Origin of the sequence: Marinobacter sp. F4218 (assembly GCF_019443085.1) — a bacterium.
In the GTDB taxonomy this organism is placed as follows: domain Bacteria; phylum Pseudomonadota; class Gammaproteobacteria; order Pseudomonadales; family Oleiphilaceae; genus Marinobacter; species Marinobacter albus.
This window is the reverse complement of sequence record NZ_JAHZIL010000002.1, coordinates 229661-286385: the sequence shown is the minus strand read 5'-3', so window position 1 is coordinate 286385 and position 56725 is coordinate 229661. Positions and strand designations below refer to the sequence as shown.

The window sequence follows — 56725 nt, the reverse complement described above, 5'->3', positions numbered from 1 at the left end:
CAACTGTTCAAGATCGGACTGAACTGCGAGAGTTTCCCGCCATTGGTGCCATTGATACCGCCCGGTTGGTAGTTGAGTCACTGTTGGGGTTGCCCCTGGCTCGGACACATCAACGATCAGGGCATTGCCCGCTTCGTTGTTGCGAAACCGTTCCGGCTCGGGCGTCCCGCTGTACCAGGTGCGCTCATCAATCTGTTTGGTGCCGTGCCAGTCGCCCAGGGCGAGGTAGTCGAGCCTGCTGGCTTCAGCACGGTTCGGCGCGATGGGGTTGGTGGAATCAATCTCGTCCGGCAACAGGCCCTGGACACTGCCGTGGGCCAGGCCGATTCTGATGGAACCTTCCGGCGTCTCGTAACCGTTGAAGGGCGCGGTCAGATCACCATAGGTGTGGCGCTGGGTCAACGGCGCGCAGAGGACGCTGAGGCGCTCGGGTTCCAGACTGATCACGCCGGGCTGAAGCGCGAGATGTACATTCTCCGGTACCGCGCCCAGGCGCTGGGCTCTCGTCCACACGCTCTCGGCGAGTGCGGCGTCGTGGTTACCCGGAAGCATGACCCAGGGTCCGACAAATCCCTTTGTGGCGTTGAATACCCGCCGAATGGTGCGGTCGGACACCGTTTGTGCATCAAAAACGTCACCGGCTACCAGAACCGCATCGCAGTGATGCTCATTGGCCAGCCGTGCAAGCGTTTCAATGGCCTCGAACCGGGCCTCGACCAGGGCCGCACCGTCTTCCGTTTCGAAACGGGTAAACGCCCGGCCCATCTGCCAGTCTGCCGTATGCAAAAACTTTGGCATTTTATCTTCCTGAGAGATCTGGGAATTTTCGCGCCATTCTAGACTACCCGCGAACACTTTACAGATGCGATGCGACAAACAAAGTCGTCAGAGTTTCAGGGAAACAGGTCAGGACCGACCAAACGTCGACAGACGCAAGCCAGTGAAGGAATGCTTGGGTGGAGTAACTACATGGAGAAATAATGGAGGCGCGGGTCGGAATCGAACCGGCGTACACGGAGTTGCAGTCCGCTGCATAACCACTCTGCCACCGCGCCGGTAAAAGTCCATCAGGAATCTTCGGACTTTCATGCTCTCAGGTGGGCTGTGAGAGACTGTGTTGAGTTGGAGCGGGAAACGAGATTCGAACTCGCGACCCCAACCTTGGCAAGGTTGTGCTCTACCAACTGAGCTATTCCCGCTTGGTCAACGAGGGCGTATTCTACGGATTCGGCCGTTTTCGTCAACCTATTTTTTCAACTTTATGTTTTATATCGATTTCTGACCAATATTTGTTCGACAGGTTACATAGCCCTCACTGGCAGATACTCGCAGGAGTCTCTAAGCTTGTGAATAGACGGTAAAACAAACAATGGATTGTCAATTAACGTGACCAGCCCCGCCAGTGAGGAAAACCCTGTGTTCGCGGCGAGTGCTTCAACCCCCGGTGAAGCTGTCGTGGACGGCACTTCCCTCGTCATTCGTGGCGACTGGACGCTGTCCGATTATGAGCACCTTAAAGGGGTCGTCTCTTCCACGTTAACGAACCTCTCCCGCATCAAATCGTTCAACCTGTCCGGCCTGGGACGACTGGATACCGCCGGGGCGTCTCAACTGGTTTCCCTGCTTGGCGCCGATCGCCTTCATGACCTGGCTTCCCGGGAAGGCGCTGTTTCCCCTGAAAAGTCGGCGCTGCTGTGTGCCGTCTGTTCGGCCATGGCGAATCGTCCCGAGCCAGAGCTCGCTCGGGTTTCCAGGTTGACCCGTTTCCTGGCCGAAACCGGCGAGAAGACCGACGGAATCTTTCAGCTCCTCAAGACCCTCAACGGTTTCATAGGCCAGACATTGGCGACCCTTTTCTGGGTACTGCCACGACCCTGGCGCTGGCGCATCACACCTTTTGTGGCTGCCATCCAGGAAACCGGGCTCAACGCATTACCGATCGTAGCGCTGCTTACCTTCCTGGTGGGCGCAGTCGTCGCGTTCCTCGGTGCTACTGTACTCGAGAGTTTTGGTGCGACCATCTACACCGTTAACCTCGTCACCTTTTCATTCCTGCGGGAATTCGGTGTGTTACTGGCCGCGATCCTTCTGGCCGGCAGGACCGCGAGCGCCTTTACCGCCCACATCGGCGCCATGAAGGTCAACGAAGAGCTTGATGCCATCCGGACATTGGGCCTCAATCCCATTGAAATTCTGGTGCTGCCCCGGGTGCTCGCAATGATGGTGAGCCTCCCGATCCTCACCTTTGTTGGCATGATCGCAGGTATCGCTGGAGGCGCTGCTGTCTGTGCCCTGTCACTCGACATTTATCCTGCACAGTTCTTGGCCATTGTCGAACGGGACACAGAACTCCGCCACTTTCTTGTTGGACTCTCAAAGGCACCGATTTTCGCATTCCTGATCGCTATCATCGGCTGCCTTGAGGGATTCAAGGTCAGCGGTAGCGCACAATCGGTTGGCGAGCACACCACCTCAAGTGTGGTTCAGTCCATTTTCATGGTAATTCTGTTTGATTCGATCGCCGCGATGTTCTTCATGGAGATGGGGTGGTAAGCGCTTATGAAACATCACCAGCTTGAACCGCATCCTGACTCCGTGGGTGAAACCGTTATCCAGGTGCGAGGTCTGTGCAACCAGTTTGGAACTCACGTGATTCACAAGGATCTGGACCTCGACCTGATGAACGGCGAGATTCTCGGCGTGGTCGGTGGATCCGGAACCGGTAAGACGGTTCTGCTGCGAAGCATCGTTGGGCTTAATCCCCCCTCGTCCGGCCATATTCGGGTGTTCGATAAAGACCTTGAACAATTACCGCCCAGGCAACGTTCCCTGGTCGAACAACGACTCGGCGTTCTGTTCCAGGGTGGCGCGCTCTTCACGTCGCTGAACCTTCAGGAAAACATAGCCGTTCCCCTGATCGAGCATGCCGGGCTGAGCCGTCCGGAGGCGGAACGCCTGGCCCGCATGAAACTGGCACTCACGGGTTTGCCGCCCGAGGCGGCCCTTAAATATCCAGCGGAACTGTCCGGCGGCATGGTCAAACGTGCGGCACTGGCACGGGCCCTAGCCCTGGACCCGGAAGTTCTGTTTCTGGACGAACCCACTGCGGGTCTTGATCCGATTGGCGCGGCCGCCTTCGACCGCCTCATTGTGACCCTTCGGGATGCCCTTGGACTCACAGTCTTTCTGGTGACTCACGATCTCGACACCCTGTACGCAACCTGCGATCGGATTGCGGTGCTGGCGCAGAAAAAAGTCCTGGTGGCGGATCGGCTGGAACGGGTTGCCGCCACCGATGACCCATGGATACAGGACTATTTTAATGGCCCCAGGGGACGCGCCGCACAAAACGCGTTCGAGGCCCACTCACCCAGGTCCCAGGAGTAAACACCATGGAGCCAAAGGCCCACCACGTGATTATTGGCTTGTTTACGGTTACGGCGTTTGCCGCAGCGCTTGGTTTTGCCCTCTGGCTTGGCAAGTCCACAGCCGATCGGGACTGGGCCTACTACGAAATCGGTTTTGACCACCCGGTGAGCGGACTTTCCGAGGGTAATCCTGTGCTCTACAGCGGTGTCCAGATAGGTGATGTTGTTGAAATGAAACTGGATCCCCAGGACCCCAGCCACGTCCGCGTGCTGATTCGTGTCGATCAGCAGATTCCGATACGGGAAAACACCCGGGCAGGCCTGGTGCTGGCAAACATTACCGGGAGCATGAGCATCCAGTTCAGTGGCGGCAGCCCGGACAGTCCCGCACTCAAAGGTGACCGACAAAACCCTCCGCTGATCATGGCCAAGCCCTCTGCGTTCGATAGCTTGCTGGCCAACGGCGAGGACCTGCTGCAAAAAGCCGATTCGCTGCTGGCCAACGCCAACCGAATGTTTTCTGATCAAAACACCGAGAATCTTACGATCATTCTTGCAAACACCCGGGAAGCAACGGATGCCTTGCTTGCCCAGAGGGATTATCTGGACGCGCTACTTGAACGACTCGACTCCGCTGGCAAACGGGCGGGCGAAGCTGCTGTCAAAGTAGCCATGGTGTCGGACAATGCCAACGCCATACTACAGAATGAGGGCCGCGCCGCGCTGACTTCACTGGATGAGGCACTGCAAACCCTTCAGGCGACCTCCTCCCGCATTGACAGGCTGACCCGGGAGAACGAGGGTGCGATGGACTCAGGTCTTCAGGGCATGGGCGAGTTGGCGCCGGCGTTGCGGGAACTGCGCAGCACACTGCGAAACCTCAATCAGTTCACGCGCCGGCTCGGGGAAGACCCCACTCGCACCCTCTGGGGCGGTGAAACCATGAAGGAGCTGTCACAGTGACCGGAATTCTGCATTCGTTGACGATGACCACGGTGCTGCTGACCGCATTAGTCGGATGCACCGTATTCCCCACCCCGGAGCCTCCCCGGGTCATGGATTTCGCTGTGCCCGATCCGACCTTTCGGGCGCCGGAAACACGCCCTTACTCGTTTCGCGTGGATACACCCTATGCCTCGGACCCGTTGAGCAGCAACCGGATTCTGGCCAAGCCCACGCCCTGGGAGTTTCAGGTCTACGACGGAGTCCGTTGGCGGGATACCGTCCCGGTCATCGTACGTGACTTGCTGGTAAAGACCATTCGGGCCAGCGGCGGCTTTGAAAACGTCATCAGTGACACCAATCCGGCCGATGCCGACTGGACTCTGGTCATCGAGTTGTCTGCGTTTCACACCGAAAATAATGCCGAGACGGTGACCGCGGTGATTGAGCTGCATGGTCAGGTTATCGATAACCGATCCCGTGCCACCCTGTGTTCCGACAGTTTCCGGATTGAACAACCGGCGGAAGGATCCGACATCGAAGCGGTGGTCAAGGCGTTCAGCCAGGCCGGTGAACGGCTCTCTCAAACCATCACTGAGTGGGCAGCCCGGTGTAATGGAGCGGCAAGTCAGGAAGCAGGAAACAGGTCCGACCAAGCCGCTTTCAGGTAAAGCCCCATGGACCAGAGCGTCAAGCCAGCGGCGACATACAGCAGCGCGATGGCAACATCTGACCACACGACGCCCGGAGGAAAGGCCAACAGGCCAACAATGGCAGCCATCTGGGCCGTGGTCTTGATCTTGCCAATGTAGGACACCGCCACGCTGGCACGACTCCCCATTTCGGCCATCCACTCCCGAAGCGCCGAGATCACGATCTCCCGCCCGATAATAACGGTCGCGGGGATAGTAAGCAGAATCGCTGCATGCTCCTCAATCAAGACCGCCAGGGCCACAGCCACCATCAGCTTATCGGCCACCGGGTCGAGAAACGCCCCAAATGGAGTGCTTTGATCAAGTTTCCGGGCCAGATAGCCATCGAGCCAGTCCGTGAGTGCCGCCAGGGCAAAAATGCAGGCACTTACCAGATAACTCCATTCCACAGGCATGTAAAAAATGATCACAAAAACCGGGATCATGATAATGCGGGAAAGAGTGAGAATGTTGGGTAAATTCATGCTGTCCTTAATCGTCATGCAACGCTGCGTAGATGTTTTCCGCCAATGACTTGCTGATGCCTTGAACCTTGGTCATCTCATCCACACTGGCTTTGCGGAGTTCCTGTATCCCACCAAAATACCGGATCAGATCACGCCGTCGTTTGGGGCCGACGCCCTCGATGCCTTCGAGGGTCGACTGACGCCGCTTTTTATCCCGACGGGCCCGGTGGCCGGTAATCGCGAACCGGTGCGATTCGTCACGAATATGCTGGATCAGATGCAGTGCCGGCGAGTCGGCAGGCACCCGGAAGACATCGCCGGTCATGGCATCGATCAACTGTTCCATGCCCGCTCTTCGGGTAACGCCCTTGGCAACACCGATCAGCGGTATATCCGAAATCCCGAGCTCGTCAAACACTTCCCGGGCAATATTCAACTGGCCCTTACCACCGTCAATAAAAACCAGATCGGGACGTTTGCCCTCCCCGGCTACCATGCGCTTGTAGCGACGGCTCAAAACCTGTCGCATGGCCGCGTAATCATCCCCTGCGGTAATATTTTCGATGTTGTACAGGCGATAGTCACTTTTCAAGGGGCCATTTTCGTCGAAAACCACGCAGGATGCGACGGTATTTTCCCCATGGCTGTGGCTGATGTCGAAACATTCCATACGGGACGGCGTTTCAGCCAGCTCCAGCAAGTCGCGCAGCGCCAGCAACCGACGGTAAACCGTCTCCTTACTCGCCAGATGAGTCAAAAGGGTCTGGCGGGCGTTAGTCATGGCCAGTTCCAGCCAGCGCCGGCGTTCACCTCTGACGTTGCCACGAATCCGCGTTTCCCGGCTGGCCGCCTCTGACAGCGCTTCCGCCAACAGCTCCTGCCCGTCAACGTCGACCGGGACCAGGATGTCCCGGGGAATTTCCCGACGGGTGTTGCCGCCAAAATAATACTGGCCAAGAAACGCGCTTAACAACTCTCCTTCGGTTTGTTCTATGGAATAGCGGGGGAAATAGTCCTTGGTGCCGAGCACCCGGCCACCGCGCACGATAATCACCACAATGCACACGATACCGGCATCCTGGGCAATGGCAATCACATCGGCGTCCCCGCCTTCACCATCAACGGACTGCTGCTCCTGAACATGGCGCAGGTGATTGATCTGGTCCCGGTACGCTGCGGCCTTCTCGAACTCAAGGTTCTTCGAGGCTGCCTCCATGGCGTTCATCAGATCATGAAGAATTGCAGGGTTCTTGCCTTCCAGGAACATTGTGGCGTGCCGAATATCCTCCTGGTAGTCCTCCGGACTGATGTACTCGACACAGGGCGCTGTGCAACGATTGATCTGATACTGCAGGCAAGGGCGGGTTCTGTTTCTGAAATAGCTTTCACTACAGGATCTTATGCGGAAAACCTTTTGTAGTACGTTAAGGCTTTCCTTGACTGCTCCGGAGCTTGGGAAGGGCCCGAACCAGGTTCCGCCACCCTTTTTCGTTCGCCCTCGCCGAAAGGTCAGCGAGGGGTAGTCGCTATGAGACGAGAGGTAAATATAGGGGTAGGATTTATCGTCCCGAAGCAGGATGTTATACGGTGGCCGAAGGGACTTGATCAGGTTCTGTTCAAGCAGAAGTGCTTCGGTTTCGCTTCCGGTGATGGTGACCTCTATGGACGAGATTTTGGCCACCAGGGCTTCGGTTTTCGGCGCCAACCCGGTCTTGCGGAAATAGCTGCTCACCCGCTTTTTCAGGTTTCGCGCCTTGCCCACGTACAGCACCGAACCGTCTTCATCGTACATACGATAGACGCCGGGCCGTTCTGTGAGCTGCTTCAGGAAGTTCTTGCTGTCGAACTCCGCTGGATAACTGGCGGGCTCAGACCTTGTCGGCATCAAGCAACCCGAGCCGGACGGCCATCAGGGCCAACTCAACATCGCTGGAAATTTCCAGCTTCTCGAAAATGCGGTACCGGTAGCTGTTCACCGTTTTCGGGCTCAGGCACAGCTTGTCCGAAATGTCCTGAACTTTCTGGCAGTCCACAACCATCATCGCAATCTGCATTTCACGCTCGGAGAGCCGCTCAAAGAGGGACAGCTCACCGTCGTCTTCCCGGTCACCACTCAACTGCTTGAGCGCCATTTTCTGAGCGATTTCAGGGCTTATGTAGCGCTGACCGGAGTGGGCCATGCGAATAGCGCGCACCATCTCTTTTATGTCGGCGCCCTTGGTGATGTAAGCCGTCGCCCCGCTCTGCATAACGCGGGTCGGATAGGGATCGTCAGCGCAGGCCGTCACGACAATCACGCGCACGGAATCATCAATCCTGAGGATGCGGCGGGTGGCTTCCAGACCGCCGATCCCGGGCATCCGAATGTCCATCAGGACAATGTCTGGTTGTTCCCGGCGGACAAAATCAATGGCATCCTCGCCGGAGGACGCCTGCCCTATGACTTCCAAGTCGGGGTTATCCGCCAGCATCCGGGTAATCCCGGAACGCACCAGCTCGTGGTCATCGACAACCAATACCCTGATCAAAATTCACCTCGTACACGGACTACGGGAAAACTGAGGGAGTGTACCGGGTACCTTAGCATCCGGACAGGATTAACCCTAACTTCTCCTTAGACAATACCTCAAGATGGCGCACCCAGCCCAGCGGTATTCTCCACCGGGTCAAACCAGACGACCAGGTCGCCTCGTTTGACTGCGGTCCGCACCCGGCTTCGTTCAGCCAGGGGGTGCTCAGTATCGTTGAGCCCATGGTACCGGGTGCAGTACTCATCAACCAGCCCGTCAATCTGGTCTTCCGTCAGTAATTCACTGTCAACAATGAATTTTTCCTGTCGGGGGTCCGGTTGGGGCTGAAAGGCTGCGTCGTCGGTCATGGGTCCTCCTGTCTTGTCGGACATGGTAAGGACTATGGTCGGGCGAGAGAAGCCTTTTGTTCCGAAATCGGCCGTCCCAGGTGCTAAGCGGCATCATTGCCGGTTTTAAAGTGGGCAGTTAACTGACGCATGGTCAGAGCATCCCTCCGCAGGGCCTCGCTGGCGGACCGGGTATTCTCAATGTTTGCGCCCAGGAAATCAGCGCTTTCATCCAACATTGCAGACCTACGTCCGACCCGGGATCGCTTCAAAAACCGGCCTCGATTGCCTATCATCCCCCGACTCACGAAAGGTTGGACGCTAATGAATCACTCCGTTTTCAGGCTCACACTGCCCATCCTGTTTGGCTATCTTCCCTTGGGTATGGCGTTCGGGGTGCTTTTCGCCACCCAGCTGGACTTCGCCTGGTGGATTGCCCCGTTGATGGGGATCCTGATTTTCGCCGGCGCCGGGCAGATTCTGGCCGTCAGTCTGCTGGCCGCCGGCGCGGGACTCGTGGAGGTGTTCGTGGCCATGTTCGTCCTGAACGCCAGGCATCTGTTTTACGGCCTGTCTCTTCTTGGGCAATTCCGGGGCGCGGGCTGGCGCAAGCTTTACCTGATCTTTGGACTGACCGATGAAACCTATTCACTTCTGACCAGCCGGCCTCGTGGGGCCGACAGGGCATACGAGCAAACGGTGGATTTTCGCATTACCGCTTTCAATCAGAGTTACTGGGTGATCGGCTGTACCCTCGGTGCGGTCCTTGCAGACAATGTGGTATTTGACAGCACCGGGATCGAATTCGCTCTGGTTGCCCTGTTCATCGTCCTGACGCTGGAGCAGTTCAAGGCGCTCGGAGACAGCTTCCCAATCTGGACCGGCGCTGCGGCGGCGGGCACCGCAATGGTGGTCATACCGCCGGCGCACCAACTGATCGGCGCAATCGGCATTGTCACCATGGTATTGCTCTTACATTACCGGAGGTCGGAAGCCAGACGTAAAGACGGGGAGGTCAGTCATGGATGAAACGACGTACATTGCCGCGTTCATAGCTGTCGCGGCCGTCGCAACGTTCGCGACGCGGGTGATTCCGTTCCTGTTTTTTGAACGCCACACTGACCATCCACTCGTCCAGCATCTAGGGCGCTACCTACCGGCCTCAGTAATGGCTCTGCTGGCGGTGATATTCCTCCAGCGCTCGGCGAGCTGGACCGGATCCGTGCCGGGCCTAGACGCCCTGGTTCCCGGACTTCTGGTGGTCTGCCTGCACCTGTGGCGAGGCAATGCTCTGCTGTCCATCGCCGCAGGTACCGCCAGCTACATGATGTTGAAGCAAACCGGGATACTGGGGGCCTAAGCCCGATCCTCCAGATTGGCTACCAACCGGGAATCCTGAACGGCGGCGGTACGATGCTTCACGACCCCCTTATAATCGGGACTTTCAATCATCGCCATAAACGCATCAATCGACGGGTAGCGAACCAGAAGAACCTGATCCCAGGATTCATCAGGCGGCGCAATCAACGAACCGACGCTGTGCCCGGACCAGATCACTTCCGCACCAACAGCCTTTACGCAGGCAGCGGCCTCTTGCATATAGAGTGTGTAAGCTTCCCAGCCTGACCGTTCAGGTGACTCGTCAGTGTAGTTGGCTCGATCCCGGAACCTCAGGAGGTTTAGCATGACCACGGGTTGGTCTTTGGGGGTATCCGCAAGCACTTTCTGAAGTTGCTCGTGGGTGGGATTTATGGCTTCCATCCTGATCCTCTAATTTTGCAGCATCCGGCCATCACTATATCCCAGCCCGGGTGCTGGGGCGAAAGCGATTTCATTACCTTTCGTTCAGGCTGCCCCTTTTGTGATGATAGTTTACTACCTACCAACCACTTACAATATCTCGCTCTTGATGCGTGACTCGTTCCGCATTCCATTCGCCGACTACTGGATCAGAACCCGGCATGACTCTGACTGCGATTTTCCTGCAAACCCTGGAGACCACCCTCCCCGTTTTCGCCATGGTTTTTATCGGGCTGGGACTTCGCCGCATTGGCTGGATAGACAGTGCCTTCATCCATACAGCGTCTGCCCTGGTCTTCAAAGCAACACTTCCAACACTGGTATTCCTGAGTATTATCCGGGCGGATCTGGATACCGCCCTGAACCCCGGGCTGCTCGCATTTTTCCTGCTTGCGACTCTCGCCAGCTTTGGAATTGCCTGGCTTTGGTCGCTCTGGCGAGTCGACCGGGAGGACCGGGGTGTGTATGTCCAGGGCGCCTTTCGCGGCAACTGCGGAATTGTGGGGCTGGCACTGGCCGCCAACCTGTACGGTGACTTCGGGTTATCGGCAGGCGGCATACTCCTGGGGCTTGTGATCATCTCCTACAACGCCCTGTCGGTAACCGTGTTGATTGCCTACCAACCGGGGCAATCCGCCAGCTGGCAGAAGATCTTTCACGACATTGTTCGCAATCCATTGATCCTCTCTGTGGTGGTGGCCATCCCCTTCGCCTGGCTCGACGTCCGGTTACCGACGTGGGTTATGACATCAGGCGATTACTTTGCTTCCCTTACACTGCCCCTCGCGCTTCTTTGTATTGGCGCCACCGTATCCTTGAGCGCAATCCGCAGTGACAGCAGAACGGCGTTCAGTTCCAGCACGCTGAAAATGGTGGTCTTGCCCGCCCTGTGCACGTCGGCAGCCTGGCTTGCCGGCTTTCGGGGCCCGGAGCTGGGGCTTATGTTCCTGTTCTTCGCCAGTCCTACCGCGGCGGCAAGCTTCGTGATGGTCAAGGCGCTCGGGGGCAATGACCGCCTGGCGGCCAACATCATTGCGCTGACCACATTGATGGCGAGCGTCACTGTCACGATTGGGGTCTTTCTGTTACGCAGTTACGGGGTCATCTGAGAGCAAACGTCGCGTACGGCGTCGAATCCACGCTGGCAGCCACCGAGATAACCGCCGCCAAACAGGTTGTAGTGGTTGAGGTAATGGTAGAGGTTGTAGATATCCCGCTTGCGGGGATACTCCGGTGTGCGGGCATACATGCGGTCGTAGGCCTCGTAGAACGGCTGCCCGAAGCCACCGAACATTTCGGTCATCGCCAGGTCCGCTTCCCTGTCCCCGCAATAGACTGCAGGGTCAATCAGCCAGGGCGAGCTCGCATCAAACAGGGCGTTTCCACTCCAGAGATCGCCGTGCAGCAGGCTCGGGTGCTCGCAGGAACGATCCAGCCAGCCGGTCAGTCCCTTCCCGTAGCGTTCGAGAATTCCCTCGAATTCAGCCCGAATCTCCGGAACTCTGATCCTGCCCACCTGATAACCCAGCCGGTCGTTGACAAAAAACTCCCCCCAGGAATCCGACCACCGATTGGGTTGAGGAGAGAGTCCGATGTAATTATCTCGGCTCCAGCCGTACTGATCCTGCTTCAGCTTGTGCATCAGGGCGAGCCCTTCACCGAGCATCGAGAGGGCCTCATCAGTAGCGGGCTTCGACTGTATGGCCGTCATTTCCAGAAGATCGTTATTGACGTGTAGGACTTCCGGGATCCGGATACCCGTCACCCCTGCCTGTTCCAACGCGGCCCGGAGGCTTTCAAGCCCCTCCGCCTCACAAATCAGGGCGTCGGCGAATCCGGTGTTATTGTGTTTGGCAAACATGGCGCTACCCTTCCTTGAATCGCTTCCGGCCGGGGAGTTAGATTGACCTCAGGCTAACATGTAACGGAGTGCAGAACCGATATGGACAAGAAACGCTGGAAAATGACGATTTCAGGCAAAGTTCAAGGGGTGTATTACCGGGCCTCCACCGAAGAGGAAGCCAGGCGCCTGGGTCTCTGCGGCTATGCTCGAAACCTGCCGGACGGGCGCGTTGAAGTCATCGCCGAAGGAAGCCCCGAGGAACTCCGGCAACTGCATCAATGGTGCCAGGAAGGGCCGCCTGCGGCCAAAGTAACGGATATCGAGGTTGAGGAGCAGCGGGCCAATGGGGAATTCCACAATTTCGGGGTGAGATACTGAGGTTTCAAAGTTCCCGTATCCAGAAAGTCATGGGCTTTTCCGTCTCCTCGGACTCATTCACATCTTTCCAGGAATAGCGGGTGTTCAGCTCCGGTAGCCTGCGATAGCCCCGATTCCGCCAAAACCGGTCAAGTGGCTGGTAATCAAGGGGGCGCAGCGGATGATCCTCCGGCCGCTCGACAGCGCAAAAGCAGCAATGGGTAAACTGGCCCTGTTCTCGGGCATAGGCCTCACGGTAATCAAAGAAAGCCACACCAATCCCCTGGCCCCGGTACTCTGGATACAGCACCGATTCGCCGAAGTAGAAGATGCGGTCTGGATCGTATCCCTGCTCAACAAAAGGGCGCTTGAACTCTTCGGTTTCGTCGGCCATGGGAATTCCGGTGGCCGCACCAACAATTTGCTTTCCGTCTCTAGCAAGCACGAAAAGGCTGTCCTGCGATGAGGCATAGGTGTCCAGATATCTGCGCTCATAGTCCATATCCCCGTCATAGAGATAGGGGAAGCTTCGGAATACCCGGATCCTGAGGCGAGCAAGATCATCCATGTAAGGAGAGATCCCGTTTCCGGAAAAACAATCAATACGAATGGCCAAAACAGTCTCCGATAAGGTTTTACTGAAGATTCCGATGCCGGCATTCCCGAACCAGAGTGTCCTGCCAGGCATTCAGGTCAACGGAACAATGACTTAACACCTCGAAGTCCCGGTTTTCAAGGATCTCTCGTAGCGGAATCCCTGAGCTCTGGATCAATTGGTCACGCGCTTCGAGCAAGCCAGCCACATGGTACCGGTAAAGACGAATGAAATGGGTTATCCAGATGTTTACGGGCCAGCTTGGCGAGGCATGGTCAATCTCGAACTCTCCCAGATGAGGGATGACCTGGTCTGCAGTATGCCACTTCTCGTCGGTCACCCAGCGATTGGTGGTGAACAGACCGATCGGATAGCCCCAGGCATCCATGGAAATGGCAACGAGGTGCATCGTCCGATCCTCACCGTGAACCTCGTCCGGCACCCGCAGAAAGGTATGGAAATGCCCATGCTCAGGGCTGTCAGGGCGATGGGCGTGGTAGTAATACTGGCATCGGGTATCCCGGTCAAAGACATCGCCCTTGGGGTAATGCTCCATCTCATAGAAGGTGCCTTGCCCCTTCAGGATTTCACCAACGATATTCAGCCCGCCTTTCTCCAGCACGCGATAGCACTCCCGGACCCGGCTGGCCGAGTCCAGCAGATTTTCGAGTTCTTCATCCGCTATCGCCGAGAGGTCGGGCTGAATCTCCATCAGAGCCCCATCAGTTCCCGGACAGCGCCTTCCCTGCTGGTCTTCAGACCGGCCGCTCGCCCCTCCTCAATGGCAATTTCCGCCGGCACACCCATATGGAACCGGTACAGGGCCCACATGGCACCTACCCTATTGCTGCTCGCGCAGTGCACCAGGATGGGATAGTTTGTCGGCGATGAGGCGATCTTCGAGAATGCTTTCACCTGGTCCCAGGTGGGCGCGGTGGTCGAAACCCCAAGGCCATGGAAATTCAGGCCAGCCGCGTGTGCCTCGGTTTCCTCCTCGGCCACGCCCTCTTCTTCCGTGAGCAGACTGACCACCGTCTTGAAACCCTGTGCCTTCAGTTCAGTCATCGCTCCCTTCTCGACATACCCTCCGGCAGCAATGAATGGCGACGGACGATTGTAGTTCTTCACAACCGGAGGCATTTCGCTGCCAAACGGCACCTTGGCCCAGTCGTTTTCAATGGCATACGGCAAAGCGCGGTCAGGGTTTTGTGTGGCGCTACGCGGAACGGCAGCCGGCATGGCTCCCCCGGCGCCACTGTCTGACCCGGAACCAGCCGCACACGGGTTTGCCGACGGATTCGACGCTGCGCAAGGGTTGGCCGCAGCGCAGGGGTTCGCGGCAGCACAGGGGTTGGCGGCTGCCGTTTGACTGCTTGTCTGGGCCTGGGTTGCTGGTGGATTCTGGGAATCGGAGCACCCGGTAACCCCCATACCCAATGCGATGGTAATAGCCATTGGCAATGCGGCGCGCTTGAAACGATAAATGGTCATGGCAGTGCTCCTTCAGTTCTGTTTATTGCTTTCCCGGTAAAGATCGGACGCCTGGTACGGCCCGCCAAGTTTGCGCTCGAGCGTGCTACCCAGTCTGAAACCACCCCAGGCCAAGGCCGCCAGAGCAAGAATGATCAGCCACTCCGGAACGCCGGTCAGATCCATCAGGGTTTGCCCTTCAGGTCCGGGTGTAGCGAGGTATAGCTGCTCCAGGGGTCCGAACCAGGCAGCGAACAACGCAGTGCCCAACAGCATCCCAATCATGAACACGAAGGCGTCAATGCGTCCGCCCGCGAGTCCCGCCACCGAGGTGCCCGGGCAGTAGCCACCGATGGCGAATCCTGCACCAATCAGCAATCCACCCACGGCCATCGCGACATAGAATGGCGAGGGCACGTAATAGCTGCCATTACCCATCAGCCCCATTTGCTTTGAAAGCCACAACAGCAGGGCCGCCACGATAACGGCGGTGAACATGACCTTGAACACCGACCAGTCTTCAAGGCGAAACTGCCCGGTGAGCTTCCGGGGGCTTCCAAAACCTGCATTCTCAAGCACAAAGCCGAACAGAAAGCCGGCGAGTAAACCGGCCGCAATACCGGAATCATAGAGAGGCCAGATCATTGCCAATACCTCCTTACAATGAAGCTGAACAGGAACCCCGCAGCAAAGAAACAGATCAGGAATACAAAACCACCGACTGCCAGTGCGGCGCCGCCGGATAGCCCGAGGCCACTGGTGCATCCTCTTGCCAGTCGGGCACCCAGCCCGGTCAGAACGCCGCCGACCAGAGCCAGGACAAGCCGGCTACCCACCCCGGATGACGGCCCCCGTTCAATCTGCGGTCTGAACCGGCGACCGGACAGCGCTCCTACCAACGCACCGACGAAGGCACCGAGCACTTCCCAGGTGATCCAGGCCTGCAAGGGTTCACCACGGACGTAATCGCCGAGATAACGGTTGGCCGCCGTCAGTTCTGGAGCCAGCCATTGACCGGCTTCCGCAGTAAGACGAGTGAAAAAGCCACTGGCACCCAAGCCATGGCCGGTGAGGACAAAAGTCAGAAAAAGGGCGAGCCCCAGAGCAATGCCTGCCCAGAGAGGTGACCAGAAGGGACGCGGGAACATGAGTGCTCCTTTTCATTCAGTTAGATATAATTATTTTATATATCGTTATTCCTAACTTTTAAACATCCCGGATCATAGACTGCTCGAGAAGTGATCTCTATCAATTATAGAGACTAAATTCGAGCCATAAAAAAACCCAGCGAATGCTGGGGTTTCTTATTGGTGGGCCAGTTGGGATGAATCTGAGCACTGGGAAATACCACTGCCTTGGCCTTTGAATTCATCAGGATAAAGGGTTCGGAGCTAGGATCTATACAACGCGTGTGGCAATGACAATAGAACGTAGCCCCAGGGTCACCCGACAATTCCATTTGACCGTTTAGGTCGCAAAGCGGACATTCGGTCCTGGCCTGTCAGAGAAAGCGAACATTCAAAAGTGACGACCTCTGGGGCATACAGAGTCACGTGTGCTGCGTAATTGCGTATTTAACCACCATGTCAGTTTTTTTAGGCGCTGGGAGTTCTCAGGTTGCTGAGCTTTTGATCATGCAGCCAGCTAATCCAACCTTGTTGACATTCCATGGCTCGTAGTATCAGACGGTAACGACACTTAAATGATTGAAATTCCCGCATCGCAAACGCCCTGAGCCGAGGGTGCATCTGTGGGGAAAAATGTGGCCCAGGCTGGTCGGGAACAAGCCTCCCGATCTGGCACGCAGAAATCAAAATCGATAGCTGAACTCGATCATATGAAAATCCGCGCCTGTCGTGTCGGGTCCGTTAACTCCAGCATCTGAATAATGAAGGAACCGATATCCGAGCCCCAAATTTCTATATAGCGGAATAGCGACGCCTGAGGTTAGGGCAAACTGGAAAGGTCCGCCATAATCCTGGGTGCCAAAGCGCCATCTGCTGAACAAAGCTCCACCTACGCCCAGGTCCAGGACAAAGCGCCCCCCCTTACTGCCCAGCGTCAATTCCGGGATGAGCGAGACGACGAGCGCATTCTTACCCGATCCCCGCAAAAGTCCACCACTCGCCATTATACGGCTGCCGATCCCCCAGCCTGATTTGGAGTAGTTGTTCCAGGGCAAATGAAAGTTCGCCGACACATCGTATTCTTTGAAATCCTCAGTTGCCTCTTCTCCAAGCATGGTCTTCTCTGAAACCCGAGCACGCACACTGAGACTGTCCAATTCCAGGTCTGCGGAGTAGCTTGGGCGATGAATGAGAAGGCCGCAGATGAAGATCGGCAGCAGCCCAAAATGAAATAAGTGGCGAGGAGAAGCCATTGCTGATCGTCCATGTTGAGTTTGAGTTTAGTTTTACTTACTGAGATCTTGATCGGCAGAGTCAAACCCTACAAAAACTCAAAACGACTGCGGGTCAGAAAAGCGAACATTCGCATTTAGCTGAGGTCGCAAAGCGGACATTGAGGCTTCAAATCATGCGCCCGCATCACTCGCGAATCTTGCGGAGAGCCTCCCTAGCCTTCCAATCCTCTGTGAGAATCAAATAAAAAGCGCAACTCTGCAAAAAAAACCGAAATAGCTGCCGGAATTGAAAACAATCCAGTGCCGTGAAGCAAGGTCAACGCAATCCTGTTTTTATTGGGAATAAAATCCCCCAGAAAACTAGGCTCAGACCGAACAAAAACAAGCACTACGATATAGCAGGCCGCTACCACGAAAGAGCCAACAAGCAAACTAAAATCCTTCTTGTCCAGGTCACCTTTGGCTCTGATCATGTTTTTTCTTCTCATGCAGTAACCGGAAAAATCATAGATATTTGCACGAAAAAACCATGCGACAAGATTAACCAGAAAAACATATGGATAGGCAAGCCAAAACAGATAAACAGAAGACTTGTTGCTGATATCACGAAGCTGATACTGAAGCCATCCAGAAAGCTCCAGCCCGGAACTATAGATATCCAATCCGATCGAACCAAGAATTGATTCAGGGATATAGATTATCGAAACTGTCGCAGCAGTTAATACAACAACTATAGACGGAACATTTCCACCACCATACCCAAATGCACGTAATACAAAATTACTCATACCACCCTCAAACATCCTGTATCTGGACTTCCCCCACTATGCGTGACATTCAAATCTATCGATGGCATCGCATCGTCGATGTAGTCCGCATCAGCCTTTTATCCGCTATCCACTTCGCGCTATAGGTACTGATCGAAGTTTTTTGGCAAGGCCGCAAATGCCCGATTTTTTATAGCCTTGGGAAGTATCGGCTGTCTCAAAATAGATATTCTGTTTTGTCGTATATGTACTTTTTGATCTGATTGAAAACCATTCGGGCACCACTGTTACTTGTTAGGAATTATTTCCCGCCGGTTGCCCAATTGTAAATTCGAGCAATAATCCCGTGATAAAAAATATTGCAAGCACTGTAAAACCAAAAAATAAAAATGATGATAGAACTAACAACCAAACAGCTGGATTTATGAGCAAAGAAAGCCAAGAAAATGCAGCTACGCTAAGCCAACCGTCAAAGAAGGTGATGTTTCTTGAAAGCCAAAAATATGAAGTTAAATAAGCAACACAAGCGGGCACGAAAGATACTGAAACCAATAAAATTAAATTGCTTGAGTAATAGAAGGAAATTGGGATTCCCGGTGCTCTCGGTACCACTACTAGGTCAGTTAGCAATAAAGCAGATGCGCCAGCAATACTAAATGCAATTGCTGAAATTATTGAATATCTGAGATTTTTAGAGCCCATGCTAAATATGCCTAACAGCAGTAAACAGACATCTTCGATATTGCAGAAACCTGACAGCTTCGTTAATGCGATCTATGCATCTTTGATCAGTCTGTCTATAGGTCTATAAAACCGCATCTTATCGCAGCCTCAACTTCTTTTCCATGTAATCATCTGATGTCTGTGATTTTCTCCACCAATCATACTGGATAAAGCATCAGTGCTTGGCCTGGAGGCACTGAGCAGGAGCGGACTCGAATGTTCGCTTTTGTTTAGAGATCGAAGATGCCTGGGAGGGTCGCAAAGCGGACATTAAGACCCGAGTCCCACCTAACCATTCTCCGCTTCAATTAGTTCGAACCCTTCGGTTTTCAGGCTAATACGCAATCGGGGATCAACCTCTTCAAGGCTGTGAATCAGGCTTTTACGACGGTCGTCACGGAAGGCTATTCGACATAAATATTACAACAAGTCGGAATGAAAGATTGAAACCCGAGCTAAACTGAATGAGTAACGTGACCGCAAACTAACCAGCGAAGCCATCGAGCCGTGAAGCGATGAAAAAGGTTGCGTCGTTCTTGGGAGTTCATGATGAACGAAGAACTTGAAACGGACTATCTCATCGTGGGTGCCGGGGCTGCGGGCATGGCTTTTGCGGACTCGCTGCTCACCCATTCCGACGCATCTGTCACCATCGTTGATCGACGCCACGCGCCTGGTGGGCACTGGGTTGATGCTTATCCCTACGTCCGCCTGCACCAGCCTTCTTCCCTTTATGGGGTCAGTTCGGTACCGCTTGGTCAAAATGCCATCGATGGCACGGGCACGAATGCCGGCTTCTACGAGCTCGCCGGTGTCGACGAAATCCGGGCCTACTACAGCCACGTGATGCAACGCCACTTCCTCCCTGGTGGCCGTGTTCGTTATTTTCCGAACTGTGACTATCTGGGTGATGGCCACTTTACCTCCCGGCTGGGGCAAAAATCCTGGACGGCGAATGTCCGGCGTAAGGTGGTCGACACCACCTATACCGAAGGCGCCGTTCCCGGTGCCAGTGCGCCGCCGTTTGAAGTGGCCGACGGCGTTCACTGTGTCCCTGCAGGTGGAATTGCCAGTATCACGGACCGCCCGGAACGCTTCGTTATCATCGGTGCGGGCAAGACCGCTCTGGATGCCTGTGTCTGGCTGCTGGAACAGGGCGTTTCCGCTTCTGCAATTCAGTGGATCAGACCGCGCGAGTCATGGTGGTTGAACCGCCGCTTTCACCAGCCCAATGATCTGCTTCCGGATTTTTATCAGGGTATGGCTGTGCAGCTCGAAGCCATGGCACAGGCGACCTCGATTGAGGATCTGGTATCGAGGCTGGAAATTGACAAATTCTTTCTTCGCATTGACCCCGACATTGTTCCAACCATGTTCCGGGGTGCGGTGATCAGCGAAGCAGAACTGGAGCTTCTGCGTCAGATCAAGGACGTCATCCGCCTTGGGCATGTGCGGCGAATAGAACGGGACCAGATCATCCTTGAAGAGGGCAGCGTGCCCACAAGCGAGGGGACCATGCATGTCCACTGCGCATCGAAAGGGCTTTCGCGCCCGCCTCTTCGTCCGATTTTTGAGCCTGGCCTGGTAACCGTTCAGCCATTCCTGTGGGGGTTCGCGTGCTACCAGTTCGCGATGCTGGGCGTTGTCGAGGCAACTCTGGACAGTGATGACAAGAAAAATCGCCTGTGCCCACCGATCGCATACTGGGACGTGAATACAGATTATCTGTCGGCGTTCCTGAGTGGCCTTGCAAACGAACGTGCCCGGGCGGCCTACCCGGATCTGGCAAACTGGGCCAAGAATACAAGGCTGAACCCGCTCTGCGGAATCAAGCTCTACCGCGATCTGCCGAGCGTCGCCGATGCCCACGAACGCATCAAGCGCTCCGGGATGGCGGCGGTGGGCAACCTAGTGAAACTCGTCCGGACCAAAGCCGCCTGACCAAAAATGACTAATCGTTCTGCTGTAGTCCCGAAACGGTCTAATAATGCACTGGTATTCCGGCTGGAAGGGCGCAGGATAAAGAGTCAAGCCCCGTTGGGGCAGGGAGATGGTTATGACCAGTTTACAGCAAGGAACGGTTGATACCTTCAAAGAGCAGTTTGCTGGCCCTGTCTTTGAGCCGACCGACGCCGGTTACAACGAGGCTCGTCAAATCTGGAACGCCATGATTGACCGAAAACCGGCGCTGATTGCCAAGTGCAGCTCGGTGGAAGATGTGGTGTCTGCGGTCAACTTCGGACGTGATCAGTCACTGCTGATCTCGGTCAAGGGAGGCGGGCACAACATTGCGGGCAATGCCGTTTGCGACGATGGCCTGATGATTGATCTGTCGCAAATGAAGGACATCGAGATTGATGTTGAAAAACGTCGTGCGTTTGTCGGACCTGGCTGTACACTCGCCGATTTTGATGCGGCTGCCCAGATGCATGGCCTGGCGACACCGCTGGGCATCAATTCCACAACCGGTGTCGCAGGGCTGACCCTTGGGGGCGGGTTTGGCTGGCTCAGTCGCAAATACGGCATGACCGTCGATAACCTGATGTCCGTTGACATGGTGACAGCCGATGGCCGCCAGACACGCGCCAGTGCCAACGAGAATTCCGATCTTTTTTGGGGCACCCGCGGTGGTGGGGGTAACTTCGGTATTGTTACCCGGTTCGAGTTTGAGCTGCACCCCGTAGGGCCGGATTTGTTGAGTGGGCTGATGGTATTTCCGTTTGATCAGGCCAGGGCGGTGGTGACGCAGTTTGCGCGCTTTACTGAAACCATGCCTGATGAGCTCAATGTGTGGCTGGTTATTCGTCATGCGCCGCCCTTGCCTTTTCTGCCCGAGTCGGTCCACGGCCAGCCGATTGTCGCCCTGGCGATCTGCTATGTTGGAGATCCGGAGGCTGGCGAAAAACTGATTGCGCCCCTGCGCTCATTCGGCGACCTGCATGGCGAGCATGTAGGTGTTCAGCCTTTTGTCAATTGGCAGCAGGCCTTTGATCCACTGTTGACCGAGGGTGCGCGCAATTACTGGAAGTCCCACAACTTTGTAAAGCTGACCGACGATGTGGTAAAGGTTGCGCTGGAGTACGGGGACAAGCTGCCATCGCCCCATTGCGAGATATTTATTGCTTCCATTGGTGGCCAGACCGGCCGGGTGGCGCCTGATGCCATGGCCTATTCCAGCCGCGACGCAAATTATGTAATGAATGTGCACGCACGCTGGGAAACACCCGCGGAAGACGAACGTTGCCGCCAGTGGGCCCGCGCATTCTTTGATGCCACCAAACCCCATGCCAGCAGCGGCGCCTATATCAACTTCCTTTCAGAGGACGATACCGACCGGGTTGAGTTCGCCTACGGGGAGTCTTACGAGCGGCTGGTAGAGGTGAAGCAGAAGTATGATCCGGAAAACCTGTTCCGGATTAATCAGAATATCAGTCCCCACTGAGGACTTCCCCCGGCTTGAAATTCCCAGAAGGCCCGGAAAAGTGGGGTCACGGTTGTTTTTGGGCACGACCTGCCAGCAGCTCTTATCCGCTTTGATTTAGGCAATGGTTTATTATCCAGTCCACCCATGTAGTGGTCGACTAATTTCGGACCGTATTTTAAGTTTGTCCACATCGCACCCCCGGAGCACGTGAACACGGCTTTACCGGATGGTTACGGTTAATTTCGACCCTTTTCCGGTAATCCTTTGGCCAGCCGCTAACGCCATTGGCGTCTGGTAGCGCAATGCTGAATGGGGCCGGTTTTTCGGAGGGAGTTACCCACCGGCGGTTTTACAACGGCTTACCAATGTTCGCTTTTGTTTAGCTGGGCCCGGAGTATGCCCTGGTCGCAAAGCGAACATTCAGAGGGGGCTATAAAGCCGATTAAGAGGGGCGTATTTGGAGCGCTGCACAAAGGACATAGCAGAAAAGGAGTCCCTTTCCATGGTTTTTAGCAAAGCTGCGTCACTTTAAATTAATCCAGTTAACAATACTCACTGCTTAGGTCGTGACCCTGACCCCGCATAAGGCCCACCCAGAGCCGGAAAAATCCGGCTTGAAAGCATCATTCAACTCCAAAGTCAGCCTGGCTTCGGTCGAGGCTGGCTATTTCTTGGTGCTTCGATGCCTCCCCGGAATTGGGATCGCCCCATCTGGTTTGATCTGTCTGGACGATTTACGGGGGATGAGGGAAGGCGTGACTCGCCTAATCGGCTCTATAGGCTCTTCTTCCTCATCCAAGAGAAGATTGAGCGCCTCTGTCGCAATCTGGTCGAAGGGAACATGTACGGAGGTGAGGGGTACAGGCAATTTTGAAACAATCGGAACGTCATTATAGCCCACCAATGAAACATCCTCTGGCACGGACAGGCCCAGTTCATTCAACGCCGCCAAAGCACCGATTGCGGTGTTGTCATTGACGGCAAAGATAGCGGAAGGCCGGTTTGAAGTGCGCATCATCTTGCGAACGGCATCACTTCCCGATTCGATGCCGAAGGTGGATTCGATGATCAAGTCTGGATCAATATCTATCCCCGCTTCAGACATTGCTTTTCGATAGCCTTCCTGGCGCCCGGATGCACTCGATGCATAAGACGGGCCCGCAATCAATCCGATTCTGCGATGGCCTAGATCGATGAGATGGCGAGTCGCCAAATAGCCCCCTAGTCTGTCATCACCGACGGCAGACCGGCTTTGTCCATCAGTTCGTAGGGCAAGAACGTAGGGCACACCTCTGTTCGCGAGTTCGCCGATGAATTCGTCGTCGGTCCTCGCAATAGAAAGAACGAGCCCATCTACCCCCCTGCGCAAGAGCGTTTCAGCAGCACGTCGAGCCGCCTCAGGTGTGTCATCCGTCGTGGCGACAATGACGAAATGCCCCAAGCGAGCCGCTGCACGCTGAAGGGATTCGTAAAGCATCGCCATAACCGTATCGGTGAGGCGCGGTACGATAACGCCGATCAAGCCGGTTTTACCGCGGCGCAAATTTGCGGCAGAGGCGTCACGCATATACCCAAGCTCTTCTGCAATCCGTCGAACCCTCCGGGCCTTCTCGCTATTCGACGCTGGAAGTCGCTCATCCAGGAACCTGGAAACACTCGATTTTGATACCCCGGCAGCGCGGGCAATATCCAATATGGTGACGCGCTCGGATGATTTGCGTGCCCACTCTTTATCCGCCATTTTTCAACTCCTCACACTGGCGCCCCATCATTTTTACTTGACAAAGGCATTATCTGGTGCAATCTTGGGAACGTTCCCGGAAACGTTCCATATATCTTACACGAAGGAGAGTTTATTATGAATCCAATGAATCTTCACGGTCTGTCCCCGGCTCCAGTTACTGCCTTTAACCGTGACGGCAGTATTGATTTCGAAGCCAACGTTCGAATCGCCAAATGGCTGGCGACCTTTGACGATGTGAAATCGCTGGTCATCCTCGGCCATGCTGGTGAGGGTACCTTCCTGACCGAAGATGAGCGTCTGGAGTTGATCCGCGCCTATGCAGATGCCGTGGATATCCCGATTATTGCCGGCATCACTGGCGAGGGAACCAAGGTCGCTGCGGATGAAGCCAGGAAATGTAAGGACGCAGGCGCCACAGGCGCTTTGGTTTATCCGAACCATGGCTGGTTGCGCTTCGGCTTTCAGAAAGGCGCACCTCAGGATCGCTACAAAGCGATTTATGAAAACTCGGGTTTGCAGTGCATCCTGTTCCAGTATCCGGATGCCACCAAGGCCTCCTATGACTTGGATACGCAGCTCGAAATCGCAGCCCAAGAGGGTGTCGTCGCTACAAAGAATGGCGTGCGGAACATGAAACGTTGGTATACCGAAATCCCGGCCCTCAAGGAAGCACAGCCAGATCTTCAGGTTCTGTCATGCCACGACGAATGGCTGCTACCAACCATGTTCGATGTAGATGGTCTGCTCGTCGGTTATGGAAACATTGCCCCCGAGTTGCTGATTGAGTTAATCAAGGCTGGTAAGGCGCAGGATTACACATCCGCTCGTCAGGTCTTCGAGCGGTTGTTGCCAGTTACCCGTGCCGTCTACCACCGTGGGTCGCACATGGAAGGGACCGTCGCACTAAAAATTGGTCTTCGTTACCGTGGCTTGCTGGATCATGCAACAGTTCGAGAGCCTCTCAAGCCGCTGGGAGATGCCGCCGAGCGTGAAATTGAGGCCGCTTTCGAGGCTGCGGGTATCGCCCGAGTCGAGGGACTTGCCTAAATAATTTTCCTTCCCCCGCTTGCGCGGGGGACAATCTCAAGGAGAAAAACAATGCCAATTAACTTCATGAGAAAACTTCGCCAGATCTTGCTGGCAACAACTGTAATTGCACTCACAACCGCGCCAGCCTTTGCCCAAGACATTCGAATTGGTGCGATGCGCGAGGGTTCATCCTGGTATGTCTTCGCAGCCACACTTGAGCGGCTCATCGAGCCGATTTTCGGCGATAACTCCGTTGAAATCATCGCTCGCGGTGGCGGCTTTTCCAACCCCATGGTTGTCCAAGGCGGAAAAGCTGAAATTGCCCTTTCGAACGTCGCTACGGCCGTCTGGGCCTCACAAGGATCGGATATATACAACGGAATGGCGGCACCGGATATCCGAGCACTCGTTGGAGGTCTGAACTCGGTCTATATCGGAGTCATTGCCCGTGAAGAGTTTCTTCGGGAGCGCGGGACCAGCGATCTCAAGGAAATCCTGCAATCAGATAAGCCTGTGCGCGTTCTGATGAAACCTGTGGGCTCGTCCGCTGTGCCGGCAGCCGAGATGATCTTTGAGAGCCTTGGTACCAGCGTTGATGAAATCAAAAGCAACGGCGGTGACGTGATTCAAGTGGGCACCAGTCAAGTAGCGGACCAAATGCGCAATGGCAATGCCGACATCTACATCGACACGATGATTAAAGGCCACCCAGCGATTACCGAAGTGGCTCTTACAAGCGAGGTCGACTTCCTTGATTTACCGCAGGAGAGCGTAGAACTTCTAGAGCGCAACGGGCTGACTGGAGGCTACTACGGCCCTTGGTTCGAAGGTCAGGAACAAGAGACTGTTGGGGCCAATCTGGGCACAGTACTGATCGCCAATGCTGAACTTGACGAAGAGACCGCGTATCAGATTACCAAAGTCATCATTGAGCACGCGGATGAGCTTAAGTCCTCGCATGGAGCCTGGTCGACTTTCGATCCGTCGCAGGCAATGAACCCCAAAAATATCGGGATAGATCTCCACCCCGGGGCGCTTCGGTACTACCGAGAAGCTGGGCTTCTGTAAGCGCTTTGCCTCGTTGGCATCTACTTTGCGGCGAGGCCTTTTTTAACCCCCGGGATTTTCGATACGCTCTTAAGGGAGGAGACCATGCGCGGTCTTACCACTTATCATCCCATACAGGTCCTTGCCTTTCTGATCGGTGTGTCCTTCATTGCCTTTCAGGTTTGGCTACTCTTTTCACCCCAGCAAGCGCTGATTGAAAGGCCCATCCACCTTTCTACAGCATTGATATTGCTATTTCTCTACCGCCCCCTGAAAACTCCTTGGCTTCCACGTTGGTCCCGCGTAGCAATTGACACCACACTGGTATTGGCTGCCGCGGCGGTGCTGGGCTATTACCTTATCGGGTTTGAGCGGCTGACAACACGGATGGAGAACGTCTCTCCCGTTTATCTCGTCGATTTAATTTTCGGCGTCCTCCTCGTCTTCCTACTTCTAGAGGGAGCCCGGCGTGCAGTCGGATGGATCCTGGTCTGGGTATTGCTCGCCTTCATTGCCTATGCCTTTTGGGGTGACATTCTTCCGGGCTGGCTGAATTTTCGAGGCTTCGGAATTGAGTCTGCTGTCGAAATATCATCAATGACCACAGCAGGTATTCTTGGCATTACCACGTCGACGTCGGTCAGCTTCATCTTCTACTTCATCCTGTTCGGCGCCTTCTATGCCGCAGTAGGTGGTGGTCAACTCTTCATCGATCTCGCAATTCGCGCTACAGGCCGCGCAACTGGCGGGACCGCCAAAGCTGCGATTATAGGATCTTCTCTGATGGGATCCATTTCCGGATCAGCGGTATCGAATGTTGTATCGACCGGTGTTTTCACCATTCCATTGATGAAACGCACTGGGGTGCCTGGCCACCGGGCTGCGGGGATCGAGGCCATCGCCTCAACGGGTGGGCAATTAATGCCACCGGTTATGGGTGTGGCTGCTTTTATAATGGCCGAATTTCTGGGCATTCCTTATACACAAGTGGCTCTGGCAGGGCTGATCCCAGCAATCGCATTCTACCTTGCGCTGTTATTAGTGGTAGACCTGACTGCCCGCCGCGGAGGCGTGCGTCCCTTATCAGACGAAGAAGTAAACCAGACTCCGGCCATAGCGCCGCGCCTTCACCTTATCGCACCTCTGCTGGTGCTAATATTTTTACTGGTTTCCGGTTATTCGGCCTCGTATTCCGCAGTTATTGCTGCCGTCACCTGTCTGATCGTGCCATTCCTGCGCCGTTCCACTCGTATCGGTACAAAAGAAATAATGCAGGCCCTGCGAGAAGCCCCCCGTCAAGCCGCTGAGGTAGCCGTACCAATCGCTGCTATCGGAATTGTTATCGCTGTCGCAGTGCAGTCAAACCTTGCGCTAAAGTTTGCAGGTTCCCTGCTATCGCTTAGCGAAGGTTCAATTTACGCCTCGCTGATGGTGGCCATGGTGGGGTGCATCATTATGGGCATGGGTTTGCCTACCGTTGCGGCCTACATCATCGGCGCCGTGCTGTTTGTTCCCGCAATTGAAGATTTGGGGATTCCATCGCTCGCTGCACACTTTTTCGTTTTCTACTACTGCGTGCTGTCAATGGTAACGCCACCGGTGGCGCTGGCCTCCTTTGCCGCCGCTGGCGTGGGCCAGGCCTCTGCCATGAAGACTAGCCTGTCAGCCTTTGGCCTTAGCCTCGTCGCCTTCTTTGTACCATTTGCCTTCGTATTCGATTTAGGAGTGCTGGCACAAGGCAGTGCGATCCACATAGCTTTCAGTGCCATGGCCCTGCTCTTGGCTACCGCACTTTGGGCTGTTGCATTCGGCGGCTGGGCTGGACGACCGCTGGGCTGGGCAATGCGCACAGCGATCGGCCTCGCTGGCTTCGCGGCGGTCATATCACCGTCAGGCTCTGTCGTCTGGGGTGCTGGCCTGATCTCAGGCTGGGCGTTGATCGGCGTTGTCGCATGCCTTTCGCGATTCAGGCGCGGCCACACTACAGCTATAACCAACTCCATGGAATAGCTTATGTTCTAGCGTTCCGAAGCCGGAAATCAGCAGCATCTTACGAAGCAAACCCTGATTTTCCGGCACATAACCTATCACGCCTCACAGCAATAAGACTTCTCCTCTTTCGGGATGGCAGGAGCGGTTTCCTGCGTCCGGAAATAAGCCGAACTGACCAACTCCAAGGGAGCTCAGATCATAAAAATAGACTTTTACTTCTTCAATGAAATCAAACCCTAAGAAAACAAAGACGCCCATTTAACAACAATATACAAGAGGAATACGACATGATGTTTTCTAAGAAACTCACTAACGCTGGAGTACTGGCTTCGGCGCTAACCCTTTCCGCACAGGCCTCGGCGGTGGATTTCGAAGCAGGAGATTCGACCGTCTCACTGTACGGTTATGCAAAGCTCGACGTGCTCTACGATATTGGCGATATCCGCGCAGGCACAAACGGCCTGGGCGAGTTCGTCAAATTCAATAACATTGCTCTTGATGGCCCCACCACCAGCGGCCACACAGACCTGCACGCCAATGAGTCACGACTGGGAGTGAAAACTCGCACGCCCACTGATCAGGGCGATCTCGTGATCAATATTGAAGGCGACTTCTTTTTCGGCGGGTTCCGAATGCGCCAGGCTTATGGCTCGTGGAACGGCGTGACCGCTGGCCAGACCTGGACCAACTTCCATACCTTCGCGGGCACCACACCGACTCTGGACTTCACCGGTCCAATCGGCCGCGACGCGACTCTCCGGCAGGCGCAACTGCGTTATAGCTGGAAGAACTTCCATGTTGCGCTGGAAGACCCTAACGGTGCTGTTTCGGGAGCCTCCTTCGATGGCGGCTACAGTGCAGTGGTAGGAGGGAGTTCAATCGCAGGCACCGATGTTGATCGCAAGGACAGCCTGCCAGATTTGACAATGCGCTATGAATCGCGCCTTGATACCGCGAAATACTCAGCAGCGGCTGTGGTGAGAGAGGTCGCACTCGATGATGGCACCGTTGATGACTCGGTGATTGGATGGGGCGCGTATCTTGCCGGAAGTGTGAATGTGACACCTGGCACCACGTTGCGTGGTCAAATCACAGGAGGAGACGGTATTGGTGCGTACATGAAACTCAATCCCGCACCCGCCGCTTATCGCGCTGGGAACGACCTTGAAACTGTCTTTTCTTGGGGCGGCACCCTTGGTATTAGCCAGGATGTCGGGCCTGGCACCATCAACCTGGCCTACTCCTATGTCGAGGCGGATTGGGATGACGCCTTAGAAGACGGACTTGTCCTTTCAAACGGAGCGGGTGGTACAGCTTTCGACAGCGAGCGAACCTTGGTTCACCTCAACTACATGTGGAGGCCGACGCCAAAACTGACTTACGGTATTGAAGTTTCCCAAGCCTCCAGATCCGCAGTCGATAATCGCGAGGGCGACGTGACTCGCATTCAAGGCAGCGCTATCTACAAATTCTGACGGAAATCGCAAAACATTGCTCCAGTCACGCTTGCTGACTACATCTGGCGTGGCTGGCCGCAAAGCGAACATTGAGGTTCGAGAATAACGCCTTAATCAACCGGCGCGTCAGCGGTCGGTTGAAGTATCTTGTAATGCCTCACTTTAAAAAGAGCCATAGTGCAAGAGCCCCGGCGCCCAGCTCTGATGTCATTCATCAAGCACGTCTCGCAAATTCTTGCCGATATTATTTTTAATTAACTCGCAAAACGAGGAGGCAGAATTTTTGAGTTTTATTTCCTTAGTGTTGTTAGATAAATGTTTGTTAAACTCATTAAACATAGTATTCGTGGGTGTATTACCTATAAGGTCAGGGATGCAATAATTTTCGTCGCTTAATGATTTTTCTAATTCTTCAACTATTTCGGCATGAGGCATTTTTAACCATATCATATGTAGTTCTGGTATTGAGTGGAACATATGCCGGATTTCATCTTCAAAATGTTTATACGTGTCCCAGTATTTTTTTCCTCCTGTACCTCGTGTGAGCAGAAGTTCAAATTTCCTGAGGATTCCAGCGTTGTATTTTGGGTATTTTTTAATCTTCATGCCAGAAGTTAAAACTTCAACATTTAATTCCTCTAGGACATCTTTGATTTGATTTGCGACTCCACAACCCTCTTTTGTCGCTCCCCAGCAAAGCCCAACTACATGTGTATTGTCATCGACTAATGCGGAGCCTGAATCACCCTGCTCCATGAATTTTGTTCCTGGGTCTGGCTGGATGAATAATTGATCGAAATATGTCAATCCGTCTTCAGTTATTCCTGACATAATATGAGTGATTTTCCCTTTAGTGAGTTTCGTTGTTCTACCTCGTTTTCTGACATTAAAGGGAAACTGGCTACGGAGTACGTTGCGTGAACCCTTAACATAACCGATATCTATAATAGAGTTTTTATATTTTATATCACTGTATGATATCGTAGTAAGGCCAGCATCTACTTTTTCATTTTTTACCAGACGAACTACCAAACCGATTTCTTCAAAAACTGCCGTTGGTTGGCCCACCACATACATCTCTTTTTCTAATACATGCTGATTTGAAAGTCCGAGCACTGTACCTGTTTCGATATCCCTAACAAAACAGCCTAATGTGCCAAATTTAAATGTTGGAAATCCAGCAGGTACCCCAGTCGTGATCTGTGTTCCACCTTGTAAAGGTCTATATTTTTCCCCATCTACGCATGGTTTTATCTGGCCATGCTCAATAACATCGGTTAAAAAACCATTGATTTTCTCTGGGATTCTGTCTTGTTCCGGTATCTTATTAAATTCCTTTTTTTTCAGCACATGAATACAAATTGCAAACTTGTCCGTGAGTTCATTATTGGTCATTTTTAGGCCAATACTTGTCCCATGTACGCCAGGTATTTTCATCGCTCTATCATGAAAGCTTTCTTGGGCACGCTTCATTTCTTCAAATTCAATATCCTTCATTATTTCTTCCTTTAAATATATTCATTGAGGTCCATCATTTGAGCCTAACTGTTGTCTATATTGCTCTAACGCTGAAACGCAGCGGCGCGCCTAACGCGTCCGCCTAGCGTGGCTAGTTGGTGCCGAAGCACTCTTGGAGTGTGATCAAGGCATCCGTACGGCATCGCAGACTCCTGCCCAGAGAGGAACCCAACTCGTGCGTTTATGCCTTAAACCGTAGTCGGAGTGGGCGGATTTGGCCAGAAGCAAAGGCCCGGCCCCGATTTTCAGATTGGCCTGGTCGCCTCTGAGGCATTGCCCCAAGGCGCCTTTACCTAAGCAAACTGGGATCGATACCAGCTTTATCCAGATCCTGCTGGATTTGACGTCGATACTTGTCCGCAGTGCCGCCAAGCTCCGCGGCCTGCTCGCAAAGCGGACATTCGGGTAAGACGTTTAACGCTCAAGCTCATGGGCGCCGCGCAAGTGGCGTCCCGTGGAGCGCGGGGTTAGCGATTCGTGAAATCCACGAAGGTGCCGTCTTCTAAACGTTTTCGTGCGGCAGGATCACCAGCAGGTAAAACGCCGGTTTTTTGAATATGGTCAACGTAGGCTTGCATCGCCCGTTTCGCCTGTGGTGTTCCCAGCTGTGCCAGAAACGCCGCCTGCTCAACATGGAGTCCTTTTTCAAGCGAAAGTGAGCCCCCTTCCAGAACAGCCTGCTTGGTAACACCCACCGCTGCCTTGGGTCTGCGCGCGAGCCGCTCAGCCACAGCGATGACTTTCTCCAGCAAGCGCTCATGCGGGACGACCTCAGTGACGAGCCCGAGACGTTCGGCCTCGCCGGGCGTAATCCCTCGGCCCGTCAGCATCAGCTCGAGTGCACGTGCCCGGCCAATAAGCCTTGCCATGCGCTGCGTGCCGCCGCCACCCGGCGGAAACGCCAGTAGCACCTCTGGCTGCGCAAGTTCACCGCGGTCGGAGATATAGCGAAGATCGCAGGCCAAAGAAAACTCCAAACCACCGCCAGCAGTCTGGCCATTGATCGCTGCAATGAAAATTGTTCCACTTCGCCCCATCCGCAGCAGAACGTCGTGGAAATCCTGTAGTTGCAGGACTCCAGCGGCTGGTGTTTTACGCAGCAAGGCACGCATGCCGGGAACTAGGGCAAGCATGCGTGTTATAGCCAGCGTAACTTTTGCCTGATTGTAGGAAACTGCGGGAGAGCTCTTTGCGACTTGCAGCAACTCTCCAACGTCGTAGTGAGCAATGAATCGCTCCGAGTTTGCTCCGGTGAAGACGACGGCGCCAATTCCTGGATCGATATCTGCCCGAATAACTAGTGCTTCCAGCTCTTGGATCATCGGTTCCGTCATAAGGGCATGCGGCGGATTGTCCAGCCTTGCAACCAGAACCCGCCCTCTTTGCTCGATCTTGATCAACACGCTCATGTGTATGTCTCCACGAAACTGAAACAGATGGCTAACGCCCGCAGCATGCGCGGTTTTGGAATGAAGGCGAAGCCGCAATGGAAAAGCCGTCGCCGTGACTGCGATTGTTTAGACATTGGAGGAGCCATAGAGAACCCTAATTATGATCATCAACTGACTCTGGAAGCCGTTACGTTTCCTAGCAGCCTGGGATCTAGGGCCACGTTACAGCAATCAGATCTCAATACTCTCAGCTATCTCCAAAGCATCTTCGACCTCGACACCAAGATATCGAACGGTACTGGACATATTGGTGTGCCCTAACAACAGCTGGACAGCTCGAAGGTTTTTGGTCTGCTTGTAGATCAATGTTGCCTTGCTGCGCCTAATCGAGTGAGTGGCATAAACGGAAGGATCGAGTCCAATGCTTCCGATCCACTTCTTGACGATACGGGCGTATTGATGAGTGGTGATGTGTTCAAACCTCCTGATCCGGCTCGGCCAAAGGTAATCCATGCCAGATAGTCCGCGATATTTGATCCATGCTTCGACTGACTCACGTGTTTTTTTGGTGATCTCAAACCTAACGGGTTGATTGGTTTTCTGCTGGATCACTTGCGCCCGGTCCAACACCTCTCCGTTCCTGGCAATATCTCGAACTATCAGCTTAACCATATCGCAGGAACGGAGCTTGCAATCGATTGCCATGTTGAACATCGCCAGTTCACGGACATTATTCGCGATTTCCAATCGAATGCGGATAGCCCATATTTGTTCGAGTTTCAGCGGTAGTTTCTGGCCAACGAGCTTTCCCTTATTTCAGGGCGCTTGGCAGATAGAGAATGTCATCATTTGGCCCTCTTAGGAGGGTGAGGGCCTATAAGTATGGTTCACAAAGGAGATATCTGCCCGCTAGCCGGAATAGCTGACGGTCGCAAAACGAACATTCAGGTTTGGCAATAACGCATGCCAGCATGCGCGCCTTTGTTTAATAGCTCCCCTGCAAATGGAGGCCCACCCCATTCTCTTGCTTCCTTGTTTTCAGCAAGATTGTTTTCACCTCAGAATCGGACGACGAATTTAGTAATCTGTGTGGAATTCTGAATCAGCGCCCCATCCTCGGATCTACTTTAAGTTTGTTTTGGACTTTGTCTGGAGTTAGGCGGGTAATTTACTGATCTCTTGTTTAACGGCGGTTTATTGGATGCTGCCAAGTTCCATGAACAACAACACCGCGCATAAGTTAAATATTGTGCTGAATCCATGATCGCTCATCACTCGTTGCTACGTTTCGTGGTACTCGTTATCGAGTGCGCGGGTCAGGCTGGCCTTAATTTCACCCCAGATAGCCACGAAAAACTCGGTCAGCGGCACCGCCAGCACCATGCCGGCCCCCCCCAGAATAGTGCCCCAAAAGAACAGGGAAATGATAACTAGTGCCGGGTGAAGGCCGGAGCACTGATAAAGGCGCAATCCTGGCCGCCAGGCCCTCCAAGGGCGTGATCCTGGCCAAGTTCGCGCCTCCGCTCAGGTTTAAAATAGGAATCTATTTACGCATGAGCAGTCGGATCATTGCGCTCCCTCACCCGGTTAACCCCCCGTCCGACGATTAATCCCTGCGCGTCTATAACGAATGCGGCGAATTAAAAGATCTGAATGCTCTGAACCGCCCACGTGAATGCTCCCGGCTGCATTTGCTCGGTTTCATCGGAAGTAACTACCTAACCAAGCACCTTTGTCGCTATCGAAGAGTGCCAAAGGTGCTTAGCTCAAGTGGGCAGCGACTAACCTCCCCCCCCTCTCGAAATAGTGGGCAAGTATCGCTGTTCCAAGCGAGCTGCTCTGCGACTCATCCAGTGACTCAGTAAACCCTGAAATTAAGGTCATAGATCTCCCTATCGTCACCGTTAACCGGTGTCATGTCCTGCGGGCAGGCAGACATTGCAACGATCAGATCTTCTAATGCCTCAAACTCCATTACATCGCCCGGCTTAGAAACCGGTGCGAGAAACTCAATAGCACCATCATCACTGAGTCCTACATTCATCCATAGGTTCAGAGGCGATGGGAGATGAGTAGCAGTCTCATCAACTGCTGCGAGCGCCATCCTCAGGTTATCGGTACGGATATCGTGATAACCAACAACTCCCAGCCCCTTATACCGACTGAGATCACAGGAAGCGATGAGCATGTCATGCACACCCGGAGAGGTGTCACTAGCGACTGATATTGATTTTCCGTCGGTTAAACCGCTATCGGCGTAACAAAATAAAGATCACGGTGGTGAAGGAGGCATCACCGTGATCTCCATGTCATAGGTGCCAGGCTACAAAAAAAGGCAGTTTTAGATATCAGTCGTTTGAAAAGCCGGAATCCAACCCCCCAGGGTTTACTGAGCCCTTTAGGTACGCATGGCAGTTCTGAACAAAAATGAGCCTTTTCTTGCCCACCACTTGAGATATCATTTGCTCGTCGACGTCCAGCAGCGCCACAATGCTCAACGCGCTTTTATTTCGAAGATCGCAGGCTGCGGCCATTAGTTCAACGGTGCTCTTTTTCTGAACGAATTTCAGATAAAACCACCGCCGCAAAAGCCCCTTCATCCCCTCAGTCGGTAAATAATTGCCCTGCGATACCTGAGTTAAACCGATCATGACGCCCTCCCGAACCTAATCGATTACCCGGGGTCAGGTCTTGCCTTTTGCCCCTGCTATTGGAAGCAAAAGGCAAGACCTGACCCTGGATCCATCGATCTGGCCACTGCAATAGCAGTGCACTGTTATCAACTTTGAAGGCCTGACAGAAGTCTGTCTGTTCGGTTGCACACCAAACGTCGCTTGAGCCCGTGGGGAAAGAAGGTTCGGTCACAAAGCGGACATTCAGATTGGCTGATAACGTCTGTCCTGAACGGTGAGAAAGCGGCAGTGAAGTGCAGGATGTTTATCCGATGCCTGAATTGGTAACTTCGCGATGGAGTCCACGCAGCGGATTTCAGGGCTCACCGACTAGGCAGCTCCTGTTAGCTAGCCTCCCGATAAGAAACCATGCGCTGCTTGTCTTCGTCCCAAAGGGCATAACGGAAGCAGTCTGCTATATCCCTCGGCGCGAGGGTCGTGGTCAACGGCGATTGTAGCTCCGGAATCGCCGCCATCACCTCGGGAAGGCGATAAAAAGGAATTCGGACGTTGAGATGGTGGATATGGTGAAAGCCAATGTTACCGGTAAACCACTGCATGACCCGATTCATCCGCATGAAACTTGAAGACTCCATGGCCCCCCGGTAATAGGTCCAGGCTTCGGGCGAAGCAATCTGCATACGCCGGAAACTGTGCTGGGCAAAAAACAGGTAGCACCCTAACGCAGAGGCAACAAGCATAGGGAGCAGGATGACAAAAAATGCCAGGCCGAAGCCACCCAACCACCAAAGCAGTCCAATCAGCCCGAAGTGAGTGATCAGCGCAATGAGGGAGTCAAGGTGTTGGGCTGGGGACCGAATTAACGGTATGAGTGTGATGTTGAGGCCGAAAACGATCGGATAACTCAGCACCACCACCAAAGGGTGACGCTGAACGCGATAGGCTAAGCGCTGCCACCGTGTTGAAGCCCGCCAGATACGGGTGGTCAAAAGCGGAAACGCTCCCACACTGGCGCCTGAGATCTGCCCCACATGGCCATGATGATAATTATGGCTAGCACTCCAGGAGCGGGTTGGAGTGAGGACAAAAGCGCCATAGGTATGAAAAAGCCAGTAAGCAACGCGTGAGTCTTTGAGAATGGCACCGTGAAGGTAATCATGGAAGGTGATAAAGGCACGTACCATCAAGAGTGCGCCCAGCAGGGAACACACAAGCTGAAGCGGCCACCACGGAAGCGCTCCGGCAGCTATCAGGGCCGCGATCATTAACCCGAAAGTAGGGCCGACTTGCCACCAACTTTGAACATAAGACTCTTCAACGTAAGGTTTGGTGGCTTGAATCAGCTCCCGGCCTACCCGGATATCAGCACTGTGTTCGGGCAAACTGCTGTTCATTTTCTGGATATCGTTCTGACGCATTGCGCGACCCTCCCTGCCTTAAAATTAAATCTTGAGGCAGGGAATTTCCAGCTCGCGGATCATTTAGAGATCACCACAGATATACATAGCGAATAATATGGGCTTCCTCGTCGCCTACCTCACTCATAACCCGCAGCCCAGCTGGTGCGGCCGAGCTCTGTGGCCCGGACAATGTCTGTCTCGGGAACCAACGACACGTCCCCCACTTCCCTCGTGTCGTAATGGAACACACACAAACGGGAAGCAAACTCAGCGAATGGGAGCGACGCTTCGCCATAGCGCTCACCATTACTCTGTGTTGAGCAGTTAATGCCCTGGCCCCAGTCCTGGCCGCTGTCGTTGTTGGGATTGAAAAAATAAAGCCGCATCAGGCCATCGCGATCGAGATTGACGCGAATAATGGTTATGGCGTGACGTCCAACGAGGCGCCCTCCACTATCGGTCACAGCTATACCCGCCGGCTGCGGGTGTATGACGGGTATGTTGCCGTTGTAGTAAGGGTGATAGCAGGCATAAAAGTGGCGGATAAAACCCTCATAATCATGAATTTTTCCGGTCTCCCGACTGGTAACACTGAGAAAGCCGTGTCCTACCCACCAGCCATACATTTCCGGATTGATCCAGCGATGCAAATCGTCGTCACGCACGCCGCACAGTCGCCCCATCTCGCCATATACGCGGTCAAGGTGGGGTATCAAAATCAATGAAACCGGATCGACATCGGTTGGGGGTTCCTTCGCGAGGCCAGCTTCCAGGCGCTGAGAATTAATGGTCTGGCCTTCGAACCGCATAACCACATCGTCATCACGGGCAGCCCAGGCGAGCAGTTGCAACAGGAAGTCAGCATCGTTGAAGGACCACATCGAAAGGCCAATGACTGACTGGCAGGTCGGATTGTTACCCTGGCCAACGCCTAACGGCTGCCCCAGAAGGCTCAGCACACCGGCCAGCAGATACACCCGCGGCGGGTGCGCATCACCGAAAACAGTGCTCAGTTTGTCCGCAGCGGTCTTGCACAGCTTCAGTTCAAGTTGCCGCCATAAACCCGCAGCCACGGGCGGGGTAAACAGGGACCCGCGTTCAAGAAACATGGCCAGGCCGTAGACAGCCTGGCAGGTTTCCGGATGAATAACCTGATCAATCAGTTCATGAACAATCTGACGGTAGCATTGGAGCACATCGTTGCCGGTGATACTCAGGCCCAATGCTAGGGGTAACAGGTCATCCCGGTGCTCCCGCAGCTGCCGTAACAGCATCGGATGATAGGGGGAAACCATGCCGGTTTCCTGCATCCCACTGGCAAAGCCTTTCGCCTCTTCAAACAGTGCAGCATCGTCCATGGCTTCCAGGCGTTCGCCGTAGACCGCGAAGCCCGGATCGTCACGGCAGCCCGGAGTTGGCCCGAATAAAGCGCTGACCAGACGCGCCGCTTTGTGCATGCCCGAGGTCTCGATTGCCGGATCGAACAGGCATTTGGCAATCTGGCTGACCATCTGTTTGATGCTGTCTGTCTGAATCGGGCGTTGAGCCAGCAGACGCCGTACTTCATCCACCAGGCTGTCGAGAATGCTCTCATAGCCCAGCCTGTTAAGCAGAAACTGATAAAGCGAATTGACGATGTGCCCGAGCCCTTGCGGACGCTCCCGATCCGCTTCGCTCATCTGACCTGACAACAGGTCCAGGTTCAGGGCCGTCACCTGAGCCAGGAAGTTTCTGGCCTGTTCCGCCGAGATTCCGGGATGCAGATAATCACCCATGGCCACGGCCAGCAGGCGGAGCTCACTCAGGGCTTCGATGACCGTATAGGCAGGGGCTCCCTGGCGTAACGTTCGCACAGCCAGCGCTGGCCGCAGAATGGCAGGCTGGTTCCAGTCACTATTGGCAAACACGCCCTTGGCCTCCATCGCCGGCACTCGATCGTACAACGCGTCAAGTCCTCCGGGAGCGGCCATGACCTGAAGTGCCGATTCCAGTACCTCGGTATTCGGCGCCAGAGGGTTGCTTTGGTGGGTCAGCGCAAGCTGTTCCAGGGCCTTGTCAAACGCTGCCACAGAAGCGCTGGCATCGGGATTAGAGCCGGAGAGAGTCACGATATCTTCCTTGCCTTTAATAAGGTGCATCGCGGATTAGCAATGCCTCGAAATAGTCCTGTCGAAGTGGTTTGGATAACAGGAAGCCCTGAGCATAGTTACACCCGATACGGGAGAGAAACTGCAACTGCTCGTCCATTTCAACGCCGCCCCCAACCACCTGTCCGTCTATCGCATGAGCCATAGCGATTATACCCTCCAGGATGCGGTCCGCACCGCCGCCTTGAGCAACGTCTTGGATCAGCTCTCGGTCTATCTCGGTCAAACCTTAAGTCACCGCTTTTTGACCAGGGATGTTCATGAAGTCTGAGGGCTCAGCGATTCTGCGAGTTTCGTAAATCTGAGCCTTCCCAGGATCTTCCGACAACCCCAAGATTACTAGCCGTCTGTTTTATCTTCGATGGCGTCGCCCGTATCCTCGACCGAATCATCAATTTCTTCGCCAGCTTCCTCTAAAGGCCCCTGCTGTTCGCAAGCAGACAGGGTGATCGTGAGACCACCCACAAACAAGGCGGCCAACATGGTTTTGTAAATGTTCATAGTTCTTTTCCTTTTCGACGAGATTGCTGAGAAGAAGACTGAAATACCACTGCATATCAAATTCAGTATGAGGGTCTAACTTACTCGAAGTGAAGTGGCCAGTCGGTTCGCTAACGCGCTTAAGAAAAGCAAGGGCCTCTCAGCGCAAAGGAAATGGATAGTGTTTAAAGGGGCCTGCTGACCTGCCCCCAAGCGCTGAACCGCTCTCTGCCTAGGTAGGGTCACTCCTGAGCCGGACGACCAATTTAGTACTTTGTTTGGAAACTGAAATCGGCCCGTTATTCTGGAATTTACTTTAAGTTTGTTTAGCACTTCGTGTGGAATTCGCGCCCTAACCTCGCGATCCCTGGCTTCAGGGGTTTAGCATTTTCTGTGGTCGTCCAACGAACTTCGGTCTGTCCTAGTGTGCAACTCCACTACGGTGGTTTTATAGTTGAAAGCGTCTGGACGAAAACTGCCCCAATTCTCTATTGAGGAACATCAAAACACATAAATGAAGCCAACACCGATCTCCGCTTCATAATCATTCCGAGATATTGGGCTATCTGAAACGTCACTCCCATAGACCTCGTAAAGAGCTTCACCGAAGACCTGCCAGCTCTCGTTCAAGTAATTTCGATAGTTAACATTGAAACCAGTTGATCTATAACCGCTATCAACATCGGTTTCTGGAAGACCTGAATCTATGGATTGTTGTGTGTTCACACCAAAGTCCCGGTTGGCCAGCTTTCCATCGTGGAAAGTGACAACAGCGCCAACTTCCCAGCCAGTGCCGTTAGGTTGGCAACCCAAACAAGTTCCTGCGCCGAAAATCCCGAGCGTACCGATTTCTCCTGTTAATACACGGCCATCTAAAAAGTAGCGCCAATCTTCTGTAAGGGCATGACGCACTTCCAACAGCAATGTCACCCCAGAACTCGATTCGCCTAACCCATCCAGTCTGCCATCTTCTGAATCGCCCTCTTCACGGCCTTCTTCGTAGCCTAAAGAGGTTTGAAACAACCAGGCATCCTTGGCCAGTGTTCGCCACCCAATTGCTTCACCTGCCCAGAAAAAAATGTGTTCGCCAGTTCGCCACTGAACACCCCCAGCCGGATCGATCTCAGGTTCGAATTCGTCCGAACCCTCATAAGCAGACTCATATTCAACGCCCAGCCCAAGCCCAACACCCCAACCATCGCCATCTGTAAAATCGTCGATAGAAGGAAGCGGAACGAGAGGGGTTCTTGACTCCGCCGCGTTTACCGATCCAAAACATGAAAGAACGCCCAGACATGTGACGACTTGAAGGACTATTTTTTTCATGGTTTTTTCCCCCTATCAAGCAAGAGGTGGTAACACGACTTACTCATCAGTATAGATTGTCGCCCGGCGTTTTCGGGTTTAACGAGGCCGCGTTTTAAAGGTGTCCACAGATTTCACTTATAGCTGCATTTATGCACAGTTAACTTCGCCGGGGTTTGATCGATTCCTGGAGGGCTTTTTGTGGGTGAGAAAAGGTCCGCTTTTGTTTACTTGTTCACTTTCTTTTCAACTATCCTTTTTGATGACGCGGTTGCCAAGGAGATAGCCCGACTTCTGGCAGATATAATGAGGGTTAAACCAAGAGGAACGATATCATGATGAAAATGATCCTGATGTTTCTTGCTTTATCTCTCTCAGCATTCAACGTGTATGCAAGTGATAACGATGATCGGTGCGACCCTGCCCAAAGCAAAGTGAATGGTCTATGCGTTTCCGGTGATCGAGATTGGCGCACCACACTTGGACTGAACAAGGATCACCGATCCGCTCATTTGTTGGCTTATGGTTCCGAACATGATCGCTGTTATTCAAGCTGTCAGGATCAATTGATGGCATGTGAAAAATCGGATTCAGCCTGCAATATGGAATTCCAGGAATGCACGAGCAGATGTGACTCGGAGTATATGTAGCCCTACCGTTGGTGCTTGATGAGCCGGTGCCATTATTGGAAACATCGAATTACTGAAGATAGTTAGCCCGGCTCCGACAAAAACCCAACGCCAACCTTACGGTGTTGGGTTTTTCTCCCTTTCATGCCCTCTTCCTACATTCCCATGAATGCAGGGTTAAAGCGGCCTGAGCCGCGCAGCCCCCGTCGAAGGTCCCTTAAATCACGGTCAAAGTTTTCGCGGGAACGAAACGTCTCTGGCTGTTGCAGAAAGCTCAACACACAACCGCTGACCAAGGGATTGCGCTGAACAGCAATTTTTCGGGACTTGGTTAACAGCGATACGCGTAAGGCGTGGAGGAACCCGCGATCACGGGCGAATTTCGGAAGGGGGATGCGGGTGTAATACACCCCGAAACTGCTACGCTGAAGGTACATAATTGTTCCACCTGATTGTTCCACCAGACGGACACAAACCTCAGCTATCGTATCTCCTCAGCAGGCCTTGCGGCGCAAGACATCGTCGGAAGATAATTGGCGGAGAGGGAGGGATTCGAACCCTCGATACGCTATTAACGTATACACACTTTCCAGGCGTGCGCCTTCAGCCACTCGGCCACCTCTCCAATAAACTGTTTCAAATCAGCAATCTCGTCGCTCATTTGAGGGCGCAAACTCTAATGGTTTTTCTCGCGTTTGGCAACTCCCTTTCGCCAAATCCTCCATTTTTTTCCAGCAGTCCGGGATTTCGTTGATTGGCTGAACCGTTTGAACGCTATTGTTAAAAAAGCCGATAATGAAACGCAATTTGTTGCCACAGGAACAAATACGCGATTGCGTTCCAAACGTATGGAAAAGGACGAAGGTGGGTTTCCGGCAGGGCCACAGGAGCAACCGCATGTTGATGAAAGCCGATCAATGCACTCTGGTGTTAATCGATCTCCAGGAAAAGCTGATGCCCGCGATCAGTCAGGGCGAGGAAGTCGTGGATCGGTGCCTCACACTGGCGACCATAGCCGGATTACTGGATGTCCCGATCCTGGCGACGGAACAGCTGCCGGATAAGCTTGGCCACAATGTGGACGCGGTTCGGGAACTTTGCCATCAGGTCATTCCCAAGCATCACTTTGACGCCTGCCCCGATGGCCTGATAGATCGCCTTCCCGAAGGACGACAGCAGGTCGTGATTGGTGGCTGCGAAACCCACGTCTGCATGATGCAGACGGCCCTCAGTCTTTTGGACGCCGGGTTCAAAGTTTGGGTGGTGGCCGATGCTACCGGGTCCCGCAATGAATTTGACAGGGATGTTGCTCTGGACCGACTCCACCAGAGTGGGGCAAGAATCGTTACTGTGGAGATGGCGGCGTTCGAGTGGATGAGAGACTGCAAGCACCCCAGGTTTCGCGATATTCAGAATCTGATCAAGTAGGATTCCAACTGCCCTATTCCATCTCCTGATCGCCTTTGTCTCTCGATGCGAGGCACATCAACTGTTGAGGTACCCCATGCTGAACATGGATTTTTCACAACGGGTAGTTATCCGTTCCGATAATGAGGACTGGCTTCCGAGCCCTGCCGGCGGTGTCCTGAGAAAGCCTCTGGCCAGGGAGGAGGCTGAGCGAGGTCACGCCACCAGTATCGTCCGTTATGAACCCGGCGCCTCATTCAAGCGACACGAGCATCCTCTAGGGGAAGAAATTCTGGTTCTCGACGGCGTTTTTTCGGACGAAACGGGAGACTATCCAGCGGGAACCTACCTACGAAACCCACCGGGCAGCGGTCATGCGCCATTCAGCAAAGAGGGATGTACACTGCTGGTAAAGCTGCATCAATTCGATCCTCGGGATCTGGATACGGTTCGCATTGACACTCATGCGACACCCTGGCTTCCCGGTATTGGCGGCCTGGAAGTCATGCTCCTCCACGATTTCGAGCACGAGCATGTTGCGCTTGTGAAATGGCCCGCTCACGAACGTTTCCAGCCACACCGGCATTTCGGAGGTGAAGAAATCTTTGTCCTGTCCGGAGAGTTCTGTGACGAACACGGTCGTTACCCGCCGGGAACCTGGATTCGCAGTCCCCACATGAGCGCGCATCATCCGTTTGTCGAGCAGGAAACCATCATTTGGGTGAAAACCGGCCATCTCCCGATATGACCCGCAGGCTTATTGATCGGTCACAGGGCTCTGGTCGACGACGATCAGCCCTTCCAGGTTGAATCCCTCGGCTTTTGCCCGCTCCCGAAAAGCTCTCATTGCCTCGTCAGTGACGTCGGGTGTACGCGACAGGAACCACAGGTACTCACGGTTATAGCCCGTAATATAGGCATAGTTGTACCCTGATTGGTCCAGCTCGAACACCACGTAGGAACTGTAAAACGGGCCGAAAAACGACACCTTCAGATGCCCGGTGTCTCGATCACCGACGAAAACGGCCCGACCATCAGCGACGCTCCATTCTCCCTTTTCAGTATTGTATCCCCGGTTCGTTACCTCGATGCTGCCATCGTCCATTAACGAGTACTCAGCGGTCACCCTGCTCAGGCCTTCTTCAAACGAGTGGTCCAGGCGAGCGACCTCATACCAGGTCCCAAGGTAACGATCCACGTCCAGCCCGGTGACAGGCTGGATTCCCTCCGGCACTCCCGTACAGGACGCCAGAAAAATGCTTACACACACCACCATCGCACGCATCATGATCCGTTGCTCGCCTCCCGCCTTGCATCCGCAACAATAACAGCTTCTTTCCCAACTCTTGCGGGAAACATACGGCGCCAGATAAAAAGGAGAGCAAAAAAAGGGCCCCGAAGGGCCCATCAGATCATCACGACAACGCTGTTTGACGCCAGTTGCTGCCGGGCAGGACATCGGCACCGCTGATTCCGAGTTCGCGTTCGACTGCGGGCAGTTCAAACACGTGGTAAGCCTCTGGGCCAAACGGGTCCAGCGCGGTATCCAGATAGACGTAGTCATCGGGAACCGGCTCACCGGAAAATACCACCCGGAATTGCCGCTCAAGGTTGCGAGCACCAACGCTCAACGGCTGTTCCACCCAGAGATAAACGGATTTGTCGGGAACAAGATATTCACACCGAACAACCCGAAACCCCTCGCGAAGCAGGAGGGTGGTGGGCGCTTTCCCCTGCTCCAATCGAAATTTATGGATAGTCTTCATGGCAAGTGCTCCTCTGCAATCGCATCCAACAGTTTTATAATGGACAGATTGAGAGCTCGACAAAATAAGCTTTTTTAAGCCGATTACCTCGATTATTTCGAGGCTCTCTGGATGGGCTGGAAGCTCACATCCCCCTGGCAGATGGCACGCACGCCATCATGAGCGGGATTCTTGCCACGCGTAATCGCGAAGAGTTCATCTTTCACATCATCAATGGATGCTATCTGCTCAACCTCATATTGCCGGCAAACTTCTTCACTGATGGCCGTCGGCGCCGCGAACACGCCCAATCCCTGGCGACCAAAAACCTTGATCAGTGCGCTGTCATCGATTCTTGCCACCAGGTTCATCCGAACCCCCTGCAGCGAGAACCAGTTCATGAGCTTTTCGAAATAGGGAGCATCGGTGGCGTTAGCCAATAATGGCTCACCGTTGAGAGAGGCTGGAAAGCCTTTTCGCAGCCTCCTGGCCAGCACTGGCGAGGCAAAAAGGCTTATGGTGGACCCTGCCAGCGCATGCACAGCAAAACTTCCCCGCTCATTTACACTCGGCATGCGGTCGATTAGCACGATATCCAGCTCCTTACGTTTCAGCCGCAGCAGCAAATCCTCGGGGCCGCCAGTCTGGCAGTTCAACTGAATCTGCCGGGGAAGAACCATCGCCGGTTGCAGGAGGTAATAGGCTATCAATTTGTGAATGGATGCCGAGACTCCTGCGGAAAGGGTAAGGGGGCGATCGGAAGGCGCAAGGCGGAGGGTTTCATTGAGTTCCCCGGCGAGCGTAAAAATCTCTTCGGCATAACCAAGGACCGTGCGCCCCAGGTCTGTCAGGATAAGTTTGCGCCGTTCCCGCTGGAACAGAAGGCCTCCAAGCGAGGATTCAAACGTAGCCAGCTGGCCGCTCAGGGTCTGGGGGGCAAGCTCCAATACCTCACTGGCCCTGGCAATCGACCCTTCCCGGCTGATCATCCAGAAATAGTAAAGGTGTCTCAGATTGAGTTGATCCACGGAAGCCACCATCGCTGTACTTTCAGGAAGGGCGCGGCACCTTCACTATATCACCGAAGGTCACGTATTCACTGCCACCCAATCGGCCGATTGGATCAATGGTGGCGGCATCAATCCTGAGCCGGTTCTGGTCATCGTACGCAATGGCCTGATCCGAGACGTAGGCCCCTTTCACGAGACCGAAGACCAGGCTCTGGGGCGCCGCACCAATCTCCTTGATTTCATACAATTCACAGGCGAACGCAACGTGACAATCCTTCAGCCGGGGCAATCGCGATCCTTCGAACGGCACGAGCTCCAGCCCGAGCCGAGCCAATTCTGACTCACCGTGCGGCAGGGTCCGGGAGGTTTCAGTCATCGCTGTGGCCAGTTCCCGATGGGCAATGTGGACTACAAAATCTTTTCGCTGCTCAATGTTGACCCGAGTGTCCTTGAAGGCGTTGTCGGTCGGTTTTCGACCGACGGAAAACATCAGCAGCGGCGGATTGCTGGTAATAGGGGTAAAGAATGAAAACGGCGCCAGGTTGTAGTCGCCATCCGGATTTTCACTGAGAACCCAGGCTACCGGTCGCGGAATAACCGTCTGGGTCAGAGCATGATAGACATCCGCGGAGTTCATTCCGTCAAAGTCGATAAACATCAGTTTCTCCTATGGGCTTCCTGGGCCGAGGACGGTGATCGAACCAGCCAGACCGCCATCAGTATTCCGTGGAGCATCAGGAACGGGATGGCAACCAGTACCAGACCGCCCCACCCCAGCCAGCTCAGCACGGCCCCGGCGGTAAGGGCCGCGGTCGCCTGGGAGCCAAAAACCATCATATCGTTAAGCCCCTGAACCCGGAATCGTTCAGTGTCGTGGTAGCCTTCCGGAAGCAGAGAGGTACCGCCAACAAACAGGAAGTTCCAGCCGACGCCCAGCAAAAGCAGCGCGCCGAGGTAATGATGGAAGCTGACGCCATTGGCCGCCAGCACGACACACCCCAGATAGGCGACCAGTCCAGCAGCCATCAGGATCGGAATACCAACCATCCGGGTCAGCCAGCCACTGATCAGGGAAGGCAGATACATGGCCATGATATGCAGTTGAATCACACGTTTGGCGTCGTCCAGATCGTGGCCCGCGATTTCGGTCATGCTTAATGGCGTTGCGGTCATAATGAAACTCATGACGGCATAGCCCACCGCGGCTGCGCTGATTGCAGCCCACACCAATGGGTTTTTCAGAATTTCAGACAGCGGCCGACCGCCACCGGACTGTGAGCTTCTGACCAGCTCACCTCTGGCCCTGTAGCCCAACGCAAGGATGATCAGTGCCGCGGCCTGAACCACTCCGAGCGCCACCCAACTGCTCAGAAATGGATAAACTTCCCCGGTACCGCTGCCGATGGCCGCCACCTCCGGCCCAAGCCACGCCGCCACCAGACCTCCCAGCAGAACCCGGGCAGCCGCAGACCCAGCCATACCAGCCGGCACCGACTCCATGGCTGCAAACCGGTACTGGTGCACAACCGCCAGTCCGGTGCCTCCGACTACCGAGGCAATGCAGAGAAGCAGGAAGCTTCCCTGCCAACTGGATACAGCGCCGAGAACGGCGGCAAGGATCCCCATGACAGCACCAAGCAGCATCACCTGCTTGCGCCCGGTTTTCTCCATTAACCAGGTCGCCGGTTTAATGGCGAGAACCGTTCCCACCACGACCAGTCCAACCGGCAGGGTCGCAAATTCCGGTGCCGAAGCGAGCAGGCGCCCCTGAATACTGCCGATGAATACAATGAACGGCGCCGTACACATGGCCAGCGCCTGCGCCGCAACCAGGACCCATACATTGAGGGGCATAGTTTTATTTTTTCCTGTAGATAATGCCCGGGTGGCACTGCACCATTTCATACAGGTCAGGCAGGCCATTGAGCGATTCGGACGCACCGAGGATCAGGTAACCACCGGGATTCAGAGCCGCGTGAATTCGAGTCAGAATATCCTTCTTGAGGTCGGCGGAAAAATAGATCAGGACATTCCGGCACATGACAATGTCGAACTTGCCGAGCATATAGCGCTCCAGGAGATTCAGCTCCCTGAACTCCACCATGGCCCTCAACTGGGGTTTGATCTGCCAGCCGCCATTCGGTGACGGCGTGAAGAACTGTCGCTGGCGTTCCGGCGAGAGACCCCGGCCGATGGCAATCATCTCGTACTCGCCGCGGCGTGCCACCTCCAGAACGCTCCTGGAGATATCGGTGGCGGTTATTTTTACGTCCCGGAGCCTTCCGGGTCGCTGGCGTCGAAACTCCTCCACGATCATCCCTGCCGAGTAGGGCTCCTGGCCGGTAGAGCAGGCTGCAGACCAGATGCGCAGCGGCTGTGTTGTCTTACGCTCGGCAAACTCCGGCAGAAGTTTTTCCTGGAGAATTCGGAAAGGATGGTTATCCCTGAACCACAGTGTCTCGTTGGTCGTCATAGCATCGATGACAACCTCACGCAGGTTCGCGCGGCCCGGGCGTTTGAGGCGTTCGAGGAGTTTACCGAGGGATTCGAGTTCGTTCTCTTCCAGGATGCGACGAAGGCGGCTCTTCACCAGGTACTGCTTATTCTCACCCAGCAAAATACCACAGGCATCCTGCAGGAATGTCTTGAAGGCTTCGTATTCCTGTGGCGTTATATCCGCTTTCATTGGATCTCTGTTCTGAGTGATTCTGTGCGCAGTGACATCAGGCCTGATCGATTATCTCCATGACCCGCTCTGCCAACTCATCCGGACTGAACTTGGCCATGAAGTCGTCCGCGCCAACTTTCTGAACCATTGCCCTGTTGAACACACCGCTCAACGACGTATGAAGCATGATGAACAGATCCCGGAGTGCGGGATCATCCTTGCATCGGGACACCAGTGTATACCCGTCCATTTCCGGCATTTCGACGTCTGAAATCACCAGCGCCAGATGGTCACACGCATTTGAACCATCTTCCGTAACCTTCTTGAGATACTCAAGCGCCTGTTTGCCATCGTTCCTGATGACAACGGTCATTCCGATCGCCGTCAAACAGCGCTCAATCTGGCGGCGGGCGACAGCCGAATCGTCCACGACAAGGACCGGCAAATGCCCGGCGACGCGCTCGGAAGTCTTGCTCAGCACGGCGTCCGTGACATCTTCCCTCAGAGGAGAAACTTCTGCAAGAATCTTCTCTACATCGATGATTTCTAAAAGTTTATCTTCTATTTTAGTGACAGCGGTCAGATAGACATCCTTGCCAGCACCCTTGGGCGGCGGAAGAATGTCTTCCCAGTTCATGTTCATGATCCGGTCCACACCTGTCACCAGAAAGCCCTGGGTCTTGCGATTGTACTCGGTGATGATGACAAAACTCGTTGGCACGGTTTCCTGCGGGATGCCTGGCAGCCCAATCGCCATACTCAAATCGATGATCGGGATGGTTTCACCTCGTATGTGGGCGACCCCCTGAACGACCGTGCGACTGTTAGGAATGGAAGAGAGCTTCGGACACTGGAGGACCTCTTTCACCTTGAACACGTTGATGCCATACATCTGCCGGCCGCGCAGACGGAACAGCAGCAGCTCAAGCCGGTTCTGCCCCACCAGCTGGGTCCGCTGGTTCACACTGTCCAATACACCTGCCATGTTCTCTCTCCCGGCCCACCGGACTGCCGCCGGCATGCATTTTGCTGCCATTTTCTCTATATCAAGGAGACGACAAAATCTTGTCGTTGCTTCCTTAACCAGCCTGTTTAACGGCTGTCCGCCCCGAATCCTTAGTTCTGGAGGGGGAGGTTTGGACGGTTTTTGACAGCATAGGACAAAGTGACACGTATGCGCATCACCATTTTCGCCCTCTTCCTGCTCCTGACCGGGATCACTGACGCCAGCGCAAAGACGACCGCCGACCAGATCGAAAAAGCGGCCAGCCGCTTCCTTGAGGCTTTTTCGACGCAGCAGGCCGAGGAAGGCTACGAAGTAACCTTCGAAGCCGGAACGGTGGACGACCGCCTGTCGCTGGCGAGCTGCGAAGCCCCTCTTGCCGTCGAATTCACCGGTGATCCCTGGAAGAGTACGCACCCTTCCCTTCAGGTTGCCTGCGAGGGCAGCAAACCCTGGCGTATGTTTGTCACCGCTTCCGTCTCCATTAATGGGCCCGCACTGATTGCCGCCCGCCCCCTGGCACGGGGAGAACGAGTCACCAGCGATATGCTGACAACGCAGTCGGTGGTTGTTAACGCCAGCCGCCGAGGCGTTATGCGCAGCGCCGATGACGTAACGGGTATGGAGGTGCGGCGTCCGGTCAATAGAGGATCTGTCATTACGCCGGACCTGCTCGCTGCCCCGGACGCAGTGGAGCGGGGTGACCATGTTATGATTACCGCCAGCAGTGGCGGATTCTCGGTCACCTCCAGGGGTAAGGCCCTGGCCAATGCTTCCATCGGTGAACAGGTTCTGGTCGAGAACCTTCGGACTGCACGCACCATAAGAGCCAATGTTGTTGCTCCCGGACGAGTCGAGATTCCGATGTAGAAGCCTTGCAAGGCAATGATCTGCCGTGCGGCAATTTGCTGCCGTCGGATTATCCGGAGATGCAGCCGAAAGATGGACAAGGCGTAATGAAATTTTGAAAAATTTCGTTAAAGAACTGTTCGGCGCGGCCGTTACATAGATACACACTCGAGTAAGTCATGCTCCGGCGTGACACCACAGGCAAGCAGGTAACGATATGTCAGTTGACTTTAATGGAATTGGCCGAGGCCAGGTCAACACCCAAAGGACCACAGCCGATAAATCCACCGGCAGCCAGAACACCCAGCCGGAGCCCAGCGAACAGGCGAAAACCCAGACCCAGGGAGCTCGCGGCGACAACGTCAGTCTCAGCAGTCAGGCCAAAGACCTGAAACAGCTCGAGCAGAAACTGGGTGATTATCCCGAGATGGATGATGACCGTATCGCCGAAATCCGGTCAGCCCTGGAAAACGGAACGTACAAAGTCGATGCTGAAAAGCTGGCCCAGAAAATGCTTGATATGGATAAAAGCATATTCGGGTGAGTAGAACATGGCCACAATCGATGATCTGAAAGACCTGCTCTCGCAGGATGTTCATCAACTGCAGGAACTGGCAGAGCTTTTACAGAAAGAGAAGGCCTGCCTCTCCTCCTCCGATGTGCGGGCCTTGCAAGGTCTCACATCTGAGAAAAACCAGCTTCTGGAACAGGTTCGGGGACGTGCCCGGCAGAAAATCCATTGCCTGGTGGCCATGGGCTACAAACCGGACAGCGGCGAACCGTCCCGCTTCCTGCGCAGTGCCGGACTTACCGAGCTGTATGACCTGTGGAAGCAGGCAGACACCAGCATGCGCAAATGTCAGGCTTTGAACCAACACAATGGGCGGGTAATGGCCCACCTTCAGAAGCGACTCTCGCGCCTCACCGATATCTTCCGGGGCGCCACCGGCCAGCAGAAACTGTACGGTCAAAAAGGCGAGCATACGACGGTCTCAAGCCGAACCATCCTGGCCAGCGCGTGACACCAGACGATATTCCCAATGAAAAACGCCCGGAAGTCCGGGCGTTTTTTTATCGCGTGTATATGGTCATCCGCGAGTCGGGATCGAAACGGATATCGTGAATGCTGACATTACCCATTGACGGGCCTCGACTGCCACTGACCCGGATGTTATCCATTCTTATTACCTCGATACGTTCCGGAAATGCCAGCGTCAGCGCTCCATCCCCGCGCACAGCGTAGCGCGGTTCCCCGTCCTGGTAGTGAACTCCGGAAATGGTCAGGTCCGAGTCCAGGAAATTCAGTACCGGCACAAAAATATTGGCGGTCAGCTTCAGGCCCTCAATGACATCGGCTGAGATGCTGCCATCACTCTCCGACGAGGTTTCGGCCATCCTCGAGACTTGTTCAATCCGGTCCAGAAGCGAAGGATCCCCCTGGCCGAGAACCCGGTCGAGTTCCGAATCCACCAGGGGCCTCATCGCGCCGCGCTCATAGACCTCACCCATCGCCGCGGAACTCTGTGCGGCACTGGTGCTGCTGCTCGCGGCAAAACTGACCAATGGCTGAAACGGCAAGGTGACAACGGTGACCAGTGCCGCCGCATTGCGGTAGCGCGACTGGTGCTTCAGTACCCGATGCAATTCCTTTTCGGTGAGCCAGCCCGACTGGATGAACACTTCCCCCAGTCTCTGACCGGTTTCCCGCTGCACCCGGAGACCGTCTTCGAGCTGTTCCTCGGACAAATAACCGCGACTGATCAATAGCCGCCCAAGACGCGACTTTTCTTCAAATCCCTGACGGATTCTCACTCGATTCTCCTTTCCCATAGTGAAAACCGTACAACTCGGCCCGGTATGAAATGATCGTAAAACCGACACCCCTTGAGCGTAGCCCACTTGCTAAAAACTGCGCCTGTGCAATCGCCGAAAAAAACGCCGCATTCTGCTAAGATCCTGCTCCAGAAAGCAGATACCATGAATTATTGCAGGAAACGTCTCTGCAACTAACGAGGAGAGAACCGTTAAAATGCCAAATTCCGTAAAACCGTCCCGGTCTGTGATCCCTGCACTGATTCTGTCTTTGGCCGCCCTGCTGCCACTCCAGAGCCACGGTCAGAGCACGGGCCAGGAAAACGTGGAACAGCTCCCCAAGGTAAAGATTGTTACCAATAAAGGGCCTTTCGTTCTGCAACTGCGCCCGGACGTGGCGCCAAAAACGGTTGAGAACTTTTTGGAGTACGCTGAAAGCGGCTTCTACAACAACACTGTTTTTCACCGCGTGATTCCCGGGTTCATGGTTCAGGGGGGCGGCTTTACCGCGAAACTTTCCCGGAAATCCACGAGCGATCCCATACCGAATGAGGCCAGTCCGACCCTGAAGAACCTTCGGGGCACCGTTGCCATGGCCAGGACCAGTGCACCGGATAGCGCTACCTCACAGTTTTTCATCAACCTGGTCGACAACGGCTTCCTGAATGCCGGCGTTCGCGGTGCCGGATATGCCGTATTCGGCAAAGTGACCGAGGGCATGGGGGTTGTGGACGCCATCGGCGGGGTAGAAACCGGGTATTCCAAGGGGATGGCGGATGTACCCGTGGAGCCCGTGGTGATCGAGAGTGTCTCGATACTGGAGCAACCCCGGTAAAGCCATGACTGCGGATGTTCTTTCGCCGAGGATCGAGGCGGCAACGGTGCGTTGGCACGAAGGGGTCCCGGAGTCGGTCAGGTTTGGAGATGTCTATTTCAGCCGTGACAACGGGCTGGCGGAGAGTCGCTACGTCTTTCTGGACAACAACGGTTTGCCAGAAAGGTTCAGCACGGTTCCGGCAGGCGGGAATTTTGTCATCGCTGAATCCGGTTTCGGTACGGGCCTCAATTTCCTTGCCGCCTGGCAGGCCTGGCGCGACCATGGCCCGGAGCATGCCGCATCGCTTCATTTTATCTCTGTGGAACGCTTTCCGTTGACACGGGAAGACCTTTCCAAAGCCCTTGATCTCTGGCCGGAGCTCTCCGCCCTCGCCTCACAACTAATCGACCACTACCCGCCACTGATCCGGGGGGTGCACAGGATCCTGTTCGATGCCGGGCGCGTCCGCCTGACCCTGTATTTCGGCGACATCCTTGAAGCCTGGCAGGCGCTGACCTTCCAGGCTGACGCCTGGTTCCTGGACGGATTCGCCCCTTCCATGAATCCTGAAATGTGGCTCGATCAGGCAATGACTGCAATCCGCGCCCACAGCAAACCGGGAACCACGTTGGCGACGTTTACCTCTGTTGGCCGTATTCGGAGAGCATTGGCATCAACCGGGTTCGAGATGCGGAAAACCCGGGGATATGGACGAAAACGGGACATGCTGATCGGCAAACTGCCGGCCGGGACGGAAGTCGGAGACACAGCCACACCGGGCTCGGTTGCCATTGTTGGGTCAGGCATCGCCGGCTGCCTGTTGGCGCGTAACCTGGCGGAACGCGGCGTACCCGTGACACTGGTCGACTCATCACCTGAGGCCGGTTCCGGCGCCTCAGGGAACCGACAGGGAGCCACCTACGTCAAGCTCGGAGTGGAGTTCAACGACCAGACCGAACTGGCCCTGTCTGCCCTGATGTTCAGTCAACGTATCTACCGTGCCTACACGGAGGATTACTGGCATCCGACCGGCCTGCTCCAGCTCGCCTGGAACGAACAGGAAGCTGACCGCCAGCAAAGATTTCTGACAAGGAATGACTACCCCGGGGAAGTTCTGTACCCCGTCACCCAGGAACAAGCCACTCAACTGACCGGAGTCCCCACCCAATCCGGAGGACTCTGGTTTCCCCGCAGCGGTTGGCTTGAGCCCTCCGAACTCTGCAAGTCTCTCGCCCAGCACCCGGGCATAAAAAGGATCTTCGATTTCAAGGTCACAGAGCTCACCCCCTCCCAGGGCCAGTGGCGTCTCTCGTCAGCCACGGCAGCCGATCTAATCGCTGATCGGGTTGTGGTGTGTGCTGGGCATGTAACCCCGGAGCTTCTTCCAATCCCGGGGGAGTTCCGTTTCAAGAGTATTCGTGGCCAGGTGAGCCATCTGGAGGAAAAACAGGTACGGACGCCGAAGGCAGTCATCTGCGGCCCAAGGTACCTTAATCCTGTTCATGAGGGCGTCGCAGTGACTGGCGCAACCTTTGATCTTCGAGACATGAACCCGGCCCCCACAGCGGCAAGCAACGAGCAGAACCTCTCCGAACTCGAGACCATGCTGCCGGATATCCTGATCGATCAGTCCAATACCGGAGAGCCAATTGAAGGACGGGTCGGATTCCGGTGTACCACCCACGATTATCAGCCCGTTGCGGACCAGTTGCAGGACAAGGACGGCAACCCTGTCCGTGGGATGTACCTGTTTACCGGCCTGGGAAGCAAGGGACTTACCTACGCTCCGCTGCTGGCTGAATACCTTGCCGACTGGCTTTCAGGGCAACCCCGATGCCTGTCAAGGAACCTCGCACGCCGGGTAGCGAGCCGGCGCATGCACAGGACCTACGAGAACGATTCGGGATCGTAGTAAACTCAAGAAACCTGAAATGCGGCCGATAATCAGGTAATACCTGTTGCCATCGCGGGGAACCAGAGCCATGTCAATCTTCGTCAGCGAACCCGGGCGTCCTGTCGGTACCCGATTACCGGAGGTTTTCCGGGGTCGCCGAGTGGGCGACGTCACCGAGTTGACGGAAAGCCCTTCCATCAGTCCCAGTCATAGCGACGTAACGGATGCTGAGTTCCAGCAGGCCGCCAATTCCGGCCGCCATCGCGCCCTGGAAGAGTATGGCGCAGCCGCCGGTGAGCCAAGAAGCCAGCGGGCATATTTGCCAGTATCCACGATCTGTTCCCGCGCCCTCTATTCCCTGCCGGCCTCATCGACAATATCCGATGCCCTGACGAGCATGGAGGAACACGGTGTCCACCATCTGGTGATCACTGCCGAGGACCATGTTGCGGGACTTGTGGATTTGCGTTGGCTACTGAGTTGGCTGCACACCAATCCGGCGGAGGGGCTGAACCAGAGCATGGTCTATGTTGAGTTGCCGGCTTTCCTCACGGCATCGCCTGAAACCGATGCCCACCAGTTGGCCCGGCTGATGTTGGCCCATCAACTGAGTGCTGCACTGGTAGTCGATGCCGGTGGCGAGCCCTCGGGCATCGTTACCAGCACCGATTATCTGAAACTGTATGCCAGCACCAGTCGTCACGAGGGTGCTGTTTAATTCAGGGCAGACAGTAAACCCCCTTCTGGACTGAAAACGAGCAACAACCGAGCGGCACCACGCCGCGCCAAAGCAACGATTTCGTCGTCACGATAGTTGGCCAATACCAGCACTTCGGTGTCATCTTCGGGTAGTTGATAGTGCCACTCATTCCTGAACGGCGCTTCCTCGGCGCTTTCGCCCTCCTCTGTCAGTGACACCCGAGCGAGAATCGCCTGCTCTCCGGTTCCCGGCGTGTTACCTGCGCTGAACTCTCCATCGGTGGCGCCGCCCACCACGATATCCCCGTCAAAAATAAAGACCGCCTCGAAACGATCTCCGGACAGATCATCCGAATCGTTCACGGTGAATGCGCGATTGAGTACCCCTCCAGACGAATAGGCAAAAACGAAGCCGGCTCTGCTGTTCAGCGGGTTTCGAGCGAGAATGCTGTCGCCGTCATCGCCCTCCGTCACCGAGTAAGTCCCGGTGCCGGTTCCCACCAACCAGAGCAGATTGTTCTCGAACAGTCCGTCAGACACGGGCTCGTTCGCCTCGGTTCCTACCTGTTTGACGGACACGGCGCTCTCAGCACCGGACGCGCTGAAGAAGAAAGCGTCAACCCCGCCAATCACTGCCTCACCGTTCACGGCTCCCGCAGCCGAACCAAAAAGCAATGGCGCGATGGAAACCGAGCTTCCGCCGGCCACAGAATCATTGGCGGACGAACCGATCTGTCGAGTCCAGGCCAGTACCGGGATCTCGTCAGCACCATCCGGTTGGGTATCGATCCGCTGCAGGAAGCTGTCCACTGCCCCCGTCCGGTTCTGATCAGGCCAGGTGCCATCGGTTTCGCCAGCGACCGATACATAGCCACCCTCGGCATTGATGCCAACCGCGCGGACAATGTCATCGCCACTGGTGCCGGTCCTGATGGTCCAGCTGTTAACGTATGCGCCACCGTCGGTCGCCGCATCAAACCAATAGCGCGAGACAATCACATCGTCCCCGCCCTTGGCGTCGGTATCCGGTACATCGGTGCTGTAAGCCACCGCAAACTCGAAACGGTCTACCTTGCTGGCTCCTTCGGACACCTTACGCAATGCAGTACCGATCACCGGCTGCGGGGAGTCGAGCACGTCTCCTGCGTCTGAAATACCAATATCCTGCAACAAGTTGCCTTTCTGATCGTAAATCTTCACCAGTACCCGATCGTTATTGAGGCGGTCAAAACCCGTTACAAAAATTCTGCCGGAATGGGCAATGGCAAAGTTTGTTGCTACGAAACCATCAGAGTCGTTCCATACCAGTGCCGACGTCAGCTCGTTGAGACTCACCCTGAGCAGACCCTCATCCACAGCACGAGCGTAGTTTTCACGGCCGGCCTGGTACTTCTCATCAACCCCGAGCAAAATAAATCGATCATTCAGCCCGGTGTTTGAGTAGGTGTCCGTCAAAACCCGAATGCGGAAACGAAGCTCATTCACCGCCTCCGGAAAAACCAGTTCATCGTTTTCAACCCAGACACCCTCTGACTGTTCCTGCTCAATCACGAATTCCGAACCCAGTCGTGCAGTAGAGTCCTTCGTATGCTTGAGTCGGGCGTTAAAGGTCCCTTCACGATCCCCTGACAACACGCCGACATATTCGCGCTCACCGTTGATATTCAGGGCGTCACGAGCGCCTCCAGCAACGGTTTCCAGGGTCAGGACCGGTTCATCATCGTCGATCACCAGGTTGATTTCGGTGCCCTCGTTATTCTCCCCCAGACCGGCCAGTCCGCTGCGCACTTCCGTGAGGGTCAGCCGCGCAACCTCCGAAGGCTCAGGGAAAGTATCGTCGATCACTTCCAGCCGGATATAGCATTCGGTAACGCCGGGTTCGAACGTCAGCAGCCCGCCAAGTCCATCCTCCCGGAATGTCAGATACTCAAGGCCCCCAAGCCTGGAGCTACTATTGCTGCCCAGAGCAACAATATCCTGGCCGACATTGGCATCGCCGACGTTGGCCTCACTGTAATCGCAACGCTGATGGGGATCATCGAAGCCCGAATCACACTTGGTCGGGTCGTATTCAGAGCTCAGTTCGAAAGCCACACTGACCCGTGTCACCGAGGGACGATCGAGTATGACCTTCGCGACCACCGGGCGAGTTGGACTGGTCACTTCAGTGGTACCCGTCACATTCCCGTCTTCATCGTACTGGTTGATGGTGTAGCTATGCTCACCGGAAGGCTCGAGATCAGGCTGAACGCAGCTTTCGCGGGCAGTTTCAGCGATTTCAGGGCTTTCGCCTTCGGTGAACGTCTCCACTTCCAGGGACAAGGGGTTGTACTTCACCTCAATATCGAAGGGCTGGACGCCCGACATCCGGCCGTCCGTTGT

The 56725-nt window shown here is 54.8% G+C and carries 58 protein-coding genes and 3 tRNA genes (2 of these 61 cut by a window edge); 22 read left to right on the top strand and 39 right to left on the bottom strand.

Annotated features, from left to right (window positions below; all coding sequences use genetic code 11):
- From K0B93_RS01745 to K0B93_RS01735, 3 genes are all read right to left on the bottom strand, one after another.
- Positions 1–798, bottom strand: partial view of a metallophosphoesterase family protein gene (locus K0B93_RS01745; RefSeq protein WP_219865542.1) — the 5' portion only. The gene continues 324 nt to the left of window position 1, outside the view; only the first 798 of its 1122 coding nucleotides appear in the window; the start codon lies at positions 796–798; the stop codon falls past the left edge of the window.
- Positions 799–981: 183 nt separating this feature from the next.
- A tRNA-Cys gene (locus K0B93_RS01740) sits at positions 982–1055 on the bottom strand.
- 68 nt (positions 1056–1123) lie between these two features.
- A tRNA-Gly gene (locus K0B93_RS01735) sits at positions 1124–1199 on the bottom strand.
- A gap of 187 nt (positions 1200–1386) precedes the next feature.
- Between K0B93_RS01735 and K0B93_RS01730 the strand changes: the two genes are divergently transcribed.
- The 4 genes from K0B93_RS01730 to K0B93_RS01715 are packed head-to-tail and all read left to right on the top strand — an operon-like array spanning position 1387 to position 4981.
- On the top strand, positions 1387–2553 hold the full coding sequence (locus K0B93_RS01730) for an MlaE family ABC transporter permease (protein ID WP_416383186.1): 1167 nt from the start codon (positions 1387–1389) through the stop codon (positions 2551–2553).
- A gap of 6 nt (positions 2554–2559) precedes the next feature.
- Entirely contained in the window at positions 2560–3387 is an 828-nt protein-coding gene (locus K0B93_RS01725) for an ABC transporter ATP-binding protein (RefSeq protein ID WP_219865541.1), read from the top strand.
- 5 nt (positions 3388–3392) lie between these two features.
- On the top strand, positions 3393–4331 hold the full coding sequence (locus K0B93_RS01720; RefSeq protein ID WP_219865540.1) for an MlaD family protein: 939 nt from the start codon (positions 3393–3395) through the stop codon (positions 4329–4331).
- On the top strand, positions 4328–4981 hold the full coding sequence (locus tag K0B93_RS01715) for an ABC-type transport auxiliary lipoprotein family protein (protein ID WP_324123939.1): 654 nt from the start codon (positions 4328–4330) through the stop codon (positions 4979–4981). Before K0B93_RS01720 ends, K0B93_RS01715 begins: the two co-directional genes overlap by 4 nt.
- Here K0B93_RS01715 and pgsA read toward each other — a convergent pair.
- The 4 genes from pgsA to K0B93_RS01695 form a co-directional block, all read right to left on the bottom strand.
- Positions 4939–5487, bottom strand: a complete 549-nt coding sequence (gene pgsA / locus K0B93_RS01710) for a CDP-diacylglycerol--glycerol-3-phosphate 3-phosphatidyltransferase (RefSeq protein ID WP_219865539.1) — start codon at positions 5485–5487, stop codon at positions 4939–4941. The genes K0B93_RS01715 and pgsA overlap by 43 nt on opposite strands.
- A 7-nt stretch (positions 5488–5494) precedes the next feature.
- Positions 5495–7354, bottom strand: a complete 1860-nt coding sequence (gene uvrC / locus K0B93_RS01705; protein WP_219865538.1) for an excinuclease ABC subunit UvrC — start codon at positions 7352–7354, stop codon at positions 5495–5497.
- A complete protein-coding gene (uvrY, locus tag K0B93_RS01700) occupies positions 7338–7997 on the bottom strand; it encodes a UvrY/SirA/GacA family response regulator transcription factor (RefSeq protein WP_219865537.1) in 660 nt (219 codons plus the stop codon). The genes uvrC and uvrY overlap by 17 nt, the downstream gene beginning before the upstream one ends.
- 98 nt (positions 7998–8095) lie before the next feature.
- Positions 8096–8347 (bottom strand): hypothetical protein, encoded by a 252-nt coding sequence (locus K0B93_RS01695; RefSeq protein ID WP_219865536.1) that lies wholly within the window; start codon positions 8345–8347, stop codon positions 8096–8098.
- Between the two features lie 303 nt (positions 8348–8650).
- Here K0B93_RS01695 and K0B93_RS01690 point away from each other — a divergent pair, with 303 nt between their 5' ends.
- A complete protein-coding gene (locus tag K0B93_RS01690; protein WP_219865535.1) occupies positions 8651–9355 on the top strand; it encodes an AzlC family ABC transporter permease in 705 nt (234 codons plus the stop codon).
- On the top strand, positions 9348–9686 hold the full coding sequence (locus tag K0B93_RS01685; protein ID WP_219865534.1) for a branched-chain amino acid transporter permease: 339 nt from the start codon (positions 9348–9350) through the stop codon (positions 9684–9686). The genes K0B93_RS01690 and K0B93_RS01685 overlap by 8 nt, the downstream gene beginning before the upstream one ends.
- Here K0B93_RS01685 and K0B93_RS01680 read toward each other — a convergent pair.
- Entirely contained in the window at positions 9683–10087 is a 405-nt protein-coding gene (locus K0B93_RS01680) for a DUF1330 domain-containing protein (protein ID WP_219865533.1), read from the bottom strand. The genes K0B93_RS01685 and K0B93_RS01680 overlap by 4 nt on opposite strands.
- 200 nt (positions 10088–10287) lie before the next feature.
- On the opposite strand from K0B93_RS01680, the gene K0B93_RS01675 reads away from it, so the two are divergent.
- Positions 10288–11235, top strand: coding sequence for an AEC family transporter (locus K0B93_RS01675; protein WP_219865532.1), 948 nt, complete (start codon positions 10288–10290; stop codon positions 11233–11235).
- On the opposite strand, the gene K0B93_RS01670 is transcribed toward K0B93_RS01675, so the two are convergent.
- The gene (locus tag K0B93_RS01670; RefSeq protein WP_219865531.1) at positions 11220–11987 is read right to left on the bottom strand and encodes a fructosamine kinase family protein; all 768 of its coding nucleotides are present in this window, start codon (positions 11985–11987) and stop codon (positions 11220–11222) included. The genes K0B93_RS01675 and K0B93_RS01670 overlap by 16 nt on opposite strands.
- 81 nt (positions 11988–12068) lie before the next feature.
- Between K0B93_RS01670 and K0B93_RS01665 the strand changes: the two genes are divergently transcribed.
- Positions 12069–12347: an acylphosphatase gene (locus K0B93_RS01665; protein ID WP_219865530.1), complete on the top strand. Its 279-nt coding sequence runs from the start codon at positions 12069–12071 to the stop codon at positions 12345–12347.
- Between the two features lie 4 nt (positions 12348–12351).
- Here the strand turns inward: K0B93_RS01665 and K0B93_RS01660 are convergent, their stop codons facing one another.
- The 8 genes from K0B93_RS01660 to K0B93_RS01625 form a co-directional block, all read right to left on the bottom strand.
- Positions 12352–12894, bottom strand: a complete 543-nt coding sequence (locus K0B93_RS01660; RefSeq protein ID WP_228743163.1) for a GNAT family N-acetyltransferase — start codon at positions 12892–12894, stop codon at positions 12352–12354.
- 67 nt (positions 12895–12961) lie between these two features.
- The gene (locus K0B93_RS01655) at positions 12962–13633 is read right to left on the bottom strand and encodes a DUF6969 family protein (RefSeq protein WP_219865528.1); all 672 of its coding nucleotides are present in this window, start codon (positions 13631–13633) and stop codon (positions 12962–12964) included.
- Positions 13633–14412: a fused DSP-PTPase phosphatase/NAD kinase-like protein gene (locus tag K0B93_RS01650; protein WP_219865527.1), complete on the bottom strand. Its 780-nt coding sequence runs from the start codon at positions 14410–14412 to the stop codon at positions 13633–13635. Before K0B93_RS01650 ends, K0B93_RS01655 begins: the two co-directional genes overlap by 1 nt.
- Before the next feature lie 12 nt (positions 14413–14424).
- The gene (locus tag K0B93_RS01645; protein ID WP_219865526.1) at positions 14425–15036 is read right to left on the bottom strand and encodes a DUF6691 family protein; all 612 of its coding nucleotides are present in this window, start codon (positions 15034–15036) and stop codon (positions 14425–14427) included.
- Entirely contained in the window at positions 15033–15539 is a 507-nt protein-coding gene (locus K0B93_RS01640; protein ID WP_219865525.1) for a YeeE/YedE thiosulfate transporter family protein, read from the bottom strand. The genes K0B93_RS01645 and K0B93_RS01640 overlap by 4 nt, the downstream gene beginning before the upstream one ends.
- A 662-nt stretch (positions 15540–16201) precedes the next feature.
- Positions 16202–16771 (bottom strand): acyloxyacyl hydrolase, encoded by a 570-nt coding sequence (locus K0B93_RS01635; protein ID WP_219865524.1) that lies wholly within the window; start codon positions 16769–16771, stop codon positions 16202–16204.
- A 194-nt stretch (positions 16772–16965) separates the two neighbouring features.
- The gene (locus K0B93_RS01630; RefSeq protein WP_219865523.1) at positions 16966–17541 is read right to left on the bottom strand and encodes a hypothetical protein; all 576 of its coding nucleotides are present in this window, start codon (positions 17539–17541) and stop codon (positions 16966–16968) included.
- A 273-nt stretch (positions 17542–17814) separates the two neighbouring features.
- Entirely contained in the window at positions 17815–18222 is a 408-nt protein-coding gene (locus K0B93_RS01625; RefSeq protein WP_219865522.1) for a hypothetical protein, read from the bottom strand.
- Between the two features lie 570 nt (positions 18223–18792).
- Here K0B93_RS01625 and K0B93_RS01620 point away from each other — a divergent pair.
- Both K0B93_RS01620 and K0B93_RS01615 read left to right on the top strand, forming a co-directional pair.
- Entirely contained in the window at positions 18793–20184 is a 1392-nt protein-coding gene (locus tag K0B93_RS01620) for an NAD(P)-binding protein (protein ID WP_219865521.1), read from the top strand.
- Between the two features lie 115 nt (positions 20185–20299).
- A complete protein-coding gene (locus tag K0B93_RS01615; protein WP_219865520.1) occupies positions 20300–21685 on the top strand; it encodes an FAD-binding oxidoreductase in 1386 nt (461 codons plus the stop codon).
- Between the two features lie 646 nt (positions 21686–22331).
- On the opposite strand, the gene K0B93_RS01610 is transcribed toward K0B93_RS01615, so the two are convergent.
- Positions 22332–23408 carry a LacI family DNA-binding transcriptional regulator gene (locus K0B93_RS01610; protein ID WP_219865519.1) on the bottom strand — a complete coding sequence of 359 codons (1077 nt, stop codon included), beginning with the start codon at positions 23406–23408 and terminating at the stop codon, positions 22332–22334.
- A 117-nt stretch (positions 23409–23525) separates the two neighbouring features.
- Between K0B93_RS01610 and K0B93_RS01605 the strand changes: the two genes are divergently transcribed.
- The 4 genes from K0B93_RS01605 to K0B93_RS01590 all read left to right on the top strand — a co-directional run bounded on the left by K0B93_RS01605 (position 23526) and on the right by K0B93_RS01590 (position 28954).
- Positions 23526–24458, top strand: coding sequence for a dihydrodipicolinate synthase family protein (locus tag K0B93_RS01605; protein ID WP_219865518.1), 933 nt, complete (start codon positions 23526–23528; stop codon positions 24456–24458).
- A gap of 51 nt (positions 24459–24509) precedes the next feature.
- Positions 24510–25508 carry a TAXI family TRAP transporter solute-binding subunit gene (locus K0B93_RS01600; RefSeq protein WP_219865517.1) on the top strand — a complete coding sequence of 333 codons (999 nt, stop codon included), beginning with the start codon at positions 24510–24512 and terminating at the stop codon, positions 25506–25508.
- Positions 25509–25592: 84 nt separating this feature from the next.
- On the top strand, positions 25593–27497 hold the full coding sequence (locus tag K0B93_RS01595; RefSeq protein ID WP_219865516.1) for a TRAP transporter permease: 1905 nt from the start codon (positions 25593–25595) through the stop codon (positions 27495–27497).
- A 269-nt stretch (positions 27498–27766) separates the two neighbouring features.
- Positions 27767–28954 carry a DcaP family trimeric outer membrane transporter gene (locus K0B93_RS01590; RefSeq protein WP_219865515.1) on the top strand — a complete coding sequence of 396 codons (1188 nt, stop codon included), beginning with the start codon at positions 27767–27769 and terminating at the stop codon, positions 28952–28954.
- A gap of 189 nt (positions 28955–29143) precedes the next feature.
- Here K0B93_RS01590 and K0B93_RS01585 read toward each other — a convergent pair whose 3' ends face one another.
- The 12 genes from K0B93_RS01585 to K0B93_RS01530 all read right to left on the bottom strand — a co-directional run bounded on the left by K0B93_RS01585 (position 29144) and on the right by K0B93_RS01530 (position 41064).
- The gene (locus tag K0B93_RS01585; RefSeq protein ID WP_219865514.1) at positions 29144–30433 is read right to left on the bottom strand and encodes a S1 family peptidase; all 1290 of its coding nucleotides are present in this window, start codon (positions 30431–30433) and stop codon (positions 29144–29146) included.
- A 488-nt stretch (positions 30434–30921) separates the two neighbouring features.
- A complete protein-coding gene (locus tag K0B93_RS01580; protein ID WP_219865513.1) occupies positions 30922–31863 on the bottom strand; it encodes an enoyl-CoA hydratase/isomerase family protein in 942 nt (313 codons plus the stop codon).
- A gap of 213 nt (positions 31864–32076) precedes the next feature.
- Positions 32077–32628, bottom strand: a complete 552-nt coding sequence (locus K0B93_RS01575) for a tyrosine-type recombinase/integrase (protein WP_416383188.1) — start codon at positions 32626–32628, stop codon at positions 32077–32079.
- Positions 32629–33126: 498 nt separating this feature from the next.
- On the bottom strand, positions 33127–33315 hold the full coding sequence (locus tag K0B93_RS01570; protein WP_219865512.1) for a hypothetical protein: 189 nt from the start codon (positions 33313–33315) through the stop codon (positions 33127–33129).
- A 388-nt stretch (positions 33316–33703) separates the two neighbouring features.
- Complete coding sequence (locus K0B93_RS01565) at positions 33704–34072, bottom strand: DUF1989 domain-containing protein (RefSeq protein ID WP_285368301.1); 369 nt, start codon at positions 34070–34072, stop codon at positions 33704–33706.
- 121 nt (positions 34073–34193) lie between these two features.
- The gene (locus K0B93_RS01560) at positions 34194–34496 is read right to left on the bottom strand and encodes a hypothetical protein (RefSeq protein ID WP_228743159.1); all 303 of its coding nucleotides are present in this window, start codon (positions 34494–34496) and stop codon (positions 34194–34196) included.
- A 365-nt stretch (positions 34497–34861) separates the two neighbouring features.
- Positions 34862–35896, bottom strand: coding sequence for a fatty acid desaturase family protein (locus K0B93_RS01555; protein ID WP_219865511.1), 1035 nt, complete (start codon positions 35894–35896; stop codon positions 34862–34864).
- A 119-nt stretch (positions 35897–36015) separates the two neighbouring features.
- Positions 36016–38016 (bottom strand): hypothetical protein, encoded by a 2001-nt coding sequence (locus tag K0B93_RS01550; RefSeq protein WP_228743157.1) that lies wholly within the window; start codon positions 38014–38016, stop codon positions 36016–36018.
- Positions 38003–38251 carry an EAL domain-containing protein gene (locus K0B93_RS01545; protein ID WP_219865510.1) on the bottom strand — a complete coding sequence of 83 codons (249 nt, stop codon included), beginning with the start codon at positions 38249–38251 and terminating at the stop codon, positions 38003–38005. Before K0B93_RS01545 ends, K0B93_RS01550 begins: the two co-directional genes overlap by 14 nt.
- 113 nt (positions 38252–38364) lie before the next feature.
- On the bottom strand, positions 38365–38526 hold the full coding sequence (locus K0B93_RS01540) for a hypothetical protein (protein ID WP_219865509.1): 162 nt from the start codon (positions 38524–38526) through the stop codon (positions 38365–38367).
- A gap of 480 nt (positions 38527–39006) precedes the next feature.
- Positions 39007–39831, bottom strand: a complete 825-nt coding sequence (locus tag K0B93_RS01535) for a MipA/OmpV family protein (protein WP_219865508.1) — start codon at positions 39829–39831, stop codon at positions 39007–39009.
- Between the two features lie 1142 nt (positions 39832–40973).
- Positions 40974–41064: transfer RNA gene (locus K0B93_RS01530), tRNA-Ser, on the bottom strand.
- A 272-nt stretch (positions 41065–41336) separates the two neighbouring features.
- Between K0B93_RS01530 and K0B93_RS01525 the strand changes: the two genes are divergently transcribed.
- Positions 41337–41867, top strand: coding sequence for an isochorismatase family protein (locus K0B93_RS01525; RefSeq protein ID WP_219865507.1), 531 nt, complete (start codon positions 41337–41339; stop codon positions 41865–41867).
- Between the two features lie 76 nt (positions 41868–41943).
- Positions 41944–42594, top strand: a complete 651-nt coding sequence (locus K0B93_RS01520) for a cupin domain-containing protein (protein WP_219865506.1) — start codon at positions 41944–41946, stop codon at positions 42592–42594.
- Between the two features lie 9 nt (positions 42595–42603).
- On the opposite strand, the gene K0B93_RS01515 is transcribed toward K0B93_RS01520, so the two are convergent.
- From K0B93_RS01515 to K0B93_RS01485, 7 genes are all read right to left on the bottom strand, one after another.
- Entirely contained in the window at positions 42604–43134 is a 531-nt protein-coding gene (locus K0B93_RS01515) for a lipocalin family protein (protein WP_219865505.1), read from the bottom strand.
- A 127-nt stretch (positions 43135–43261) separates the two neighbouring features.
- Positions 43262–43612, bottom strand: coding sequence for a DUF7352 domain-containing protein (locus K0B93_RS01510; protein WP_219865504.1), 351 nt, complete (start codon positions 43610–43612; stop codon positions 43262–43264).
- A 92-nt stretch (positions 43613–43704) separates the two neighbouring features.
- Positions 43705–44619: a LysR family transcriptional regulator gene (locus K0B93_RS01505; RefSeq protein ID WP_219865503.1), complete on the bottom strand. Its 915-nt coding sequence runs from the start codon at positions 44617–44619 to the stop codon at positions 43705–43707.
- A gap of 22 nt (positions 44620–44641) precedes the next feature.
- On the bottom strand, positions 44642–45259 hold the full coding sequence (locus K0B93_RS01500; RefSeq protein WP_219865502.1) for a flavin reductase family protein: 618 nt from the start codon (positions 45257–45259) through the stop codon (positions 44642–44644).
- Positions 45259–46455 (bottom strand): MFS transporter, encoded by a 1197-nt coding sequence (locus tag K0B93_RS01495; RefSeq protein WP_219865501.1) that lies wholly within the window; start codon positions 46453–46455, stop codon positions 45259–45261. The genes K0B93_RS01500 and K0B93_RS01495 overlap by 1 nt, the downstream gene beginning before the upstream one ends.
- A gap of 4 nt (positions 46456–46459) precedes the next feature.
- Positions 46460–47287 carry a CheR family methyltransferase gene (locus K0B93_RS01490; RefSeq protein ID WP_219865500.1) on the bottom strand — a complete coding sequence of 276 codons (828 nt, stop codon included), beginning with the start codon at positions 47285–47287 and terminating at the stop codon, positions 46460–46462.
- A 37-nt stretch (positions 47288–47324) separates the two neighbouring features.
- Positions 47325–48254 (bottom strand): chemotaxis protein CheV, encoded by a 930-nt coding sequence (locus K0B93_RS01485; protein WP_219865499.1) that lies wholly within the window; start codon positions 48252–48254, stop codon positions 47325–47327.
- A 189-nt stretch (positions 48255–48443) separates the two neighbouring features.
- Between K0B93_RS01485 and flgA the strand changes: the two genes are divergently transcribed.
- The 3 genes from flgA (at position 48444) to K0B93_RS01470 (ending at position 50143) form a co-directional block, all read left to right on the top strand.
- Complete coding sequence (gene flgA, locus K0B93_RS01480) at positions 48444–49142, top strand: flagellar basal body P-ring formation chaperone FlgA (RefSeq protein WP_219865498.1); 699 nt, start codon at positions 48444–48446, stop codon at positions 49140–49142.
- A gap of 196 nt (positions 49143–49338) precedes the next feature.
- Positions 49339–49665, top strand: coding sequence for a flagellar biosynthesis anti-sigma factor FlgM (gene flgM, locus K0B93_RS01475; RefSeq protein ID WP_219865497.1), 327 nt, complete (start codon positions 49339–49341; stop codon positions 49663–49665).
- Positions 49666–49672: 7 nt separating this feature from the next.
- Positions 49673–50143 (top strand): flagella synthesis protein FlgN, encoded by a 471-nt coding sequence (locus K0B93_RS01470; protein WP_219865496.1) that lies wholly within the window; start codon positions 49673–49675, stop codon positions 50141–50143.
- A gap of 49 nt (positions 50144–50192) precedes the next feature.
- On the opposite strand, the gene K0B93_RS01465 is transcribed toward K0B93_RS01470, so the two are convergent.
- Complete coding sequence (locus K0B93_RS01465) at positions 50193–50933, bottom strand: pilus assembly protein PilB (protein ID WP_219865495.1); 741 nt, start codon at positions 50931–50933, stop codon at positions 50193–50195.
- A 217-nt stretch (positions 50934–51150) separates the two neighbouring features.
- Between K0B93_RS01465 and K0B93_RS01460 the strand changes: the two genes are divergently transcribed.
- The 3 genes from K0B93_RS01460 to K0B93_RS01450 all read left to right on the top strand — a co-directional run bounded on the left by K0B93_RS01460 (position 51151) and on the right by K0B93_RS01450 (position 54362).
- Complete coding sequence (locus tag K0B93_RS01460; RefSeq protein WP_219865494.1) at positions 51151–51768, top strand: peptidylprolyl isomerase; 618 nt, start codon at positions 51151–51153, stop codon at positions 51766–51768.
- Positions 51769–51772: 4 nt separating this feature from the next.
- Positions 51773–53662: a bifunctional tRNA (5-methylaminomethyl-2-thiouridine)(34)-methyltransferase MnmD/FAD-dependent 5-carboxymethylaminomethyl-2-thiouridine(34) oxidoreductase MnmC gene (mnmC, locus tag K0B93_RS01455; protein ID WP_219865493.1), complete on the top strand. Its 1890-nt coding sequence runs from the start codon at positions 51773–51775 to the stop codon at positions 53660–53662.
- Positions 53663–53732: 70 nt separating this feature from the next.
- Positions 53733–54362, top strand: a complete 630-nt coding sequence (locus K0B93_RS01450; RefSeq protein ID WP_219865492.1) for a CBS domain-containing protein — start codon at positions 53733–53735, stop codon at positions 54360–54362.
- Here the strand turns inward: K0B93_RS01450 and K0B93_RS01445 are convergent.
- Positions 54359–56725, bottom strand: partial view of a hypothetical protein gene (locus tag K0B93_RS01445; RefSeq protein ID WP_219865491.1) — the 3' portion only. 351 nt of this gene lie beyond the right edge of the window; 2367 of the gene's 2718 nt are visible here — the last part of the coding sequence; its start codon lies beyond the right edge, outside the window; its stop codon occupies positions 54359–54361. The two genes, K0B93_RS01450 and K0B93_RS01445, sit on opposite strands and share 4 nt — an antisense overlap.

Coding starts and splice junctions, on each gene's coding strand:
- K0B93_RS01515 (WP_219865505.1), bottom strand. CDS start 43,134: ATGATGCGTGCGATGGTGGTGTGTGTAAGCATTTTTCTGGCGTCCTGT.
- K0B93_RS01610 (WP_219865519.1), bottom strand. CDS start 23,408: ATGGCGGATAAAGAGTGGGCACGCAAATCATCCGAGCGCGTCACCATA.
- K0B93_RS01560 (WP_228743159.1), bottom strand. CDS start 34,496: ATGATCGGTTTAACTCAGGTATCGCAGGGCAATTATTTACCGACTGAG.
- K0B93_RS01685 (WP_219865534.1), top strand. CDS start 9,348: ATGGATGAAACGACGTACATTGCCGCGTTCATAGCTGTCGCGGCCGTC.
- K0B93_RS01640 (WP_219865525.1), bottom strand. CDS start 15,539: ATGTTCCCGCGTCCCTTCTGGTCACCTCTCTGGGCAGGCATTGCTCTG.
- K0B93_RS01645 (WP_219865526.1), bottom strand. CDS start 15,036: ATGATCTGGCCTCTCTATGATTCCGGTATTGCGGCCGGTTTACTCGCC.
- K0B93_RS01620 (WP_219865521.1), top strand. CDS start 18,793: ATGAACGAAGAACTTGAAACGGACTATCTCATCGTGGGTGCCGGGGCT.
- K0B93_RS01495 (WP_219865501.1), bottom strand. CDS start 46,455: ATGCCCCTCAATGTATGGGTCCTGGTTGCGGCGCAGGCGCTGGCCATG.
- K0B93_RS01540 (WP_219865509.1), bottom strand. CDS start 38,526: ATGAACATTTACAAAACCATGTTGGCCGCCTTGTTTGTGGGTGGTCTC.
- K0B93_RS01675 (WP_219865532.1), top strand. CDS start 10,288: ATGACTCTGACTGCGATTTTCCTGCAAACCCTGGAGACCACCCTCCCC.
- K0B93_RS01450 (WP_219865492.1), top strand. CDS start 53,733: ATGTCAATCTTCGTCAGCGAACCCGGGCGTCCTGTCGGTACCCGATTA.
- flgA (WP_219865498.1), top strand. CDS start 48,444: ATGCGCATCACCATTTTCGCCCTCTTCCTGCTCCTGACCGGGATCACT.
- K0B93_RS01470 (WP_219865496.1), top strand. CDS start 49,673: ATGGCCACAATCGATGATCTGAAAGACCTGCTCTCGCAGGATGTTCAT.
- K0B93_RS01600 (WP_219865517.1), top strand. CDS start 24,510: ATGCCAATTAACTTCATGAGAAAACTTCGCCAGATCTTGCTGGCAACA.
- K0B93_RS01650 (WP_219865527.1), bottom strand. CDS start 14,412: ATGACCATTTATCGTTTCAAGCGCGCCGCATTGCCAATGGCTATTACC.
- K0B93_RS01510 (WP_219865504.1), bottom strand. CDS start 43,612: ATGAAGACTATCCATAAATTTCGATTGGAGCAGGGGAAAGCGCCCACC.
- K0B93_RS01695 (WP_219865536.1), bottom strand. CDS start 8,347: ATGACCGACGACGCAGCCTTTCAGCCCCAACCGGACCCCCGACAGGAA.
- mnmC (WP_219865493.1), top strand. CDS start 51,773: ATGACTGCGGATGTTCTTTCGCCGAGGATCGAGGCGGCAACGGTGCGT.
- uvrC (WP_219865538.1), bottom strand. CDS start 7,354: ATGCCGACAAGGTCTGAGCCCGCCAGTTATCCAGCGGAGTTCGACAGC.
- K0B93_RS01725 (WP_219865541.1), top strand. CDS start 2,560: ATGAAACATCACCAGCTTGAACCGCATCCTGACTCCGTGGGTGAAACC.
- K0B93_RS01535 (WP_219865508.1), bottom strand. CDS start 39,831: ATGAAAAAAATAGTCCTTCAAGTCGTCACATGTCTGGGCGTTCTTTCA.
- K0B93_RS01630 (WP_219865523.1), bottom strand. CDS start 17,541: ATGAGTAATTTTGTATTACGTGCATTTGGGTATGGTGGTGGAAATGTT.
- K0B93_RS01665 (WP_219865530.1), top strand. CDS start 12,069: ATGGACAAGAAACGCTGGAAAATGACGATTTCAGGCAAAGTTCAAGGG.
- K0B93_RS01550 (WP_228743157.1), bottom strand. CDS start 38,016: ATGCACCTTATTAAAGGCAAGGAAGATATCGTGACTCTCTCCGGCTCT.
- K0B93_RS01615 (WP_219865520.1), top strand. CDS start 20,300: ATGACCAGTTTACAGCAAGGAACGGTTGATACCTTCAAAGAGCAGTTT.
- flgM (WP_219865497.1), top strand. CDS start 49,339: ATGTCAGTTGACTTTAATGGAATTGGCCGAGGCCAGGTCAACACCCAA.
- K0B93_RS01635 (WP_219865524.1), bottom strand. CDS start 16,771: ATGGCTTCTCCTCGCCACTTATTTCATTTTGGGCTGCTGCCGATCTTC.
- K0B93_RS01525 (WP_219865507.1), top strand. CDS start 41,337: ATGTTGATGAAAGCCGATCAATGCACTCTGGTGTTAATCGATCTCCAG.
- K0B93_RS01660 (WP_228743163.1), bottom strand. CDS start 12,894: ATGGATGATCTTGCTCGCCTCAGGATCCGGGTATTCCGAAGCTTCCCC.
- K0B93_RS01655 (WP_219865528.1), bottom strand. CDS start 13,633: ATGGAGATTCAGCCCGACCTCTCGGCGATAGCGGATGAAGAACTCGAA.
- K0B93_RS01520 (WP_219865506.1), top strand. CDS start 41,944: ATGCTGAACATGGATTTTTCACAACGGGTAGTTATCCGTTCCGATAAT.
- K0B93_RS01690 (WP_219865535.1), top strand. CDS start 8,651: ATGAATCACTCCGTTTTCAGGCTCACACTGCCCATCCTGTTTGGCTAT.
- K0B93_RS01590 (WP_219865515.1), top strand. CDS start 27,767: ATGATGTTTTCTAAGAAACTCACTAACGCTGGAGTACTGGCTTCGGCG.
- K0B93_RS01605 (WP_219865518.1), top strand. CDS start 23,526: ATGAATCCAATGAATCTTCACGGTCTGTCCCCGGCTCCAGTTACTGCC.
- K0B93_RS01595 (WP_219865516.1), top strand. CDS start 25,593: ATGCGCGGTCTTACCACTTATCATCCCATACAGGTCCTTGCCTTTCTG.
- K0B93_RS01485 (WP_219865499.1), bottom strand. CDS start 48,254: ATGGCAGGTGTATTGGACAGTGTGAACCAGCGGACCCAGCTGGTGGGG.
- pgsA (WP_219865539.1), bottom strand. CDS start 5,487: ATGAATTTACCCAACATTCTCACTCTTTCCCGCATTATCATGATCCCG.
- K0B93_RS01680 (WP_219865533.1), bottom strand. CDS start 10,087: ATGGAAGCCATAAATCCCACCCACGAGCAACTTCAGAAAGTGCTTGCG.
- K0B93_RS01460 (WP_219865494.1), top strand. CDS start 51,151: ATGCCAAATTCCGTAAAACCGTCCCGGTCTGTGATCCCTGCACTGATT.
- K0B93_RS01500 (WP_219865502.1), bottom strand. CDS start 45,259: ATGTTTATCGACTTTGACGGAATGAACTCCGCGGATGTCTATCATGCT.
- K0B93_RS01720 (WP_219865540.1), top strand. CDS start 3,393: ATGGAGCCAAAGGCCCACCACGTGATTATTGGCTTGTTTACGGTTACG.
- K0B93_RS01555 (WP_219865511.1), bottom strand. CDS start 35,896: ATGCGTCAGAACGATATCCAGAAAATGAACAGCAGTTTGCCCGAACAC.
- K0B93_RS01670 (WP_219865531.1), bottom strand. CDS start 11,987: ATGTTTGCCAAACACAATAACACCGGATTCGCCGACGCCCTGATTTGT.
- K0B93_RS01585 (WP_219865514.1), bottom strand. CDS start 30,433: ATGAAGGATATTGAATTTGAAGAAATGAAGCGTGCCCAAGAAAGCTTT.
- K0B93_RS01625 (WP_219865522.1), bottom strand. CDS start 18,222: ATGGGCTCTAAAAATCTCAGATATTCAATAATTTCAGCAATTGCATTT.
- K0B93_RS01580 (WP_219865513.1), bottom strand. CDS start 31,863: ATGAGCGTGTTGATCAAGATCGAGCAAAGAGGGCGGGTTCTGGTTGCA.
- K0B93_RS01490 (WP_219865500.1), bottom strand. CDS start 47,287: ATGAAAGCGGATATAACGCCACAGGAATACGAAGCCTTCAAGACATTC.